The 55,342-nt window shown below is 60.4% G+C and carries 60 protein-coding genes, 1 tRNA gene and 1 pseudogene (1 of these 62 cut by a window edge); 34 read left to right on the forward strand and 28 right to left on the reverse strand.

Annotation, left to right across the window (positions count from 1 at the left end):
* Positions 1-76: 76 nt before the first annotated feature.
* Positions 77-655, reverse strand: coding sequence for a DUF3179 domain-containing (seleno)protein (locus tag EOW68_RS15065; protein WP_431358966.1), 579 nt, complete (start codon positions 653-655; stop codon positions 77-79).
* Between the two features lie 142 nt (positions 656-797).
* Between EOW68_RS15065 and EOW68_RS15070 the strand changes: the two genes are divergently transcribed.
* Together EOW68_RS15070 and EOW68_RS15075 are read left to right on the forward strand one after the other, a co-directional pair.
* The gene (locus EOW68_RS15070; RefSeq protein ID WP_128225993.1) at positions 798-2,243 is read left to right on the forward strand and encodes a ribonuclease H-like domain-containing protein; all 1,446 of its coding nucleotides are present in this window, start codon (positions 798-800) and stop codon (positions 2,241-2,243) included.
* A 24-nt stretch (positions 2,244-2,267) separates the two neighbouring features.
* The gene (locus EOW68_RS15075) at positions 2,268-4,667 is read left to right on the forward strand and encodes a DEAD/DEAH box helicase (RefSeq protein ID WP_128225994.1); all 2,400 of its coding nucleotides are present in this window, start codon (positions 2,268-2,270) and stop codon (positions 4,665-4,667) included.
* Positions 4,668-5,266: 599 nt separating this feature from the next.
* On the opposite strand, the gene icd is transcribed toward EOW68_RS15075, so the two are convergent.
* Positions 5,267-6,532 (reverse strand): isocitrate dehydrogenase (NADP(+)), encoded by a 1,266-nt coding sequence (icd, locus tag EOW68_RS15080; RefSeq protein ID WP_128225995.1) that lies wholly within the window; start codon positions 6,530-6,532, stop codon positions 5,267-5,269.
* Positions 6,533-6,790: 258 nt separating this feature from the next.
* On the opposite strand from icd, the gene EOW68_RS15085 reads away from it, so the two are divergent.
* On the forward strand, positions 6,791-7,645 hold the full coding sequence (locus EOW68_RS15085; RefSeq protein WP_128225996.1) for an isoaspartyl peptidase/L-asparaginase: 855 nt from the start codon (positions 6,791-6,793) through the stop codon (positions 7,643-7,645).
* Positions 7,646-7,689: 44 nt separating this feature from the next.
* On the forward strand, positions 7,690-8,583 hold the full coding sequence (gene map, locus EOW68_RS15090; RefSeq protein WP_128225997.1) for a type II methionyl aminopeptidase: 894 nt from the start codon (positions 7,690-7,692) through the stop codon (positions 8,581-8,583).
* Positions 8,584-8,592: 9 nt separating this feature from the next.
* Here map and EOW68_RS15095 read toward each other — a convergent pair whose 3' ends face one another.
* On the reverse strand, positions 8,593-8,793 hold the full coding sequence (locus tag EOW68_RS15095; RefSeq protein WP_128225998.1) for a DUF7835 family putative zinc beta-ribbon protein: 201 nt from the start codon (positions 8,791-8,793) through the stop codon (positions 8,593-8,595).
* A 509-nt stretch (positions 8,794-9,302) separates the two neighbouring features.
* Here EOW68_RS15095 and EOW68_RS15100 point away from each other — a divergent pair.
* The 6 genes from EOW68_RS15100 to EOW68_RS15125 all read left to right on the forward strand — a co-directional run bounded on the left by EOW68_RS15100 (position 9,303) and on the right by EOW68_RS15125 (position 13,803).
* Entirely contained in the window at positions 9,303-9,848 is a 546-nt protein-coding gene (locus EOW68_RS15100; protein ID WP_128225999.1) for an HIT family protein, read from the forward strand.
* 254 nt (positions 9,849-10,102) lie between these two features.
* The gene (gene twy1, locus EOW68_RS15105; protein ID WP_128226000.1) at positions 10,103-11,077 is read left to right on the forward strand and encodes a 4-demethylwyosine synthase TYW1; all 975 of its coding nucleotides are present in this window, start codon (positions 10,103-10,105) and stop codon (positions 11,075-11,077) included.
* Positions 11,078-11,159: 82 nt separating this feature from the next.
* Positions 11,160-12,440 (forward strand): PH domain-containing protein, encoded by a 1,281-nt coding sequence (locus EOW68_RS15110; protein ID WP_128226001.1) that lies wholly within the window; start codon positions 11,160-11,162, stop codon positions 12,438-12,440.
* A 158-nt stretch (positions 12,441-12,598) separates the two neighbouring features.
* Positions 12,599-13,111, forward strand: coding sequence for a peptidylprolyl isomerase (locus EOW68_RS15115; protein WP_128226002.1), 513 nt, complete (start codon positions 12,599-12,601; stop codon positions 13,109-13,111).
* 1 nt (position 13,112) lies between these two features.
* Positions 13,113-13,448 (forward strand): ferredoxin, encoded by a 336-nt coding sequence (locus tag EOW68_RS15120; protein WP_128226003.1) that lies wholly within the window; start codon positions 13,113-13,115, stop codon positions 13,446-13,448.
* A gap of 109 nt (positions 13,449-13,557) precedes the next feature.
* Entirely contained in the window at positions 13,558-13,803 is a 246-nt protein-coding gene (locus EOW68_RS15125) for a hypothetical protein (RefSeq protein ID WP_128226004.1), read from the forward strand.
* A 16-nt stretch (positions 13,804-13,819) separates the two neighbouring features.
* Here the strand turns inward: EOW68_RS15125 and EOW68_RS15130 are convergent, their stop codons facing one another.
* The 3 genes from EOW68_RS15130 to EOW68_RS15140 all read right to left on the reverse strand — a co-directional run bounded on the left by EOW68_RS15130 (position 13,820) and on the right by EOW68_RS15140 (position 15,520).
* Positions 13,820-14,362: a GNAT family N-acetyltransferase gene (locus EOW68_RS15130; protein ID WP_128226005.1), complete on the reverse strand. Its 543-nt coding sequence runs from the start codon at positions 14,360-14,362 to the stop codon at positions 13,820-13,822.
* A gap of 46 nt (positions 14,363-14,408) precedes the next feature.
* Entirely contained in the window at positions 14,409-15,161 is a 753-nt protein-coding gene (locus EOW68_RS15135) for a sugar phosphate isomerase/epimerase family protein (protein WP_431358967.1), read from the reverse strand.
* A 164-nt stretch (positions 15,162-15,325) separates the two neighbouring features.
* Positions 15,326-15,520, reverse strand: coding sequence for a hypothetical protein (locus EOW68_RS15140; RefSeq protein WP_128226007.1), 195 nt, complete (start codon positions 15,518-15,520; stop codon positions 15,326-15,328).
* A gap of 146 nt (positions 15,521-15,666) precedes the next feature.
* Between EOW68_RS15140 and EOW68_RS15145 the strand changes: the two genes are divergently transcribed.
* Positions 15,667-15,888, forward strand: coding sequence for a GNAT family N-acetyltransferase (locus tag EOW68_RS15145; RefSeq protein WP_431358968.1), 222 nt, complete (start codon positions 15,667-15,669; stop codon positions 15,886-15,888).
* 56 nt (positions 15,889-15,944) lie between these two features.
* Here the strand turns inward: EOW68_RS15145 and EOW68_RS15150 are convergent, their stop codons facing one another.
* Complete coding sequence (locus tag EOW68_RS15150; RefSeq protein WP_128226009.1) at positions 15,945-16,100, reverse strand: rubrerythrin-like domain-containing protein; 156 nt, start codon at positions 16,098-16,100, stop codon at positions 15,945-15,947.
* Positions 16,101-16,272: 172 nt separating this feature from the next.
* Here EOW68_RS15150 and EOW68_RS15155 point away from each other — a divergent pair.
* Positions 16,273-16,357 (forward strand) — tRNA-Leu (locus EOW68_RS15155).
* A 315-nt stretch (positions 16,358-16,672) separates the two neighbouring features.
* Positions 16,673-17,176, forward strand: a complete 504-nt coding sequence (locus EOW68_RS15160) for a DUF5813 family protein (RefSeq protein ID WP_128226010.1) — start codon at positions 16,673-16,675, stop codon at positions 17,174-17,176.
* Here EOW68_RS15160 and EOW68_RS15165 read toward each other — a convergent pair.
* Entirely contained in the window at positions 17,173-17,403 is a 231-nt protein-coding gene (locus EOW68_RS15165; protein ID WP_128226011.1) for an Lrp/AsnC family transcriptional regulator, read from the reverse strand. The two genes, EOW68_RS15160 and EOW68_RS15165, sit on opposite strands and share 4 nt — an antisense overlap.
* A gap of 2 nt (positions 17,404-17,405) precedes the next feature.
* Positions 17,406-18,089 (reverse strand): potassium channel family protein, encoded by a 684-nt coding sequence (locus tag EOW68_RS15170; RefSeq protein ID WP_128226012.1) that lies wholly within the window; start codon positions 18,087-18,089, stop codon positions 17,406-17,408.
* A gap of 88 nt (positions 18,090-18,177) precedes the next feature.
* On the opposite strand from EOW68_RS15170, the gene EOW68_RS15175 reads away from it, so the two are divergent.
* The 8 genes from EOW68_RS15175 to EOW68_RS15210 all read left to right on the forward strand — a co-directional run bounded on the left by EOW68_RS15175 (position 18,178) and on the right by EOW68_RS15210 (position 27,245).
* Positions 18,178-18,408 (forward strand): Lrp/AsnC ligand binding domain-containing protein, encoded by a 231-nt coding sequence (locus EOW68_RS15175; protein WP_128226013.1) that lies wholly within the window; start codon positions 18,178-18,180, stop codon positions 18,406-18,408.
* 273 nt (positions 18,409-18,681) lie between these two features.
* Entirely contained in the window at positions 18,682-20,613 is a 1,932-nt protein-coding gene (locus EOW68_RS15180; protein ID WP_128226014.1) for an ABC transporter substrate-binding protein, read from the forward strand.
* Positions 20,614-20,794: 181 nt separating this feature from the next.
* On the forward strand, positions 20,795-21,859 hold the full coding sequence (locus EOW68_RS15185) for an ABC transporter permease (protein ID WP_128226015.1): 1,065 nt from the start codon (positions 20,795-20,797) through the stop codon (positions 21,857-21,859).
* Entirely contained in the window at positions 21,856-23,598 is a 1,743-nt protein-coding gene (locus EOW68_RS15190; RefSeq protein WP_128226016.1) for an ABC transporter permease, read from the forward strand. The genes EOW68_RS15185 and EOW68_RS15190 overlap by 4 nt, the downstream gene beginning before the upstream one ends.
* Complete coding sequence (locus tag EOW68_RS15195; RefSeq protein ID WP_128226017.1) at positions 23,598-24,929, forward strand: ABC transporter ATP-binding protein; 1,332 nt, start codon at positions 23,598-23,600, stop codon at positions 24,927-24,929. The genes EOW68_RS15190 and EOW68_RS15195 overlap by 1 nt, the downstream gene beginning before the upstream one ends.
* Positions 24,926-26,248, forward strand: coding sequence for an ABC transporter ATP-binding protein (locus EOW68_RS15200; protein WP_128226018.1), 1,323 nt, complete (start codon positions 24,926-24,928; stop codon positions 26,246-26,248). The genes EOW68_RS15195 and EOW68_RS15200 overlap by 4 nt, the downstream gene beginning before the upstream one ends.
* Before the next feature lie 32 nt (positions 26,249-26,280).
* Positions 26,281-26,682, forward strand: coding sequence for a DUF7555 family protein (locus EOW68_RS15205; RefSeq protein ID WP_128226019.1), 402 nt, complete (start codon positions 26,281-26,283; stop codon positions 26,680-26,682).
* Between the two features lie 35 nt (positions 26,683-26,717).
* On the forward strand, positions 26,718-27,245 hold the full coding sequence (locus tag EOW68_RS15210) for a DUF7529 family protein (RefSeq protein ID WP_128226020.1): 528 nt from the start codon (positions 26,718-26,720) through the stop codon (positions 27,243-27,245).
* Here the strand turns inward: EOW68_RS15210 and EOW68_RS15215 are convergent.
* The 7 genes from EOW68_RS15215 to EOW68_RS15245 form a co-directional block, all read right to left on the reverse strand.
* A complete protein-coding gene (locus tag EOW68_RS15215; RefSeq protein WP_128226021.1) occupies positions 27,242-27,775 on the reverse strand; it encodes a DUF5815 family protein in 534 nt (177 codons plus the stop codon). The genes EOW68_RS15210 and EOW68_RS15215 overlap by 4 nt on opposite strands.
* A gap of 3 nt (positions 27,776-27,778) precedes the next feature.
* A complete protein-coding gene (locus EOW68_RS15220; RefSeq protein ID WP_128226022.1) occupies positions 27,779-28,189 on the reverse strand; it encodes a DUF7124 domain-containing protein in 411 nt (136 codons plus the stop codon).
* Between the two features lie 47 nt (positions 28,190-28,236).
* Positions 28,237-29,481, reverse strand: a complete 1,245-nt coding sequence (locus tag EOW68_RS15225) for an NAD(P)/FAD-dependent oxidoreductase (protein ID WP_128226023.1) — start codon at positions 29,479-29,481, stop codon at positions 28,237-28,239.
* Positions 29,482-29,636: 155 nt separating this feature from the next.
* A complete protein-coding gene (locus tag EOW68_RS15230; RefSeq protein ID WP_128226024.1) occupies positions 29,637-30,098 on the reverse strand; it encodes a PUA domain-containing protein in 462 nt (153 codons plus the stop codon).
* 38 nt (positions 30,099-30,136) lie between these two features.
* Positions 30,137-30,328: a hypothetical protein gene (locus EOW68_RS15235; RefSeq protein WP_128226025.1), complete on the reverse strand. Its 192-nt coding sequence runs from the start codon at positions 30,326-30,328 to the stop codon at positions 30,137-30,139.
* Positions 30,329-30,397: 69 nt separating this feature from the next.
* Complete coding sequence (locus EOW68_RS15240; protein WP_128226026.1) at positions 30,398-30,778, reverse strand: VOC family protein; 381 nt, start codon at positions 30,776-30,778, stop codon at positions 30,398-30,400.
* Between the two features lie 39 nt (positions 30,779-30,817).
* Positions 30,818-31,975: a sensor histidine kinase gene (locus EOW68_RS15245; RefSeq protein WP_431358969.1), complete on the reverse strand. Its 1,158-nt coding sequence runs from the start codon at positions 31,973-31,975 to the stop codon at positions 30,818-30,820.
* Between the two features lie 116 nt (positions 31,976-32,091).
* Between EOW68_RS15245 and EOW68_RS15250 the strand changes: the two genes are divergently transcribed.
* Both EOW68_RS15250 and EOW68_RS15255 read left to right on the forward strand, forming a co-directional pair.
* Positions 32,092-32,361 carry a DUF5827 family protein gene (locus tag EOW68_RS15250; RefSeq protein ID WP_128226028.1) on the forward strand — a complete coding sequence of 90 codons (270 nt, stop codon included), beginning with the start codon at positions 32,092-32,094 and terminating at the stop codon, positions 32,359-32,361.
* On the forward strand, positions 32,358-33,167 hold the full coding sequence (locus tag EOW68_RS15255) for an ATPase (protein ID WP_128226029.1): 810 nt from the start codon (positions 32,358-32,360) through the stop codon (positions 33,165-33,167). The genes EOW68_RS15250 and EOW68_RS15255 overlap by 4 nt, the downstream gene beginning before the upstream one ends.
* A 456-nt stretch (positions 33,168-33,623) precedes the next feature.
* On the opposite strand, the gene EOW68_RS15260 is transcribed toward EOW68_RS15255, so the two are convergent.
* The 3 genes from EOW68_RS15260 to EOW68_RS15270 form a co-directional block, all read right to left on the reverse strand.
* Positions 33,624-34,043: a CBS domain-containing protein gene (locus EOW68_RS15260; RefSeq protein WP_128226030.1), complete on the reverse strand. Its 420-nt coding sequence runs from the start codon at positions 34,041-34,043 to the stop codon at positions 33,624-33,626.
* Between the two features lie 462 nt (positions 34,044-34,505).
* On the reverse strand, positions 34,506-34,925 hold the full coding sequence (locus tag EOW68_RS15265; protein WP_128226031.1) for a universal stress protein: 420 nt from the start codon (positions 34,923-34,925) through the stop codon (positions 34,506-34,508).
* Between the two features lie 228 nt (positions 34,926-35,153).
* Positions 35,154-35,732: an MBL fold metallo-hydrolase gene (locus EOW68_RS15270; protein ID WP_128226032.1), complete on the reverse strand. Its 579-nt coding sequence runs from the start codon at positions 35,730-35,732 to the stop codon at positions 35,154-35,156.
* 101 nt (positions 35,733-35,833) lie between these two features.
* Between EOW68_RS15270 and EOW68_RS15275 the strand changes: the two genes are divergently transcribed.
* Both EOW68_RS15275 and EOW68_RS15280 read left to right on the forward strand, forming a co-directional pair.
* Positions 35,834-36,409: a response regulator transcription factor gene (locus EOW68_RS15275; RefSeq protein WP_128226033.1), complete on the forward strand. Its 576-nt coding sequence runs from the start codon at positions 35,834-35,836 to the stop codon at positions 36,407-36,409.
* Position 36,410: 1 nt separating this feature from the next.
* Positions 36,411-36,989 (forward strand): DUF7504 family protein, encoded by a 579-nt coding sequence (locus tag EOW68_RS15280; protein ID WP_128226034.1) that lies wholly within the window; start codon positions 36,411-36,413, stop codon positions 36,987-36,989.
* Position 36,990: 1 nt separating this feature from the next.
* Here EOW68_RS15280 and EOW68_RS15285 read toward each other — a convergent pair whose 3' ends face one another.
* From EOW68_RS15285 to EOW68_RS15305, 5 genes are read right to left on the reverse strand one after another with little or no spacing between them, the layout of a single operon-like run.
* Positions 36,991-37,902: a phosphatase PAP2 family protein gene (locus EOW68_RS15285; RefSeq protein ID WP_128226035.1), complete on the reverse strand. Its 912-nt coding sequence runs from the start codon at positions 37,900-37,902 to the stop codon at positions 36,991-36,993.
* Positions 37,899-39,695 (reverse strand): ABC transporter substrate-binding protein, encoded by a 1,797-nt coding sequence (locus EOW68_RS15290; RefSeq protein ID WP_128226036.1) that lies wholly within the window; start codon positions 39,693-39,695, stop codon positions 37,899-37,901. The genes EOW68_RS15285 and EOW68_RS15290 overlap by 4 nt, the downstream gene beginning before the upstream one ends.
* A 48-nt stretch (positions 39,696-39,743) precedes the next feature.
* On the reverse strand, positions 39,744-40,775 hold the full coding sequence (locus tag EOW68_RS15295; RefSeq protein WP_128226037.1) for an N-acetyltransferase DgcN family protein: 1,032 nt from the start codon (positions 40,773-40,775) through the stop codon (positions 39,744-39,746).
* Between the two features lie 41 nt (positions 40,776-40,816).
* Positions 40,817-41,710: a Vms1/Ankzf1 family peptidyl-tRNA hydrolase gene (locus EOW68_RS15300; RefSeq protein ID WP_128226070.1), complete on the reverse strand. Its 894-nt coding sequence runs from the start codon at positions 41,708-41,710 to the stop codon at positions 40,817-40,819.
* 54 nt (positions 41,711-41,764) lie between these two features.
* Positions 41,765-42,106, reverse strand: a complete 342-nt coding sequence (locus EOW68_RS15305; RefSeq protein WP_128226071.1) for a DUF5802 family protein — start codon at positions 42,104-42,106, stop codon at positions 41,765-41,767.
* A 300-nt stretch (positions 42,107-42,406) separates the two neighbouring features.
* Between EOW68_RS15305 and EOW68_RS15310 the strand changes: the two genes are divergently transcribed.
* Both EOW68_RS15310 and EOW68_RS15315 read left to right on the forward strand, forming a co-directional pair.
* The gene (locus EOW68_RS15310; RefSeq protein WP_128226038.1) at positions 42,407-43,174 is read left to right on the forward strand and encodes a hypothetical protein; all 768 of its coding nucleotides are present in this window, start codon (positions 42,407-42,409) and stop codon (positions 43,172-43,174) included.
* A 148-nt stretch (positions 43,175-43,322) separates the two neighbouring features.
* Positions 43,323-43,997, forward strand: a complete 675-nt coding sequence (locus tag EOW68_RS15315) for an ArsR/SmtB family transcription factor (protein ID WP_128226039.1) — start codon at positions 43,323-43,325, stop codon at positions 43,995-43,997.
* A 2-nt stretch (positions 43,998-43,999) separates the two neighbouring features.
* Here EOW68_RS15315 and EOW68_RS15320 read toward each other — a convergent pair whose 3' ends face one another.
* Complete coding sequence (locus EOW68_RS15320; RefSeq protein WP_128226040.1) at positions 44,000-44,491, reverse strand: DUF8526 domain-containing protein; 492 nt, start codon at positions 44,489-44,491, stop codon at positions 44,000-44,002.
* 122 nt (positions 44,492-44,613) lie between these two features.
* On the opposite strand from EOW68_RS15320, the gene gap reads away from it, so the two are divergent.
* Together gap and EOW68_RS15330 are read left to right on the forward strand one after the other, a co-directional pair.
* Positions 44,614-45,660 carry a type I glyceraldehyde-3-phosphate dehydrogenase gene (gene gap / locus EOW68_RS15325; RefSeq protein ID WP_128226041.1) on the forward strand — a complete coding sequence of 349 codons (1,047 nt, stop codon included), beginning with the start codon at positions 44,614-44,616 and terminating at the stop codon, positions 45,658-45,660.
* 50 nt (positions 45,661-45,710) lie between these two features.
* Positions 45,711-46,937, forward strand: coding sequence for a phosphoglycerate kinase (locus EOW68_RS15330; RefSeq protein ID WP_128226042.1), 1,227 nt, complete (start codon positions 45,711-45,713; stop codon positions 46,935-46,937).
* A 5-nt stretch (positions 46,938-46,942) separates the two neighbouring features.
* Here EOW68_RS15330 and EOW68_RS15335 read toward each other — a convergent pair whose 3' ends face one another.
* Complete coding sequence (locus tag EOW68_RS15335; RefSeq protein ID WP_128226043.1) at positions 46,943-48,010, reverse strand: type II glyceraldehyde-3-phosphate dehydrogenase; 1,068 nt, start codon at positions 48,008-48,010, stop codon at positions 46,943-46,945.
* Between the two features lie 189 nt (positions 48,011-48,199).
* Here EOW68_RS15335 and EOW68_RS15340 point away from each other — a divergent pair, with 189 nt between their 5' ends.
* Positions 48,200-49,558, forward strand: a complete 1,359-nt coding sequence (locus tag EOW68_RS15340) for a HEAT repeat domain-containing protein (RefSeq protein WP_128226044.1) — start codon at positions 48,200-48,202, stop codon at positions 49,556-49,558.
* A 274-nt stretch (positions 49,559-49,832) separates the two neighbouring features.
* Here EOW68_RS15340 and lipA read toward each other — a convergent pair.
* Positions 49,833-50,741: pseudogene (lipA, locus tag EOW68_RS15345) on the reverse strand (lipoyl synthase); the annotation flags it as partial.
* Positions 50,742-51,246: 505 nt separating this feature from the next.
* Between lipA and EOW68_RS15350 the strand changes: the two are divergent.
* The 4 genes from EOW68_RS15350 to EOW68_RS15365 all read left to right on the forward strand — a co-directional run bounded on the left by EOW68_RS15350 (position 51,247) and on the right by EOW68_RS15365 (position 55,131).
* On the forward strand, positions 51,247-52,920 hold the full coding sequence (locus EOW68_RS15350; RefSeq protein ID WP_128226046.1) for a tRNA uridine(34) 5-carboxymethylaminomethyl modification radical SAM/GNAT enzyme Elp3: 1,674 nt from the start codon (positions 51,247-51,249) through the stop codon (positions 52,918-52,920).
* Positions 52,921-53,273: 353 nt separating this feature from the next.
* Entirely contained in the window at positions 53,274-53,831 is a 558-nt protein-coding gene (locus tag EOW68_RS15355; protein ID WP_128226047.1) for a DUF420 domain-containing protein, read from the forward strand.
* 59 nt (positions 53,832-53,890) lie between these two features.
* Positions 53,891-54,307 (forward strand): cytidine deaminase, encoded by a 417-nt coding sequence (gene cdd / locus EOW68_RS15360; protein WP_128226048.1) that lies wholly within the window; start codon positions 53,891-53,893, stop codon positions 54,305-54,307.
* A complete protein-coding gene (locus EOW68_RS15365) occupies positions 54,304-55,131 on the forward strand; it encodes a nucleoside phosphorylase (RefSeq protein ID WP_128226049.1) in 828 nt (275 codons plus the stop codon). The genes cdd and EOW68_RS15365 overlap by 4 nt, the downstream gene beginning before the upstream one ends.
* Before the next feature lie 20 nt (positions 55,132-55,151).
* Here EOW68_RS15365 and EOW68_RS15370 read toward each other — a convergent pair whose 3' ends face one another.
* Positions 55,152-55,342: the end of an NAD(P)/FAD-dependent oxidoreductase gene (locus EOW68_RS15370; protein ID WP_128226050.1), read on the reverse strand. 976 nt of this gene lie beyond the right edge of the window; only the last 191 of its 1,167 coding nucleotides appear in the window; the start codon falls outside the window, past its right edge; it ends in the stop codon at positions 55,152-55,154.

The raw sequence follows: 55,342 nt of genomic DNA on the forward strand, positions 1-55,342 counted from the left end.
CCACCGCTGTTGGATCGGCTAATCGAAGATGCCCAAAAAATCCATCAGCAGCGTCTCGTGCTTCAGGAACGACTGGCTACCGGTATCCAGCCAAGAACCGCAGAGGTGGCTTAGCTAAAGACGGATGGACCAGGTTGTTGTTGATCAGTCGCCCGGAGACACCGAACTCCGTCTCGCCGCGTTCGAACCCCTGGGCAGTCCCCGTCAGCGGGCAGTATGTGACGCTGACCGGCGTGCCGTCGATCTCGTCGTTGACGATCTCGTGGTGGACGAGAATCCGCCGGGGGTAGGCTTTTGGATCGTCACCACCGACGGCCAGCACAGTCGAATCGTCGTCCAGCCCGATCGCCTCCCCGGGTGAGACGAACGTCGGATCGTCGATCGAGGGGATTCCGTCTTTCGGCGGGCCGCCATCCTGTGCGTTCCGTTCCAGGTCGGCGAGTGAGACGGGAATCGGTAGTTTGCGGTCGCCAAACGGCGGTGCGTTCGCCGGTTCGTCGGTCGGTGGATCGTCACCGACGAACATACTCTCCTCGATCTCTCCTTGCGATACCTGCTGTCCTCCGTCGGTAGTCAGCGAACTGCAGCCAGCGAGCACCACGGTACCGGCACCGAGGGCCGCGAGCAGCGAACGGCGGGAAAGACGAACTGTCATTGAACAAAGATAGCGCGTGAGACCAGATCAAAGACGCGTGATTGTGCGTGGTTACCACACGAAAGCAGTAGTTTCGTAATGGAACCACCCGGTTGCGGGTGAAACTCTCAAGCCCCTCCCAGTCCTACCTACCGGCGAGAGGATGTCGTCGCTCGCAACGGCACGATTGGCCGCCGTCACCCCGGCGTTTCTCCAGCGAGCGACGGCGACGACAGTCGAGGACTGGCTGGCGTACGTCGAGCCGGATGGGATCGTTCTGACAGGGGCAGCGCCAGCCCCGCGAGCGATGAACACGCTTCGCCGGCACTGTCCACCCGAGACAGTGTTGTTCGATCCCGCCGGTGGAAACGGGAAACGCGGTCCGGTGGAGATCGGGGGCATCCAGTTCTGCTTTGCACCCGACCTCGACGCTGTCGAAGCGATCGCACGGCAGGAAGCAGACCAGTTCGACACCGACGAACCGACCTACGTCGTGAGCAATCTGCTCGAACTGGACGTGGATACGACCACACTCTCCACGACACTCGTCGGGAAAGACGCCTACAGCGAGGCACTCGGGGCAGAGGGACTCGACGGCGAGTACGTCCACATCTCGACGGCGTTACCCGCAGAGTACCGGCAGCAGTGGGACGGGCTGTCGATCGTCGGTGGGGGAGACGAGTCCGGAGCCAGTGACAGCCCACTCGTCGCGCTGGATTGCCGAAGTGACGGCGAGATCTTGACCCACACAGTCCGACCGGACCGACTCGGTTTGCAGGCGCTCGATCGGGTGGGGCCGAGTCGTGCCCGCACACTTCGCGAAGCAGGCTATACGAGTCGCGAACTGATCGCGAGTGCCGATCGGACACGGCTGGCCGACCTCGCCGGAATCGGCACCACCACTGCCGGCCGGATCCAGCAGAGTGCCGAGGCGATCAGCCGAGGTGAGGTGGTCCGGACGGGCTCCGAGCCACTGCCCGACGGCGATCCGGTCTTCGTCGATATCGAAACAGACGGACTCTCCCCGACGATTACGTGGCTGGTCGGCGTGCTCGATGGGTCGGCCTCGGGGGGAAACTATATCTCCTTCTTGCAGACCGATCCCGACGACCCCGGGCGGGCAATCGAGGATTTCGTGGCCTGGTACACAGCGAACGCGAGCCACCGGCCGCTGGTCGCCTACAACGGCTGGCGGTTCGATTTCGAGGTGCTCCACGAGCAGCTCGTCGAACACTGCTCACACTACGCCGAGGACTGGACCAGCACGTACCGGTTCGATCCCTACCAGTGGGCGGTCACGAACGGAAACGCGATTCTCCCGGGCCGGACGAACAAACTCGAAGACGTCGCGGCGGCGCTCGGGTACGAGCGAGAAGAGGAGGCACTGACAGGCGCAGCAGTGGCCAGACAGTATCGCCAGTGGATGGCCGACCGCTCGCCGGAGACGGAGCCGGACTGGGAGCGGTTCAGCGGCTACTGCGAGGACGACGTGCGAGCACTCGCCGTCGTCTACGACGCACTCGAAGCGAGCGGTCGGATCGAATCGAACAATGACGACGACACTACCACGCAAACCGAGACGACACAGGGAACACTCTCGGAGTGGTGATCCAGAAATGAACCAGAGGAGACGATGAGCAAGGAGTCAGAGCCACCAGAGCACGCCCCGACCACGGCACAGGGACTGGAACGGACAGTACCGAACTACGACGACCAGCTGGTCCACGCCGAGACAGTCCCGGCGGAGGTGGCCCAGTACGTCGATCCCCACGAAGTGCTCGGGGGCCACCTCGCTGCGGAGTTCACAGATGTGGTCGGTGATCTCTACACTCACCAGGCACGGGCGCTCGAACGACTCGAACGGGGCGAGAACGTCTGTGTCGCAACGTCGACCTCATCGGGCAAAACGTACGTCTACGCCCTCCAGATCGCCCGGAACCACCTCGCGAACCCCGACTCGACAGCGCTGCTCGTCTATCCGACGAAGGCACTCTCCCGTGACCAGCAACAGGAACTCAACGGACTCTTCGAACAGTTAGGGCTGGATCTCTCCGTCGAGGTCTACGACGGCGATACGCCGAGTGACCGCCGCAAGCGGATCCGGGAGAACGCGGACGTGATCATCACGAACTTCGCGGGCGCCAACGTCTATCTGGGCTCGCACACGCGCTGGCACTCGTTTTTCGGCGACTGCGAACTGCTCGCCATCGACGAATCCCACAGCTACACGGGCGTCCACGGGATGCACGTCGCCTGGACGATCCGTCGACTGCGCAGGATTCTCGACAACTACGGGAGCGATCCACAGATCGTCTGCACCTCGGCGACGATCGGCAACCCCAGAGAGCACTCCGAGCGGCTGACCGGGCGGGAGTTTACTGTCGTCGAGGCGGATGGCTCCCCACACGGACAGCGGGATATCGCCTTCTGGAAACCGCCGGTCGCCGATGACGAACTCGGAGAGGATGCGACCTTCGAGGAGTTCCGGGCGGCACAGACCAACCCTGTCCGCGAGGCGAGTTCGGTTCTCGCCCATCTCGGGCTGTCGGGCGTCCAGACGCTCATGTTCACCCGGAGCCGGAAGAACGCCGAACTCGGCGCGAAGTACGCCGGGAGTGCCGCGAGCAATCACCCTGACGGTAGCTATCTCTCCGTCGAACCCTACCACGCTGGACTCGGCAAGGAGACACGCCGGGGGACGGAGTACGAGTTCAAAACTGGCCAGCTCGACGGCGTCACCTCGACGAACGCGCTCGAACTCGGGATCGATATCGGCTCGATGGACGCGACGATTCTGACCGGCTATCCGGGTACCAGACAGTCGTTCTGGCAGCAGGTCGGCCGGTCGGGCCGGGGCGAGGCCGATGCACTCTCGGTGTTCGTCGCCCGCGCGGACGCGATCGACCAGTTCATCCTCGACAATCCGGAGTACGTCCTCGGCGACGCGATCGAAGATGCAGTCATCGGATTGGAGAACAACCCCGTCTACGCGAAACACGTCCTCGCTGCAGCGGAGGAATCGCCACTGACGGGCGCTGACCGGGAGTACTTCGACGGACAGCGACTGGACCGCGCCGTCGAAATGTGGTGCGACGCCGGGGAGCTTGCCGGTGATCTCTCCCGGAGCGTGCGCTACACTGGCTCGCCACGACCGCAGGCGGATATCTCGCTGTACGGCAGTTCAGATATCCAGTTCAGGGTCACCTGTCAGAACGGGGAGATCGACATGGAGCCAATCGACAGAGAGCGGGCCTACCGCGATCACCACGAGGGGGCGCTCTTTTTGCACGACGGCGCACAGTACGAGGTCGTCGAGTTCGACGAACAGCTGCCCCATCCCTCGATCACCGTACAGGAGGTCAGGACAGACGAGTACACTGAGACACTGTCGGAGAAGACGATCCGTGATCTCGATGTCGAGGAGAGCCGGGATCTTGGTGACGGCTACCGGCTTGCCTGGGGGACCGGTACCGTCGAGATCCACTACACCCACTACCGGCGCAAGGAGATCAGTTCCGGGAAGACGAGCGCACCGTTGCGGCCGACCGGACTCGATCCGATCGAGTTGCGCACCCAGCTGGTCTGGGTCGAGACGCCGGAACGCCTGCGCGACGAGATTCTCCAGACAGTCACCGGCGAGGATCCCGCGTCGCTGACCGAACGGGACGGCATGGATATCTTCGGCGGCGGGCTCCACGGCGCGGAACACGGGATGATCAAGCTCACACCGCTGGAGTTGCGGATGGACAAGTCGGATCTCGGCGGGCTGAGCACGCCACGACACGAGGAGACGGGCGTGCCGACGTGGTTCATCCACGGCGCGGTCGAGGGGGGACTGGGTTTCTGCAAGCGGATCTACGACCGGTTCGAGCCGATCGCTCGCCGCACGCGCCAGCGCGTCGACGCCTGTGACTGTTCGGGCACCGGTGGCTGTCCGGCCTGTATCATGGACTCACAGTGTGGCAACCAGAACCAGTTCCTGCACACCGAGGCGACCGTCGAGGTGCTCGACAGGCTGCTCGCACAGCTCTGATCGAGAGGCGGGATCAGGAGGTGGCGCTTCCGCTCGCCAGCGAGGAAACCAGAAAAACGAGAATCCCCCGTCAGGCAGTTACGCGGTACGTGGACTTGTACGCGATTTCGGTGTTGTGACAGTTTGGACAGACGTACTCTGTGAGCTTTGTCGTCTCGTCATTGTGGCTCATCCGCGTACCACACTGGTTGCAGGTAGGCATTACAAATGATGATAGATCCTATTCCTATTAAAGCATTATGCTCCTATTATCGATTAAAAGACCTATATTTATAAGGGAAGTTCATGACGTTTCAGCGGAAAATATAAAATCGGATTTATTTCTGAAGGATCCCGAGATATAGGTGGATAAATTAGAAAAAGTAGTTTCCAGTCGGTGGATGGGACTGGCTCGTCGGTATCAAAATAGCAGAGAGAAGTTATATTCTCGAAGAAGCAGCGGTCGCTGGGAGAGATAAGAGCGAAGCAACAGAGAGAGGCAAATCGGAGCGGAGCAGCAAATGAGGGTTGCTGGCGGCGTGGCCGCCAGAGTCAGAAAAACTCGTTATGCGAGTTTCTCGATATTTTTGCGGCTCCGCCGCAAAAGCCCGAGACGTTGCCTATGCCAACGTCTCGATGTTTTCGACGACAGCGTCGGCGAATTCGGAGGTTGCGAGTTTCTCACCGCCCTCGATCTGGCGGTGGAGATCGTAGGTGACCTTCTTCGAGGAGATCGTCTCCTCGACGGCGTCTTTGATGAGTTCGGCAGCGTCGCCCCAGCCCATGTAATCGAACAGGAGGACACCGGAGAGCATCATCGCGGTCGGGTTGACCTTGTCCTGGCCGGCGTATTTCGGGGCCGAGCCGTGGACGGGCTCTGCGAGACAGCGTGCGTCGCCGAAGTTCGCACCAGGTGCGATCCCCAGGCCACCGATCTGGGCACCACAGGCGTCGGAGAGATAGTCACCGTTAAGATTCATCGTGGCGATGACGTCGTACTGGTCGGTGCGGGTCAGGATCTGCTGGAGCATGTTGTCCGCGATACGGTCGTTGACGACGACGGCGTCGTCGGGCTGTTCGCCGTCCTGCTCCTCCCAGAGCGTGTCCTCGGTGATGACCTCGTCGCCGTACTCCTCTGCTGCGACCTCGTACCCCCAGTCGCGGAACTGGCCCTCGGTGAACTTCATGATGTTGCCCTTGTGGACCAGGGTGACCGAGTCACGGTCGTGTTCGAGCGCGTAGTCGATTGCTTTGCGGACGAGTCGTTTGGTCCCGAACTCGGTGATCGGCTTGACACCGATCCCGACTGCACCATCGTGGATCGTGTTATCGAAGCCCATCTCCCCTTCGACGAACTCCTTGACCTGCTCGACTTCCTCGGTCCCTTCCTCCCACTCGATGCCAGCGTAGACATCCTCGGTGTTCTCTCGGAAGGTGACCATATCCATCTGCCCGGGGTTTTTGACGGGCGAGGGCACGCCGTCGAGATGGTAGGTCGGTCGAACGTTCGAGTAGGTGTCGAGTCGCTTTCGGAGGGCGACGTTCAGCGATCGGAACCCGGCACCGACTGGCGTCGTCAGCGGCCCTTTGATCGCGATCCGGAACTTCCGGAGCGCCTCGACGGTATCCTCGGGCAGGTTCTCGCCGTCGTACATCTCGCGTGCGGTCTCACCGGCGTAGACACGCATCCAGCTAATCTCCCGCCCGGTCGCCGCCGCGGCAGCGTCCATGACCTGCTGTGCGGCAGGACCGACATCCGTCCCGATCCCATCGCCGTACAGAATCGGGACGATCGGGTTTTCCGGCACCTCGAGTTCGTCTGCCTCTTCGTCGATGACCTCTACAGCTTGACCCTCATCGGGTACCTCGATCTGGTCGAATTCCATATATAGGACGTTCTGTATGGGGCTGTAAAGTTATGCCGCTTTCGTCGAGATATATTCTAGCCAACAAACACGAACGTTGGTTTATGCGGAGAACCGTTAATTTCGCCGAGAGAAGGTGGACAGTGACACAAAAATATAGTATAAATTCAACTGATTGATATTATGATAGGGGAGACAACACATCGTTCGGCTACCAGCATGCGTCGCGAAACGCGTTCGGTGACATGAGTTATCCTGGGTCAGCAGCAAAGCTTTCGTATGGAACTGGTGGTCCACGGCGGGGCCGGCGGTGTACCGGACGACCCCAAACAGCGACAGCAGGTCCTCGACCGGGCAGCGGCTGTTGGCGCAGAGACAGCGGAGCCGCTGACCGCAGCGGTCACGACCGTACGCGTCCTGGAGGCGGATCCACGCTTCAACGCCGGTGTCGGGAGCGCAGTCCAGAGCGATGGGATAATCCGAACCGACGCAGGAGTGATGACAGGTGCGGGCACGACTGGAGCCGCCTGCTCGATGCCGGGTGTCGAGCACGCTGCTGGTGTTGCCCAGGTCGTCGCCGAAGAGACACCTCACGTCCTCGTCTCTGGACAGCAGGCAGTCGATATCGCCGAGGCGTTCGATATTCCGACTGGCGTCGATCTCTGGAGTCCAGCGACCGGAGAGCGCTGGGCGGAGCTACCTGCACCCGGCGACGAGACGCGGGAGCAGCTCGAATTCGTCCGCGAGCAGTTCGGCGGCATCGATACGGTGGGCGCAGTCGCGACCGACGGCGATGGGATCGCAGCTGTCACCTCCACTGGCGGTCGCTGGTGTGCACTCGCAGGACGAGTCGGTGACGTTCCACAGATCGGTGCAGGGTTCTACGCCACGGAACACGCGGCCGCGAGCACAACTGGCGCAGGCGAGGCGATCGCCCGCTTCGGGCTCGCGCGCCGGGTCGTCGACGCGATGGAAAACGGTGACGACCCGGAAACAGCGACAGACCGGACGATCCGCGGGTTTGGGGCCGAGACAGGGGCTGAAGCGGGCGTGATCGCAGTCGACATCGACGGCCGGACCGGGAGTGCGTTCAACTCTGACGGGATGCAAACGGCAGCGGCAAGCAGATACTGACGCCGAGACGGTACGCCTATGCCGCTGACCGCCAAATGACGAGCATGAGCAGCGACGTGGATCTCGACTCCGAGCAGTACCAGAAACATCGGGAGGCAGGCGAAATCCTCCAGACAGTTCGTGACGAGGCCGTCGACCGGATCGAGGTCGGCGCGAGCCACCTCGAACTCGCGGAGTGGGCCGAAGACCGCATCCGGGAACTCGGCGGAAAACCCGCCTTCCCGCTGAATATCTCGATCGACGAGGAAGCCGCGCACGCGACGCCAGGGATCGACGACGGCGCCACCTTCGGCGAGGAGATGATCAACATCGACATCGGTGTCCACGTCGACGGCTGGCTGGCAGATTCGGCGATCACGGTCGATCTCTCTGGCCACGACGAACTCGTCGAGGCCTCGGCCGAAGCGCTAGACGCGGTTCTAGATATGATCGAACCCGGGATCAACACGGCGCTTCTGGGCGACGTGATCGGTCGAACCATCGACGGCTACGGCTACAACCCGGTCGTCAACCTCACCGGTCACGGGCTGGGCCACTGGGAACAGCACACGACACCGAACATTCCGAACCGGAAGGTTCCGGAGGGAACGACCCTGGCGGTCGGTGATGTCGTGGCGATCGAACCGTTTGCGACCGACGGTGGTGGGAAAGTGAAAGAAGGAAGCTCGGAGGAGATCTTCGCGCTCGAATCCGAGCGGTCGATCCGGGACCGCCAGGCCCGCCAGGCGCTCGATCAGATCACCGAGGAGTTCCGGACACTCCCCTTCGCGACTCGATGGCTCGATACCTCACGGCCGGAACTCGCACTCCGGCGACTCAAACAGCAGGATATCGTCCACGGCTATCCGGTCCTGAAGGAGAAGGAAGGCTGTTACGTCAGCCAGAAAGAACATACAGTCATCGTAACCGAAGACGGCTGTGAAGTCACGACGCGCTGAGCGTAGCGATCAGGCGTTGTTCATGCGTCGCGTTGTCGTCTCCCCACACTCGAGACACTCGCTGACGCGGTACGGCTCGCGGGAGTACTCCGAGTTCTCTTCTTTGGCGCTTTCGGTGAGAATTTCGACCGAAACGGTGTGTGGCGTCTGTCGGTCACAGCTGGAACACTCCTCGGTCATATCTGCAATCGAGTCGTCTATAGCGGCCATTGTACCAGTAGAGAAGGGCTATCGGGATATAAAAAAGGCCGATCGTTGAGTCCGTTTATCGCCACACTGGAGTCGGTTTTGATGGTCTGAGTGTTCTCCCTCCAGTAAACCGTTTATCGAGCGTCGAGAGACAATATTTCAGCTCTCTCAGATTGAACGGCCGAAAAATTTAAATATAACTTTAAAGATAGTGTCTGTGATCTGTTCGACAGGAAATCCGGCCCCAATAATCAGAACTGAAATCCCCAATCGAGATGTAGGGCAGGCCGGTCTATACGCAAGAAGGGATATTTTATCGGGTTCAGATCGCAGTTCGCGATGATTGTCTCGATGCGTCTGTACTGAAAAATCGGGCCAAATTCAGTATACGATTTTTGCACCGGGAATCGAACTGTCGGTTTGGTTCGGCTGTCACCGTTTCCCGTTACTCGTCGGAGAGGTCGTGATGTTCGGTGAGTCGATTCGGGTGAGACCGGTACATCTTCCACGTACGGGCATCTACTGTGGATATGGAGCAGGTATTTGCGCCGTGGCGTATCGAGTGGGTCGAACGCGAGACCGGCTCGGAGTTCGACGACTGTGTCTTCTGTGAACTACCCGACCGTGAGCCACACCGCGAGTACTACCATCTGGCAGACAGCGAGAATGCATACGTACTGCTCAACAACTACCCGTACAATCCGGGCCACGCACTGATCGTCCCCCGAGAACACACCGGCGAGTACCGCGATCTCGACGAGCAGAGCCTGCTCGAAAAAGAGCGACTCGTCCAGCGGACGATCGACGCGATGGACGAAGCGCTCGGACCCGACGGCTACAATGTGGGCTACAACCTCGGAAGTACCGCTGCCGGTGGCTCGATCGGTGACCACCTCCACGCCCACGTCGTCCCCCGCTGGGAGGGTGATACGAACTTCATGCCGACGATCTCCGACACGAAAGTAATCGTCGAGGCGGTCCTCGACACGTACGACCGATTGCACGAAGCGTTTCGCTCCCAGGACGGCACCCACTCCGGGAACACTGAGACGGCAATAGTTGTGGATGAGCCGTGAATTACTTACACGTACCACAAGATTTATTCTTCATGTAGTAAACTTTGTAAGTGGGGTGTATTCCCCACGAATCCCCCACTGCGATTCACTATCCCCCCCACAGCGAATCGCTATCCCCCACATTCCACGGTTGCAGATCCCCCCACACTGCAACTGTCTCTCTTTCCATCCCACGTTTTCGGACGGAACGCAATGTCGAGGCGTGTCACTCAAGAGAAGAACGCTTTACCCGCTGGAACCGTGTCTCTCAGAACATGAGCGACTCCGAGGGTGGCCCGAAACAGGTAGACAACCCCAGCTACCACAGCGAGAACCACACGGCAGTCCAGACGTGTGGCTGGACGAAAAACGCGATGCGTGGCGAGGGAAAGTGTTACAAGAACATCTTCTACGGTATCGAGTCACACCGCTGTATCCAGATGACGCCCGTCGTGAAATGTAACGAGCGGTGTGTCTTCTGCTGGCGCGATCACGCGGGACACGCCTACGAGCTGGGCGACGTCGAGTGGGACGATCCAGCAGCAGTCGCCGACGCCTCCATCGAGTTACAGACGAAACTGCTCTCGGGCTTTGGTGGCAACGAAGAGGTCCCCCGCGAACGGTTCGACGAGGCGATGGAGCCCCGGCACGTCGCGATCTCACTCGACGGCGAACCGTCGCTGTACCCCTACCTGCCCGAACTGATCGAGGAGTTTCACGACCGCGATATTACGACCTTCCTGGTCTCGAACGGAACCAAACCCGACGTGCTCGCGGAGTGTGATCCGACCCAGCTGTACGTCTCCGTCGACGCGCCGGACCGACAGACCTTCGACGAGACGGTGAAAGCTGTCGACGACGACGCCTGGGAACGACTGATCGACACACTCGACGTACTGGCCGAGAAACCGGAGACGCGGACGGTTATCCGGACGACGCTCGTCAAAGACCACAACATGCACCACCCCGAGTGGTACGCGACGATGTGTGAACGCGCCAGGGCGGATTTCGTCGAACTGAAAGCCTACATGCACGTCGGCCACTCGCGGGGCCGACTCGACAGGGATTCGATGCCCGAACACGAGGAAGTCGTCGAATTCGCCGAACGGATGCAGGAGTTTCTGCCACACGACGAACGCAAAGAGGTACCGGCCTCCCGCGTCGCGATGCTAGCACTCGACACCGACACCTGGGTACCAAAGCTGAAGAAATCCAGCGAGTTCTGGGAGCGAGATCCGATCACACAGTAGAGATCAGTATTGATAATTAGATCGGCAGGAATGGTTAAGAGGGAGAACTTACAAACAGAATAATAAGAGCGGGTTGGGGAGTATGTCACTGACAAACGAGAGATTACGCGACAAATTAGTGCCAGGTGGCTCGTCACCGGCAGAGCCATCAGAAGCGGTCGTCTCGGCGGTGAAGGGAGAGCTCACGGAGGGCGAACGGGCGAAATACCGTCTTCCGGGCAAAGCGGGGCTGGTCCACGAACGAAAGAGCGGAACAGAAACCATCGAAAAACCACCAGGCGGGCAGTCGCTCGCGCTGGTGACCGACGAGAAGTTGCTTTTCGTGCTGGCAAACGAGGAGACCAACACAGTGCGGGAGATCAGCTACACGAGCGTGCGATCAGTCGACGCGAAGGACGGACTGATCCGGTCGAAGCTGACCGTGAAAGCCTGGGGAGAAGGCGAGTACCGGTTCAAAATAGCCAATGCAGACGAGCTCGGGGCTGCAGTTCACTACATCGACGCAGCCGCCGAATGTTGGGAACGAGTTGTCTCCGCGGTCGAAGATGCAGAGGAACAGACAGAGACGATGGGAGAACGGCTGGAAGACGGCGATATCGACGGTGCGGAACAGCCACGGAAAGCCGCGAGAAACAAACTCGAACGCGCCAGAACGTACCTGACGGACGCCGATATCGAACCGCCACAGGCGCTCGTCGATACAGTCGACTCGGCAGCAACCGAACACGTCCGGACGGAAATTCGAAACCGATTGACCCGGGCCGAGACGCTAATAACCCAGGCGAAATACCAGGCCGACGCCAGAGAGTATACCGGCGCGTACCGCAGCTACAGGGCGGCAGGCGACCATCTCGAGCGCGCTCGCGAACTCGCCTGGGAGGCCGAACTACCCGAGCCACAGGCGATCGAAACGAAACTCGAGACGGTCGACAACCGGCTCAGGCATCTGGAAGTCAGACCGGTGGCGCTGGCAAAACAGGCCTGTGAACGGGCCGACGGGACGGACAAACTCGACGTCGAGGTCGAAGCGTGGCAGGAAGCGTTCGACCACTACCGCGATGCACTGATAGCAGGGTGGGGGACCGATCTGGAGTTCGAGGGTGAAACGTGGGATATCAAACTGAAAATCGAACTCATCGTCGCGAAGCTGATCGACAAGCGCAAAACACTCGCCAGCCGGTACGAACAACGCGGTGACGAACTGGCCGAGAGCAACCCCGACGCGGCAATCGAGCAGTACGAAGCTGCACTCGAGCAGTTAGAACGGGCCCAGCAGTTTGCCGCCGAGTTCAGAACCGGCGATCCGGCCGAGCTCGACGACCAACTCGACTGGATCACCGCCAAACGACTCGACTGTCGGTGATAGTGATTATTGCGAGTCTTTACCGCCAGGTTCCGATAGAACCAGTCGAGGAGGGGCGAAACAGCCTCGGTTTCGCTGCCGTGCTGAAAATTACCGCAATAATCACTATGAGTCATACAATCGCCACGTCTTTACTGCCAGCCGCCCCATCCACAGCCATGAGTGAGCTAACTGCGACACTGCAGACCTCCGAAGGCGATATCGAGATCGAACTGTACGACGAGAAAGTGCCAAACACCGTCGAGAACTTCGTCGGGCTGGCGACGGGTGAGAAGGAGTGGGAGGATCCGGAGACTGGCGAGACGAAAGAGAAGCCGCTGTACGACGACATCCCGGTCCACCGTGTGATCGACGATTTCATGGTCCAGATGGGCGATCCGACGGGGACTGGAAAGGGCGGTCCGGGCTACACGTTCGACGACGAGTTCCACCCGGATCTGCGCCACGACGAGGCCGGCATCGTCTCGATGGCGAACCGCGGCCCCAACACGAACGGTTCGCAGTTTTTCATCACACTCGGCCCGCAGCCACACCTGGACGACAAACACGCCGTCTTCGGCAAAGTGATCGACGGGATGGACGTCGTCGAGGAGATCGGCGCGGCGAATACGGGTCCACAGGACAAACCAAAATCACCGATTCACCTCGAAGCCGTCGAAGTCCACCGGTAACATGGCAGACGAACCCGTCGATCCGAGTGATATTGGCGGCACGGACGCGCCGCCGATCGAAGAGAAACCGTACAAGATCATCTTCGAGGCCAACAAATGCATCGGCGCGGGCAAGTGTGCGGAGGTCTCGGGGAACTGGGAACTCGATCTGACGACGGGAATCGCGAAGCCGAAGGCCTATTTTATCGAGGAGAGCGACCTCGACGAGAACGTTCGAGCAGCCGAAGTCTGTCCGGCGAAGAAGGACAAAGGTGTGATTCACGTCGTCGATCGTGAAACCGGCGAGGAGATCGCGCCGGACCCGAACGGCGACGGCACACTCTCTGTGGACTGGTAACAGTTCGGTAAAACCTGTTTCTAGCCTTACTCAAGCAAGTTTCAGTAAACTTGCCTACAAAAATATTATTCAGATTACACTTATTGTGGTCACTCCCATCTCTATAGATATGAGACGAAGACCACATCCAGTTCCACACGAGCAATCGCCTGCCAAGCTACTCACGGTGTCAGTCGGCGCCCTCGTCGGATTTTTCGCGCTACTGGTCGCAGCAGCGTTTCCGGCAGTGACGCTGGCTGCACTCTTCGGTGCGGCATCAGTCCCGGTGGTCAGACGACTCCGGCGGCTGGTCGACGGACAAGAAGGGCTGTGTATTCCCTGGACAGACATCTGCCTCCGGATCGGAGTGGCGTAGCGGATAGACATCGACGCTATTCTGCGTCTATACCGTCCCACTCATTTTCGAGCAAGCTGTACCAGAGCGTATCCTGGTACTCGCCGTCGACGAAGACGGCCTCCCGGTGGGCACCCTCACGGACGAAGCCAAGCCCCTCGAGAAGGTTCTGTGAAGCGTCGTTGTACTCGAAGACGCGGGCCTCGATCCGGTGGTAGCCGAGCTGTCTGAACCCGTAGTCGACCATCAACGCCGTCGCTTCGGACGCGTACCCCTGCCGGTGGTGGTCGGGTGCGACCCAGTAGCCAAGCTCTGCTTTCGAGACTACCCCGTCACCGGGCCAGAAGCTGACGATCCCAACAGGCTCATCATCGGTGGTGATCAGCAGGTCGATCGAGTCGTCGCTAGAGACGATCTCGTCGAAAAACGCCTGTTCTTGCTGGCTGTTGACCGGCTCCGGTGCTCCGATCGCACGCCAGATTGTCGGATCGTTGACGCCCGCCTGCAGGAATGGAAGGTCTTCTTCCTCGATGGCCCGCAGCGATACTGTCTCCCCTTCGAGAAACACTGGTCCAGGCATACGAGGGCCTACAGATCATCGTATAAAAAAGGTGACTGTGGTGTGTTCACGAGAGACGAGCCAGTATCTCCTCGGTGTGGGTTTTCCCGAGTGCGATGGTATCGTAATCCTCGGTTCCGATCTCGAGCGTGGCCGTCCCCGACCAGCCGGAGAGCCCAGCAAGAACCGTTTCGAAGTCGAGGCGGCCCATTCCGACGGGCAGATGCTCGTCGTCGCCACCGCGGGTGTCGACTAGGTGGAGGTGGTCGATCCGGTCGGCGTGGTCCGAACAGAACGTGGCCATCTCGGCTTCGTCCATCCCGGTCAGCAGCGCGTGGCTGGTATCGAACGTCATCGCGGCGTCGGGGTATCTGTCCAGTAGCTCCGGGAAGGCAGCGGCATCGTAGTAACTGGAGATGATGTTCTCGAGCGCCGGAGTCAGCCCACGATCACGGGCCGCCGGAACGAGGACGTCGAGCGAGTCGTGGACGAACTCGCGGCGCTCGGCCACCCTGTACCCGAGATCCCAGGCATCGGACGACGGATGGAAGACGACAGTCTCGGCACCGAGATCCGAGGCGAGATCCATCCCCGCTGTCAGTTCCTCGATGACCCCGTTCCGGACGGGAGTAAACGGCGAGCCGGGATCGAGGGTAAACGGGAGATGGACGACGATACCGATCCCACGATCTTCGAGTCGCTCTCGCAGTTCTCCGGAGTGGTCAGCTATTCGCTCCCGTGCGTAGGGCCCATCGAGCAGGAGTTCGACGAACTCGAATCCCTCTCCGGCGGCCCAGTCGACCGCCTCGGAAAACTTCATTTCGAGACCGACCGTAAAGCCGAGATCGATGTTCACTGTTACAGTTTTGTCCAGTGAGTAGGCAGGAGGCTTATTGTTTTTGTTCGTCGACAGGACCGGCGTGTTCGAGACAGGACGACCGGAGCAAGTTATACAATCAGCGACGCTGACGGCTATAGATATGACTATCCAACCCATTGGAACTGCCGGTGCTCCTCGACGACCTGTGGTTTCCCTTCGCCGAAGAGATGGACGAACTCGACCCCTACGACGAGATAGCAGAGACCGTCCGAAACGATGCCGTCGAGCACAGAGAGCGTCAGTTCGAGGACGACGATGTCGCAATCGTCCTCTCGGAGAGCGACGACACACCCGGGCACGGAGAGAGCACGATCACAGGGTACGCAGTCGTCACTGCGAGCGAGTCGCCACCGATCTTCGCTCGCGGCCGGGAGGCGTCAGTTGATACTGGTGGCTATAAGAAACTGAAGAATTTCGCACACCCGGGATGCGACTCTCTTTACGAATGTATAGCCACCAGTATGAAGAGCTGTACGTTCGTCCCGGATATCGCAATCAGGGATTCGGAACACGGCTCATACAGCGGGCCGAGAGCTGGGCTGACGACGGGGACTGCGAGTATATCGAACGCGGTGTCAACGCAGACAACGACCCAGCGCGAGCACTGTACGAGTCACAGGGGTACGCGGTCAGACGACGGAAGATGGACAGACGACTGAACGCATAGGGGCCAGAAATCACCGGCACAAGGTGCCGTGGATCGACCCACGAACCTTTGTGTGGTTACTGCAGTCGCGGTTTCGAGAGGTTCTCCATCTCCCCGCCACAGTCGGGACACGACATGACCCGGTCGTTGCTACAGAGGCGGGTCAGACAGTCCCGGCATTCGTACAGGTCTTCACCTTCAGCACACGGCGCTGGATCTGATTGGGTTGGCATTTGTTCACAATACACAAGCAGGTGTAATAAATGATGGGTAACCAACAGGACACAGGGATACAGCCGGTAGCAAGCTGCTGGTCAGGATGACAGACGAGCACGAATCACGGGGAAAACTAACTGACGGGTAATCCGAAACCACTTTTCGGCTCCCCACGTGAACCTCATACGCGCGAGGGTGGCTGAGCTTGGCCAAAGGCGGCGGGCTTAAGACCCGCTCCCGTAGGGGTCCCTGGGTTCGAATCCCAGCCCTCGCATAGGAAGGCGCGACCAAACGGGAGCGCCTTCGACAACGAGCGGGGAGCGCCAGCGACCCGCGAGTATACCGCCTCGAACGAACGTGAGAGGCGTGTATACGAAACGGAGGGATTCGAAGTAGAGAAGACACAGCCCGGGAAGCGAACGAAGTGAGCGACCCGGAATGTCTTCGCGTGGTTCGAATCCCAGCCCTCGCATAGGATGGCGCGACCAAACGGGAGCGCCTTCGACAACGAGCGGGGAGCGCCAGCGCCCCGCGAGTATACCGTCTCGAACGCGCTGGGCTTTTGGTTCTGCCAGAAATATACTGGGTAATGACAAAGGAGATTCCAGAGACAGCCAAAAACGCGTTCGAGAAACACGATGCGATCGAGGTAGCCGACGAGGGGTACGAGATCACGACAACCGTCTTCGACGGGTTCGTGACCGCGAGCGAGGGACCGGAGTGGAAACACACCTACACAGTCACGGTGTACGTCCCGACCCTGGACGCCGCGACAGCAGAGGCAGTCGGCCCCGCAGTGCTCGACGGCTGGCGGGAGACGTTCGAACGCAGACTCGAAGACGCACCGAAATCGACGCGTTCGAACGTCGAGTTGCACGATTTCGACGTCGAGGAGATCGGTGACGAGCTACAGGTCACCTACACCTTCGAGTGGGGGAGTGAAGACCGGGCGACAGCGATCGCGAAAACGTTCGTCGAATACGTCGAGGGAACGTACGTCGAGGGAGTCGTCCCCGGCTACGAGTACGAGGAGCCAGTGTCGGATCTGCTCTCGGCCGCATCTGATGCCGGCAACCAGGGGACACCACTCTAGTCCATCGCGAGATAGGTCTGGGTACCGGAGACGCCGTCGATCGACTGGATCCCGCCTGTCGCGATATCCTTCACTTCGGCGGGTGAATCCACCGAGACGACGGCAATCAGATCCACGTCGCCCGCGACGATGTGGACCCGCTCGACGCCATCGATTCCCGAAATCGTGTCTTTTAGCCTGTCCGCCTCGCTCGTGTGTGCTTTGACCATGATGTAGGCTCTGACCATACTTATGCACCTCCTGGCGTTGCACGGCTGGACTGTCCGACGATGATCTGCCGGATCTCGTCGAGTTTCCCCGAGTCAGCCAGTACCACGACGCGGTCGCCCGCTTCCAGTGTATCGTCGGACGTCGGGAGCCGAAGCGACTCCTCGCTTTCTCCGTAGGCGAGCAGGCGACTCTCTCCCGGAAGTTCGAGTTCACTCAACGTGTATCCTCGCATGGGGGCCGCCTGGGTGATCGTAAACTCCACGATCTGGAGGTTCTGTTCGATGTCGGCGATCGCCCGGATGTTCCCGCCAGTCAGCGCGTTTTTCGCGACGATCGCGCCGAGCCGTTCGGGGAAGATGATCTGGTCGACCTCCTCGACGTACTTGCGGTAGATATCCTCCCGGTAGTCCTCGTCGATGCGCATGACGGTCCGGCAGCCGTACTGGTTCGCGATCGTACAGGCCGCATAGTTCGCGTTGAGATTGCCAGTGAGTGCACCGACAGCGTCGGCGTCCTCGATACCGGCTTCGAGCAGAACACTCTCGTCGGCACCGTCGCCCTGGATTACCTCGAACCCCTCCTCTGTGGCGCGGTCGATTGCCACTTCGTCGGTGTCGACGATGACCACCTCGTGATCGCTCCTTTTGATGGCGCGTGCAGTCCGCAGTCCCACGCGCCCCGCACCGAGAATGATGAATCGCATGTGCTATCGTACGGCAAGGAGATGAATAAAGCTATCCCGGCCCACCGGGGGAACACTTTTGATATGTCACGACATACCACTTTACACGATGGTACGGGCGTTTATTATGGTCAAAACGACCGCGGGGGAGTCGGCAGCGCTCCGTGAACAGATCGAAGAGAAAGAGGCAGTCCTGGAGGCTCACGTCGTCGCCGGTCAGTACGATATCATCGTCGAGGCAGAGGGCGAGGAAGTATACGAGGTTATCCACGCAGTCGCGACAGATCTGACAGAACTAGAAGGAGTTGTCGACACGCGGACGTACATCTGCCTGGAATGAGGTAACGACCAGTTTTCGTACGGTTCCCGCGGTGTGTGGCAGTGACGGTTCCCCAAAAGGAGAGGAAAGCACGGCTGTAGCATGTTAATTGGTACCAATCTACATCCCACACACAGCGTCATATATTACATGTATTAACTATTAACAAAACATATGTACATTCACATATATATTTCTTAGATATACCACAAATATAAGCATCAGCTTTAACAAGATACAATTATTTCATCACTAACAGGAAGCTTTTAGTTTGTTGGCTCTGGGTATCTTAATATGTCGAATTCGAATGATCTGACAGAAGGCGACAACACGAACCGACGCGGTTTCCTGGGCCTCCTCGGTGGAGGTGTAGCAGTGAGTCTCGCCGGCTGTTCGGGCGGTGGTGACGACAACGGAGACGATGGTAGCGGTGACGACGACGGAAACATGAGTGGTGACGACGGAAACACGAGTGACAACGATGGAGATGACGATTCAGACGGAGAGGTAGCCGAGGGCGGCCAGCTGAACCTCATCAACGCGCCTGTATCGACGTTCGATCCGATCGCGTCGACGGACACGGCATCCGCGACTGTCCTCGGGCAAGCCTACGAGAACCTCGTTCACTACCCGAACGGCGAGAGTGAACTCGAAAACCAGCTCGTCGAGAACATCGATATCTCCGAAGACAATCTCACGTATACGTTCACGCTCAAGGAGGGAGTTCCGTACCACGACAACGAGGTCAAAGACGAACTGACAGCCCACGACTTCGAGTACGCGTGGCGCCGACTCGCGGAGGCCGAGGCCAGCGAGCGTGCAAACTTCATGTTCGGTACCGGGTTCATGATCGAGTACGAAACTGACGAAGAAAACGGGATCGGCGCCGCCAACGTCGCCCCCGACTCACTCGGTATCGAGGTTGTCGACGACTACACCTTCGAGATGACCCTCCAGGAGGTCGAACCGGCGACGATGGACGTGCTCGCGTACGACTCCTTCGCTGCGATGCCCGAGGGACTCGTCGACGACATCCAGGGGTACGAAGACGCCCCGTACAGCCAGAACGAGATCGCACGTGAGGTGACGGTCGGTACTGGACCGTTCACCCTGGACAACTTCGAGAGCGGCTCCGAAGCGATCGTCACGGCATTCGACGACTACCACGGCGAAGGACCGTATCTCGACTCGGTCCACTGGGAGATTCTCTCGGACGACGAGGCGATTTTCACCTACGGGATGGAGCGAAACGCGGATGCCATCGCGATTCCGACCGGACAGTACGATCAGGGCCTGGTCAACGTCGAAGAACAGGACGACCGTGGACGGGACGTCGGTACCTACGGTCCAGTGGAGAACGGCGATACGCTCAACTACATCGCCGTACCCACGTTGAGTACGTTCTACGTCGCGTTCAACGCATCGCGAGTCCCCCGCCCGGTTCGACAGGCTGTCGCGTACGTGACGAACCACGAGGAGCTGATAAACGAGGTCTTCAAGGGTCGAGGCGCAGAGGCGTGGTCTTTCACTCCACCCGCGATGTGGCCCGGCGGTGCGGACGCCTACAACGACTTTGTCGACCAGTATCCGTACGGTCGCAACGAAACCAACCTCGACCAGGCACAGCAGGTGCTCGAAGATGCCGGATACACGCAAGACGATCCGTTCGAGATGACGCTGACGACCTACGATAGCTCGGCCTTCCAGCAGTTCGCGCGGCTCACGCGGGACAAGCTCTCGGGGACTGGAGTCGAGTTCGATATCGACGAGGCTCCGTTCAATACGTTGATCCAGCGCGGGGAGAACGGCGAGCTCGATATGTACTCGCTGGGCTGGATCTGGAGCTGGATCGATCCGGCCTACGGGCTGTTCGGGTTCGAACCGGAGAACACGAACACGGACGAAATTCCGGAAAATGCCAACGGTTACTACCTCGACTGGCAGAGCCAGCTCGGGGAGTCCGAGTGGGCAGATCAGGCACAGGAAGCCTGGGAGCGGGCACAGGATAACCCCGGCCCCGACTCACAGGATATCCGCGACGAGGCCTGGCTCGAGATCGAGGAGGCCCGGCAGGAAGATATGGTTCTACTGCCACTCTACCACGAACTCGGAGAATCCTTCCGGTACGACTGGGCCAACATTCCGAAAATCGGCGGGCTCGGTGGACACCGGTTGCAGCACAACAGAAGCTGGCTCGACGAAGACGCACCGAACCGAGAGCCGTAACTGCCCCCCACGTACCGCCCTGAATTTGCTGCTACACCGACAGGAAGCGGCACATATATTCCGGCGGTGTCGGTCGAATGTAGAGGATTTAAGGCCAACGAAGAATTTCCATCATGTGATGGACACGCACGGTAATCAACTAATACCATGTCAGTGAACGCCACGACATCAGGAGTACACCATGAGTAGATGGCGATACTTCGGTCTCCGCCTGTTGTTGACGATCCCGATCCTGTTTCTAGCGATGACGCTAGTGTTTATGATCACCAGAATGGGGCCGCTAGATCCCGTAACGGCCATTCTGGGACCAGAAGCATCAGGAGGCGCTTCCGAAGACATCCGACAGCGACTGGGGCTCGACCTCCCACTCTGGCGACAGTACATCGATTTCATGGTCGGGTTACTCACGTTCGACCTGGGCCAGGCCTGGGTGGCCGCCCAGCGCGGGACGCCGGTAACCGCTCTGATCGCCGAGCGCGCGCCACGGACGATCTGGCTCGGACTGTGGGCGATCATGCTCCCGATCTTTATCGGTGTCCCGCTCGGCTTCTACGCCGGGCTGCGGTCGAACACGTTCGGCGACTGGATCGCCTCCTTCCTGGGAATCGTCTGGCAGGCGATGCCGAACTTCTGGCTGGGGATCATGCTCCTTGCAGTTCTCCGCCAGACCCGGCCCGGAAACCAGTTCGACTTCCTGCCGGACTGGTACGAACTCGGGCCGACGACGGAGAGTTTGCTGGGGACGCCCGATCTTAGCTTTATCGCGATCGACTGGTTTCTCCTCGTCCCGATCCCGACGATGTTCGATTTCTTCGGCTTTCTCACCGCCCTCAAACAGATCACGCCGGCGGCGCTCGTACTCGGCTCGGCACTGATGGTCTCGGAGATGCGGATCGGTCGGACAGCAGTGCTCGAACAGGTCAACGCGAACTACGTCGAGACGGCGAAAGCGAAGGGGCTGAAAGGCCGGACGATCGTCTGGAAGCACATTTTCCGAAACGCGTCGATCCCACTGGTGCCGGTGTTGATGAGCGAGATCAGCATCCTGATCGGCGGCTCTGTCATCATCGAGGTCGTCTTCGGGATCAACGGGATCGGACAGCTGTTCTATCAGGCAGTGTTACAGGGTGATCTCCCGGTCGCGGGCTCGCTGGCCTTTGTCTTCGCGGTGATTACGCTGTTTTTCAACGTCCTACAGGATCTCCTGTACACGCTAATCGATCCACGAGTAGGGTTCGAACAATGAGTATACAGAACACACAGACTGGAACGGAAGAAACCACGACGATCCAGCAGAAGGTACTCGAAAACAAACGCCCGGCAGCGATCTGGGCCGTCGGCATGCTCGTTCTCGTCGGTCTCGAGTTCGGTCGAATCACAGGCTGGGTAGTCACTGCAGGCGGTGTGGCTGCGCTCATCTTCGACCTGTTCGTCTCGCTCCCGGCGATCATCGGTAGCAACGTTGGCGGCGTATTCGGCTTCGCCGGCGATTTCGTCGCAACGGGAGTCAGGCTCGTTACGACCGTCGCTGTGGCGCTTCTGTTGCTCGCGATCCCCGCCGGAACGGTCCGGAGACTGCTCCCGGTCTCACCTGCAAAAGAACTGCGACCCGAGATGCCAGTCAATATCCGCCTGCTCGTCGACCGGGCGATCGTCACCCTGGGGCTGTTCGTCGCGGCTCTGTTGATCGTCCTGACACCGGTCGGTGGGGCGGTCGACTCGATCATCGCAGCTATCCAGTCGCTTTTCGACTCGGCCGCCTCGGTACAGACGCTGACGAGCAGGGAGACGATTCCGAACCAGGGATACGAGTCCCCCAGTGGGAGCGGCTGGGAAGGGACGTTTATGGGACTCTCGCCGGCCTTGGCCTGGGCACTCCGGGTGACGGTTATCTATCTCTACGCCACGCTGCTGGTGTTCTGGATCTGGAAGGGGTACACGACCTACCGACAGCACTACCGCGAGGCGGACTGGACACCACTCGACGACAGTATCGATCGGTTTCGCGGACACAAGTGGGGCCTGTTCGGGCTCGCAGTTGTCTTCGCCTTCCTCGTCCTGGCGATCTGGGCACCGGTTATGGGCCCGACCACCATCGAAGCGAACCACTACGAGCCCTATAGCAACGAGTTCCAGTATCTCGGCGACAGTGGAGACGTCCAGTCGACGTTCCACGGCACGGCAAACATCCAGAGTCGGTCGAACGGCGATAGCAACGTCGGACCGATGAGCTACGACGACTACGGCCGGTGGGCACCCTTCGGGACGAATGCAGACGGCAAGGATCTGTTCACGTTCCTCGCCTTTGGGGCACGGACGTCGCTCGTGATCGGTCTCGTGACGATCGGACTGAGTGGTATGTTCGCGTTGATACTCGCACTCGTCTCCTCGTATTACAAGGGCATCATCGATCTCGTGGCCGTGATGGGCAGTGATACGGTGCAGTCGATCCCTGCCTTACTGCTGATACTGATGTTGATGGTGACATTACGTGAGTTCGAGCATCCGATCGTCGGGATCTACGACGGGGGTATCTTGCTCGCATTCATCCTGGCGTTTACCTACTGGCCGGGGCTGTGGCGATCGATCCGTGGTCCGACACTCCAGGTATCCGAATCCGAGTGGATCGACGCAGCCAAAAGCTACGGACAGAAACCAAGCGTTATCATGCGAAAACACATGGCACCGTACGTGCTCGCGTACATGCTGATCTACGCCTCGTTGATCCTCGGGACGATCATCATCACGACGGCAGCGCTCTCCTTCCTCGGGATCGGTATCGGCGCGCCGACACCCGAGTGGGGCCGGATGATCGAGAGTGGGCGGGGATACATTTCGACCCAATCCTGGCACATCTCGACGATCCCCGGAATCATGATCGTCTTCGTCGTGATCGGCTTCAACGCACTCGGTGACGCGATCCGTGACGCGATCGATATCGAGGCGGACATCAGTGGCGAGAGTGCCACTGGGGGGGCAGCCTGATGGCGGTCGAACAGGAAGTGGAGCCGACGGCCAGCCAGTCGGAGGCGATCCTCGAAGTCCGGAACCTCCAGACTGCATTCTATACCGACAGGGAGACGATCCGGGCCGTCGACGGCGTGAGCTTCGACGTAGTCCCAGGGAGGACGGTCGGCATCGTCGGCGAGTCAGGCTCGGGCAAAAGTGTCACAGCCCGCTCGCTGATGCGACTGATCGATAGTCCCGGACAGATCCTGCAGGGCAGTAGTATCAGGTTCACAGAGCGCGGGACTGTGAGAGCCTTCGCCGAGAAATTCCCGAAACGGACGGTCGACGTCGGGAAACTCGCCGACAAACACGACCCGGCAGTGCTTCTCGAACGGCCAGACGTGGATGCCAATCCAAGAACGTTCGGCAAGCGTGATGCCGCCGAGGTCGGGCTGGCGGAGATTCTGGCCGCCGGCTACGCCGACGATCTCGGTATCATCGACGACACCGACTGTGTGTTCGTTACCGAGGGGTCGACCGACGATCCGACGGCTGGGTTCGTTGAGGTGACACGCACCAGCGGAGAGGCCAAACGGCTGATGCGCGGTGGCCGGATCGGTATGATCTTCCAGGACCCACTGACGAGTCTCAACCCCGTCTACACGGTCGGCAACCAGATCAAGGAGTCGCTGCGGCTCCACCAGGGGCTCCGGGGGAAGAAAGCGACCGAGGAAGCAGCCACACTGCTCAGAGCGGTCGGCATCCCCGACGCCCGCCGCCGGCTCAAGGAGTATCCACACCAGTTCTCGGGCGGGATGCGCCAGCGGGCAGTCATCGCGATGGCACTCGCCTGCGAGCCGGAGGTGTTGATCTGTGACGAGCCGACCACGGCGCTGGATGTCACGATCCAGGCACAGATCCTCGATCTCCTCGAAGAGGTCCAGGAAGAGCGCGATCTCGGGATCATCTTCATCACCCACGACATGGGTGTGATCGCGGACATCACCCACCGTGTCAACGTCATGTACGCCGGCGAGATCGTCGAGACCGCGGGTGTCGAACAGCTGTTCGCGAACCCGAAACATCCGTACACACAGGGGCTGCTCAGATCGATCCCCGGACAGCAAGCGGGTGAGAAACTCGAAACGATCGATGGCCAGGTTCCGACGCCCAACGAGAAAGCGACCGACTGCCGGTTCGCGCCACGGTGTCCGAAAGCCTTCGAGGACTGCGAGAAGGTGCATCCGGAATCCGTCTCGGTCGACGAGGCGGATGTCGATCACACCGCAGCCTGTCTCCTCTATCCCGAGGAGCTATCGAGAGCCGACGCTGTGGAGTATCACAGACAGCGAGGTGCGGACGAATGAGCCAGGAAATCGCCCACTCGGAACGGCAGAGAGACGAAGACGTACTGATCCAAGTCCGTGACCTGAAGACCTACTACGGCTCCGAACAGCTGATCGGCGGACGGCCAGTCAAGGCAGTCGACGGCGTCAACTTCGAGATCAGCCGCGGTGAGACACTCGGGCTGGTCGGCGAATCCGGCTGTGGGAAGACGACACTCGGCCGGACACTCCTCCAGCTGGAGACACCGACCGCCGGTGAGATCAGGTTCGACGGCACCGACATCACGACACTCCGGGGGTACGAGCTCAAGGAGTGGCGACGGAACGCCCAGATGGTGTTCCAGGACCCGGATTCGAGCCTGAACCAGCGGATGACAGTCGGCGAGATCGTCCGCGAACCACTCGACGTCTACGAGTGGAAGACCCCACAACAGCGACGGCAACGGGTCCGAGAACTGCTCGATACGGTCGGCCTGAAACGCGAACACTACTACCGGTATCCCCACCAGTTCTCTGGCGGCCAGCGCCAGCGGGTCGGGATCGCACGGACGCTCACCCTCGAACCGGAGTTTATCGTCCTCGACGAGCCGGTCTCGGCGCTGGACGTGAGCGTCCAGGCGGAGGTCATCAATCTGCTCGAACGCCTGCAAGACGAGTTCGGACTTACCTACCTCTTTATCGCCCACGATCTCTCCGTCGTCAGACACATTAGCGACCGGGTTGCCGTGATGTATCTGGGCAACATCATGGAGATCGGGCCGACCGAGGAACTGTTCACCGATCCAGCGAACCCGTACACGCGATCCCTGCTGTCGGCGATTCCGGCGCCGGACCCGACATCGCAGAAAGAACGCGTGCACCTCCGCGGGACGCCGCCGAATCCGCGGTATCCGCCGAGTGGCTGTCCGTTCCGGACCCGGTGTCCGGTCCGGATCCGTCCCGAGGAGTACGAACAGCTCGACGAGGAGATCTGGGACAGCCTGAATCGGTTAGAGGAGATCCTCGAAGAGCGCAGACGGTCCCGCGGGGCCGTCGACAGATTCCGCGAGAAGGTCGGCCTCGATACACGGTACGCGACGGCAGCGGAGATCCGCGAGGAACTGTTCGAGCCCCTGGCCGTGCCGGATCAGGTCGAGTCGGTTCTCGACGACGTCTCGGCGGAGATCGAGGCTGGTGACGAAATGGCAGCGATCGAGGTGTTACAGGCCGAGTTCCGGACCGTCTGTGGCAGCGAGAAGCCGAGCCACCATACGGTCAGCGACTCCGGACGGACGAGTTACTGTCACCGCCACAGAGACGAGCACCGGGATCCGAAGACCGCCTTCGAGGAACGAACCTGAACGGTATGCTCCCTCGCAACCGGTTTCGTCCAGTGGCAGTTGCGGCAACGTACGTGTTCGTCTACGCACTCGCAGTCGCTTTGCTGGCGATCGTCGGCGCGGGGATCGCTGCCGCCGCGACGGGTGGCGGGCTGGTCCGGATGAAAGTCATCCTGTTCGTGATCGGCTGGCTGCTCATGGCGTACGCGACGGTCCGTCTCTGGCCGTCGAGTCCAGACGCCCTCGAATCCGACTCGACGCCGACCACGGAGACGATTCCGGAGTTCGGCTCGCGGTCGCGGTTCGAGGCCGTCGTCTACGAGTTGCCACCGGCGAAGTGGCTCCCGGTGCCAGAACCCGAACTCCGGACGGGTAGCGAGACGAAGCTGTTTCTCGGCAGCCTGCTCGTCTTTCTGTCGTCGTTCCTGCTGGAGACCATCTTCGGTGCAACGTGAACAAGATATAAACAGCTCCCAGCGGACAACAGAGTATGACCGGGATAGGAGACAACCAGACGGGCGACGAACAGAAGCTCCGACACACTGCAAAGCCCCGGCGAGAGGCCTGGGAGGGAACCCTGGAAGAACTGGACGCCCTCGCCGAGGAACGACGCGCGGACGGCTGGGACGTGGTCGACGTCGCCGCGATCCACACCGATCCAGTCACACCCGACATGGGTGACGACGAGGAACGGTTCGGTATCGTCTACACGATCGCCGACAACCACTCCGACGCGGTCCGCGGATCTTTCGAAGACGGGTCGTTCACCGAGTATCAGGTCTACGGGCGGATCGTCAGTGGCTACATCTTCCAGGTCGTCGAACTCCTCGACCCGGAGCGAACGCGTGCGCTGCTGATTGCATCGTCTTACGAACGCACCCGCGCCCGTGGACTCAGTGAGGCTGCGCGAACGCACGAGGTGCTGTACACACACGCCAAAACGATCGACGGAACACCGCTGGGTGTCGTCAAACACGAAGCGTACGAACCGCTGCTGCCGGAAGGAAAGAACGACTAGATCGCCGTATCGTACTCGTCTTCGAACTCGCGTTCGCCGCGGTAGACGTCGACGAACTCTTCGACGTCGAACTCCGCAAGCTGGCGTTCGAACTCCGAGACTGTCTCGCCGTCGTCGGCATGGCTGACCGCGTGTTCCATCATTTCGACGACGAGTTCGACGACGATCCGGTGGAGCTCGCGGGCGTCGAAATCGGCCACCCAGACCAGTCCGAAACCAACCTCGCCGTCACCGGAACAGTCTGCCACCGCGATTTCCTCGGGGTGCTCTTCGCGCACCATCGCGAGCAGGTGGGCAGTGGTGAACTCGTCGAACTCGTCTTCTGTCGTGATCGTCGCACGGAGCGTGTCGGCGAGAAACTCCGGGACGAATCTGCCCAGGGGGTGGACGTCCATCACGACCGCGTGGCTCGCACCGCAGTCACAGTCACGTTCGCGAACGCCGAGATCCAGCTCGTGTGGGTGCAGCTGCTCGCCGCAGTACAACTCGAGTTCGTCGTCGCCCTCGCCGGGAACACGCGGTGTCGCCATGAGTCAGGGCCAGTCGTCGCGGGTATCCTCTTCCATCTCGACTGTCTGTTCGTCTTCGGCGATCTCCCAGCCGGCCGACTCGGCGGCCACGTCGAGATCGACGTACTCCCAGCCGGTTTCCTCGGCCAGCTGTTCGTCCTCGTCTGTGGTGCCGACGAAGACGTACCGATCGCTTTTGAACTGGTCCTGGATGTTTTCGAGACTCTCCCTGCGGGTGCGTGGCCCCGAGAAGAAGTCCTGTCTGATCCGGTGTTTGCGGGTGAAATTCGTCACGACGTATGTCGGTTTATCCGAGATCACACCGATGTAGTTCGTCCACTGGCGCGCGTCAGTAAAGACCGAATCCGGCGCCTGGAGATCCTTGAGTGCCTCTAGTTCGAACGCGAGTGTCATATCGCCACTGCCGCCATCCATACTGAACGCTCGGGTGGCAGTGGAAAAAAGACCGTCGGTCGCGGCTGTTAATCAGCTTCTGGGGGTGATTCGAGTTTCTCCAGATCGACGTTCTCTTCGAGCAACAGTTCCTTCTGGTCGGCGACCTGCCGTTCCTCGCGGATAATCTGTTTGAACGCCGACTGCTGGGAGAGATCGCCGATCAACACACCACCGACGAGCTGGCCGTTTTTGAACGCCACCTGTCGCCACTCGGTATCGGAGTATTTGCGCTCGGCGGTCTCGTCGCCGATCGTCGGATGTCCGAATGAAAGGAACGGGAAATCGAAGTGCGTGATCGAGTACGAGGAGACCCAGCGGAAGGCATCGGTTTCATCGTCTGCCACCATATTCGTCCCCGCGATCGATCCCTGTTCTTTCGCCGACCCCCACGAGCCGTTCTGCGCCTGTTCGTCGAAGATGGTGTCGTAGTACTGTGTAATGTCACCTGCAGCGTAGACGTTGTCGACGTTCGTCTGCATGTACTCGTCGACGACGACGCCGTTGTCACGCTCGATACCGGTGCCCTGGAGCCACTCCGTGTTGAAATCCAGCCCGATCGCGACACCGGCCCACTCGGCCTCGAACCGTTCCCCGTTCGGATCGACAGCCGCCTCGACGTGGCCCTCGTCGTCGACCTCGAAATGGTCGACGCCGGAGTTGAACACCGGTTTGACACCCTTCTCTTCGAGTGCGTCGTGGATGATCTCGGCCCCCTCCTCCGAGAGTGCGTACCGCCACCAGCAGTTCCCCCGCATCAGGTAGTGGGCGTCCAGTCCCTGTGCGGCGGAGATCGCAGCGAGGTCGATGCCGAGCAATCCTGCGCCGACGACGACACCCGTCTCCGACTGTTCGGCGTGCTCTCTGATCTGGCGCGCGTCCTCGAAGGTCCAGAAGTGATGGATGCCATCGGCGTCGGAGTTGTCGACTGGCAACTGTGTCGGCGTCCCACCGGTCGCGATCAGCAGTTTGTCGTACTCGTAACTGTCCCCCGTGTGCGTGTGGACGACCTGCTCGTCTGTGTCGACTGTCTCGACGTGTGTGTTCAACTCCAGCGCGATATCGCGTTCCTCGTACCACTCCGGCTCGTGGATGGAGATAGGCGCTTCGGGCAGCTTGCCTTTGGCAAACTCCTTGATCAGGATGCGGTTGTACAGGGCCTCACCCTCGTCGGTGAGTATCGTGACGTCCGCCTCGGGATCTTCCTCCCGTATGGTTTCAGCCGCTGAACTCCCCGCGATCCCGTCGCCTATGATTAGATGCGACGTGCTCATACAACGGGTGTTGAACGCCAGGCCTAATGTGGGTTGCTATTCATCTAGTCTTTGCGATGATATCGGCTGGAGCTGTACGAAACTGGACAGGAGTGAGTAAGTATAATAATAACTATTCACATTGAAATAATCCAGCCAGTTCTTGGAATATACCATCAGTCAGTGCCATCACGAACCTTTACCGCCATCCCGGTTTCGAACGCAGCCATCCCCTGTCCCGAAAGCTCTGCGCGTCCGACGGCGAGCAGCGATCCATCGGTGTGTTCGACGAGTACCTCGTCGCGTGGTCGGATCGCCTCGTCCGCGTTCGAGACGAACTTCGCGAAGACGTTGCGTCCCTCCCGGATGTACGGTTCGCTCTCGTCACCCACGACGACACGATACGCGGGCGAGTCGAGTATCTCCTGCAGGCGTCGGCCGCCGGCGAGTCCGAGCCGGAAGCGGCCGTCAGACTCGTAGGTTCCGATCCGACCATCCGGGCAGTGGATCTGGCGGGGTCGACCCGAACTCGTCCGGGTCACCGACAGCTCGTCGGGGTCGGCAAACAGCCCGTTACCCGCGCCCGCACCGAACTGGTAGTCAGCGACGTGTCCCAACCCTTCGATATCGTCGGCCATTACCCGTCGTTTTGCGTCGACGGCAAAAACCCCTCTGTTCAGTGTGTCCCATCGATCGCCAGCCCAAGCATGTACGGCGTCAGCACTGCATCGACGGCTGCAACGCCGAGGACGACCAACCGGATCAGTCCGTCGAGAAACAGGAGTGCAACCAGCGCAATTGTGCCGGCACTAAGCAGTCCGACGAGCGACCGGACTCGTTTGTCTGCAAGCGGATTCGCTGCTGACATACACGCCAGTCCGGGTGAGACCAACAAAAATAGGGTCGGCCCGTTTCTCAACCTGAAACAGGGCGACGGTCAGTCGGCCGTTTCGAGCGGTTCGATCAGTTCGATGACGTGGCCGTCGGGGTCCTCGATGAAGGCGGTTCGCGCCGAGGCTGCCGGCTGGTCGGCGGGTTCCTGGACGACGCCGTGGTGGTCGATAGTCTCGAAGGCGCCGTCGACGTTCTCGACTTTGACTGCGAAGTGATCCCAGGCTGTCCCGGCTTCGAACTCGTCTTCGCCATCTGTGTCGGAAAGCTGTAGCTCGAACCCGTTACCGTCAGCGACGTAGACGTTACGGGTGGAGCCATCGTCGCTCGTGAACTCCCAGGAGTGGTCGAAGCCGAGCTCTTCGGTATACCACTCGGCGAGACGGTCAGCGTCCGAGACGTTCAAACAGACGTGTAGTGCGTCCATACGTGTCGTGCAACCGCAACCAAAATAAGAACATCGCAATCAATCCAGCTCTGTCGAGGCGGATTCGTCGGCGACGAGGTCGACACCGGCAAACTCGAACTGGGCCCCGCCCGATTCGGATTCGGTCACGGCCAGCTCCCAGCCGTGTGCCGCCGCCAGACTGGAGACGATCGCGAGCCCCAGCCCGGTCCCGTCACCGTCCCTGGAGACACCGGCTTCGAGGACTGCACTGCGGTCGCCCGGCGGGATCCCCGCGCCGTCGTCTGCGATATAAAAACCCTGGCCCGACGCCAGCGTTTCGACACGGACAGTCACGTCCGGGCCGGCGTGCTGGACGGCGTTTCGGAAGAGGTTCTCGAAGATCCTCGTCAGTTGTTCACGATCCGCACGGATGACTAGCTGTGTGTTTATAACCAGTGTACTGTCCCCAGTATCGACGAGCGACCAGGCGTCCGTGGCGGCAGTCTCCAGAGCGACAGTAGTGGGCTCGTCGATGTTGTGACCGCCCCGGACGAGTGCGAGCACGTCGCGGATGATCTGCTGGATTCGCTGGTGGGCCTCCTGGGCACGGGCGAGATGTCGTTCGTTCTCCGGATCGTCGATGGACTCTTTGACGGCGTTCGTCCGACCGATCGCGACGTCGAGTGGGTTCCGGAGATCGTGTGAGAGCAGGCCCGCAAACCGATCGAGCTGTTGGTTTTCCGCCTCCAGCTGGCTCCGGTGTTCGTGGTCGTCGGTCACGTCGTGGAAGAAGACAACCCACTTCCGTGGCGGTCGGGGCTGTTTGCCGGCCGGATAGGTGTGAATATCGTAGTGGTGTGTCTCGCCGTCAGTTTCGATCGGGAGGACGGCCTGCTCGCGCTCGACGACAGTCTCTTTGACTGCCGGAACCCCGTCGAGAACTGTCTCGATCGACTCGCCTTCGATGTCGGTCTCGAACAGCGATCTGAACGGCACGTTCGCGACCAGCACGTCGTTCTCGTGGTCGAGGACGACGATCGGATCCTCGAAAGCATTGAGCAGCATCTCGTGATCGATCGGGGGCTGGCTGTCAGTCTCCGTCCGAGCCATCCAGAACCCGATACCAGCTGCGACGACGAGCATCGCAAGAATAAAGACCGTTCCATACCAGACAACCGGTGCATCCCCCGGTGCAAACTGCAAGAGGAGCGCTAGCACCCAGCCGATATCACTCATCGTCTCTGTTAGGCGGCACAGACTCATATATCTGTAGCAACGGAGTCGGAAGGTTCTGTCAATTGATCGAGAGACCGAACCGGAGTATTTACCCCGCAGTTGTTGCTAGGAGGGGTATGCCGATACCGAGATCCTCCGCAGACGACCTCCGGCCACTCGAATTCCGCGAACCCGAGGAGGTCCTCGATGCGGACAAGCTGTACACCGTCTACGAAATTGCCCGTCTCCTGCAGGGGCTAGAGGTCGACGCAGAGCTGGATGTCGAGACAGAGAACGTCCTGATGGACTGGGCGATTCCGTGGTTGCTGAAACACGCCGAACGGTTCGTCTTCGCCGAACCGACCGGCGACACCGAGCCGGGCTACTACGGTCTCGCCGAGCAATGACGCTTTTGGTGGTCGGTGCCGACCGCGTCGACGCGGGCAAGACGACCTTCTCGACGGGGCTGGTTGCCGCAACAGGTGCTGTCGGGTTCAAGCCCCGGGCTGGAAACGACTACTGGTTTCACCACGACGACTACCGGACCGCGATCTCCGAGGGAAGCATCTACGGCAAGGACGCCCGGCGCCTCGCCGCAGCGAGCCCCGGGAGCCTGGAGCCGACGGATATCAACCCGGTCCACCGGCTCTGGCGGCCCGCCCCCGGCAACGGAACCGGCCTGCTCGGACAGGACGAGCGGGAGTTTCTCCTCGACAGAGTTGGCGAGCAGTACGTCCGCAACGGGAACGCAACGCTTCCGGAGGATGCACGCAGTGAACTCCCACTCTCGGATGCACTCGTCGTCAGCAGCGTCGAGGAGTTCAACCAGGTGATGCAGCGCCACCACGTCCAGCAACTCGATGCGCTTTCGGCGACGATCGACCGAACGGAGCGGGCAGTCGTCGAATCCTACAGCGACGTTGCCCGCCCGCTCCAGGGGATCGACCCCGACGGCGTGGCCGTCGTCGAACCGGGCCGGACACGGATCTTCGACGGCCCCCGATTCGTCAAGGGGTGTCAGGTCGCCAGTGGTGCGGAGGGTGCCTTCCACGGCCAGCTCGAAGAACGCGTCGCGTCGGTGACCGAACTCGTCGATCCGGTCGATACTATCACCCTGCCCGCACTCGGACGCGACGAGCGAAACGAACCCGGAACAGTTGCTGACGCCTATGGGGCAGCCTATCGGTCACTGCTCGACGTTGCTGGCTGGTGAAAGAGAGTGAAAACGAACTCGGCTGGCGATAGGTTTCAGCGGCCTCGCGGGATACAGAGTGCAATCAAAAACCCGTTCACGGGGACGAGCAAGATGCCAGCACTCATACTGTCGACTGTGCAACCCGACTTTTCGGTGACAGGCAGTGATACACTCTCGGGTAGCTGGCGACCGTTCGTCGACAGCCCGTCCTACACGGTTTCGACCAACCCGTCCCGACCTCCGGCAAGGATGACAGCCGGTGGTGGGTCGGGACAGAACTCACGGAATGGACGGTGTCGGTCACACCGTCGATAAATGGAAGGCGGTGACAGCATAGTCGTCGAGACACGATCAGCTGTCATAGTGATTGTTGCGGTTATTTTCGTGACCGAGTCACGGATATCGACGTGTCACGGCGTGTAACACAGAATTTGCGTCGCTAGAGCGGTACAGACTCGCAACAATCACTATCAGTCAGTACGCTGGTCGCTGGGCCCGTACGATTTCTGCGAACTGCTGTTGTTCGTCGGCAAGCAGTTCGTTCAGGTCGTCGACAGAGATGATTCCTACGAGTGTGTCACCCTCACAGACGGGGAGTCGTCGGACACCATTGTCTGCCATCACTTCCGCTGCCTCGTAGAAGCCGGTGCCACGCTCGACTGTAGAAAGATCAGTGGACATTACGTCTTCAGCAGTCTGCTCCGTCGGATCTGCCCCCTCACCGAGGATACGAACGGTCAGATCTCGATCGGTGACGATACCGACGGGTGTGTCATCCTCCGTGATCACGATACTCCCCACGTGCTCTTCGTCCATGGTTACCGCGAGGTCGGTTACTGGCGTTTCGGGTTCGGCTGTCACGACGTCACTTCGGGAGAGGTCTTCGATTGGCATTGGATGTTACCCCGCTAGAGAGTTCTTTCTGGATTACATTAGTAACCATCATGATTCTTAATACCCGAGAATACACACCGATGATTTGTCTCCCGGTGATCGATATAAAGGGGTGATGAATTCACAGAAATCGGCCTGAAAACTCCGGAACACCCTCGTTCGACTCGGGATCGAACCACGGTGAAGGCGTGTCGAGAGCACTACTGCAGAAATAGAAGGCGCGTCTATAGCACTGGACGAGCAGCGACAGAGGCTGAATTGATACTGATTATTGCGGTAATTTTCAGCACGGCAGCGAAACCGAGGCTGTTTCGGCCCTCCTAGACCAGTTCTATCTGAACTTCGCGGTACAGACTCGCAATAATCACTATGAGTGGGGACAGAGAGTGGTAGTACTGATCGGTATCTCGTTAGCTGGCGGAGCCCGTGGGACGTCTGTCTACCGGCTTCACTCGCCGCCACTCACCGAGCGACGATCACCGGAACGGGCGACTGGCGGAACACCCTCTGGGCAACGTTCCCGACGACCAGTCGATCGGCCACCGAGCCGCCGTGGCTCCCGATTACGACTGCATCGAACCCGTCGACGCTGTTCAGAATCGCCCGAGCTGGATGCCCAAGTTGAACCTCGGTGGTGATTTCGACGTCGTACTCGGCAGCGAGTTCTCGGGCGTTCTCGAACACCGCCCTCGCGCGCTCCTCGGCAGCCCCTTCCAGATCCTCCTCGAGAGCGAGTGACGTGGCCTCTCCCCCCCACGGTGACGGGTTACCCACGACATGCAAGACGGTAATCTCTGCGTCTGGGTGGTTCTCGAGGGCGTATACAAGCGCTCGCTGGGCCATCTCTGACTCGTCCATCGGAACGAGAATTTGTGAGATCACGGATGGACTAGCTTAGGGAGCTTGATAAAATAGTAGTTCGCCTGTCTCGTTGTATGCAGCGTCTTATACTGGTGGCTGTAAATTCGTGAAAATATTCGACCCCACGTCGGGTCGAAATTCGTTCATTTCTTACAGCCACCAGTATTACCACCGACTGCAGAACGCATCCTCGTATTCAACACGCGGTTCGTGCACGAACTGCGATCGTCAACAGAGCAACAAACCGTATTATCGCATTCCGGCAGCCTGCAGTGCAAGTTCGATATCGTGGTTCGGATTCGTCGTCACACTCGGACCGTGGCCAGTGTGCATCTCTGTGAGATTGTCGTCGACGACATTCAACAGACGCTCGATACTTTCGATCAGTAGCTCCCGGTCACCCTCTTCGAGATCGGTCCGGCCGAAGCCACCGTTGGCGAAGATAAGATCACCGGCGAACAACACGCCGTTTGCCGGAGCGTACAGACAGATGTGGTCGTTTTTGTGGCCGGGCGTGTGGATCGCCTCGTAGGAGTGGTCACCGATCTGGACGTGCTCGCCGTCCTCGATTTCGTGGTCGACGACTGGCTGAGCAGGATCGTACCCCCAGACGTCGACGCCGAAAGCGTCGGTGACCTGATCGACGTTGCCGATATGATCGGGGTGTGTATGCGTCAGCACGACCGCGTCGAGGTCGTCGGTGTACTGCGTTGCCGCTTCGACGACGTCGAACCCTGCACCGACGTCGACGAGCACCGTTCGCGCACCGTCGACCAGAAACACGTTGCTCGTCAGCCCGGAGTGGCCAGTGGCCAGATTCTGAATCATACTCGGTGATAGGCCGGGCCGCGGTTTGGGTATACCGATCTGTCAGCGAAGCTTTCAGAGCCCCATAATTCTATGTGCATCGAACGAAAACAAAGTTTTAGATGGCAGATCCGGACCCAGTCGTGTTGCTCGTCGAGGACGAATCGGACGTTGCAGAGACGTACCGCCTGTGGCTCGAAGACGAGTACGAGGTACGGATCGCGTACAACGGCGACGAGGGGATCGAACAGCTCGACGACGCCGTCGACGTCGTGTTGCTCGATCGGATGATGCCCGGGCTGTCGGGCGACGACGTACTGGAGTACATCCGGACGGAGGAACTGGGCTGTCGGGTCGCGATGGTCACCGCCGTCGAGCCGGATTTCGATATCCTGGAGATGGGGTTCGACACCTACCTCTCGAAACCGGTCAAAGGCCACCAGCTACAAGAGACCGTCGCGAACCTCCTCGAACGCTCGGAGTACGACAGCCTGTTACAGGAGTACTACGCCCTCGTCGAGAAGCAAGCGACACTCCAGGCCAGCAAGAACCGGGCGGAACTCGAAGGCCAGGCAGAGTTCGAGGAGCTGACCGAACGGATCGGCGACCTCCGCGAGGAACTGTCGGAGACGCTCGGCGGCATCGAAGATGACGACGACTTCATCGCGACACTACACCGGATCGAAGACGAAAGCTAGCATGTACGACCTCTCGGGCACGCTCGACGGATACGAGTCGGTCCCACCCGGAACGAGTTTGCTCATCACTGGAGGAGACGACCGGGAGAACCGCGAACGCGTGATGGATACGCTCGCGGACGGTCTCGCCGGTGGGGACGGTGCTGTGGTCGTAACGATCGACGACTCCGTCGAAACGATACGGGAACAGCTCTCGGCGCGTGCAGCCTTCGAGGGACATCAACTCGCCGTGATCGATTGCCACAGCAGTGACGACCGAACACAGAAAACACTCGAAAACGGTACCTTCGTCTACACAGTACCGTCACTGGCAGATCTCACCGCACTCGGAATCGGGATCGTCGAATGCTTCCAGCGACTCTCCGACGCCGGTGTCGGGGACTGCCGTGTGGGGGGCCTCTCCCTGTCGACACTGCTCGAACACAGCGACGACGCAGAGGTGTTCAAGTTCAGTCACGTGGTCTCCTCGCGACTCGATTCGGCAGGGTTTCTTGGACTGTTCAGCCTCGACAGAACGGCAGTCGATACGCACGCCTACATGGTAATCTGCGAGGCATTCGACGAGGTACTCGAAGAATAGCTCAGGAATCGAGACGGCTGTCAGAGCGGTTCGTCTGGCGATACTCCCGTACCAGATCGACGAACCAGTCCACCATACGGTCGATCGGTGCACGGAGTCGCTCCCCGATTGCTCTGAGTCGTCTCCGCTCGGGACTGACCAGCCAGCTAGCCCCGCCCACGCTGAACACTGCGAGACCGATCCCCGCGACGACGTCGGTCCCCCAGTGGATGCCAAGATACATCGTCGAGATCATGACAGAGACCGCGAGGATCGACGATACCGGGACCCACAACGGGTACGACTTGCGGGTCCGGTACGCGAGGAGGGCGACAGTCATCGACAGTGACGTGTGCAACGAGGGGAAGACGTTGACGTTCGCGTTGAAGTCAGTTGTCAACAGATTCGACTCCGGCCAGTTGAGATAGAGGATCTGATCGACGAGATCCGGCATCACGTTCCGTGGCCCGTAGGCGATAAAAACCAGATAACAGAGCACACCAACGACGTAGTTGATTGTGTACGCGAGCGTAATTTCGCGAATCGGCCGCTCATCAGAGAGGACAAAGTACGCGAGCACCGGAAATGCGACGAGAAAGATGTAGCCATAGATGTAGATATAGGAGAAGTACAGATCTGCGATTGGGTTGGAGTAGCTCTGGATGATCCCGACGAAGTTACCCTCGATCGCGAAGATGTCGTCCGTGATCTGCCAGCCGAACACCCAGGACAGCGACGGGCCGACCCGACGGAGATAGGAGTTGACTGCGAGGACGCCACCGAGCAAGAGGAGATACGGGAACACACCCTTGAACCGATCGATAGCATCGACACGGAACCGCCAGAGGCGGTCGAGTCCCACGATCAGTATCAGCCCGAGCACTGTCAGCAGGGAGACGACGAGAACGATTTCGGGGAGTAGTGGGAAACTCATCGTAACAGTAGTGTTCCGTCTTCGTCGAACTCAAACCCTCGCTTTCGGAACTCTGCTCTGGCCTGCTCTGTGTCGACCTCGCCGTCTGCTCCGAGAAACGGAACCACTGGATCGGCCGAATCGAAGCCGAGATCGTTCGGACTCCATCGTGTCCCGTCGAAGGGGTTCGAGACTGCCGCGCCGTACCCCCGGAAGATGGTATCGACGACGTGTTGTTTGTCGACGAGACGGGCGACGAGTCGACAGAAGTAAGGGTTGCTGAACGGCCGCGTCGACGTGTTGTAGCCGATATGGTACGCCGACGGGGAGCGTTCGACGACCATCGATACCTCCGAGGCACCTGCGATACGTTCGATGATAGCCTCGCGCGGATCGACATCCATCGCAGTCCCGTCGAGGTCGCCCTGGGCGACCAGTTCGACGGCCGTCTCGTTCGATGGCGTGACCCGAAACCGGAGTTCGTCGAACGGAAATCCACCCGCGAACCGCTCCGGAATCTCGGCCAGGTTCCCCTCACCGCGGGTGAGAAAGTGCTCCTCGAAGGGCTGGAAGACGACCTCTTCGTCGACGACGACGTTGCCGACTTCGACCGGGCCACTCCCGATCGCATTTTCGTTAGCAAAGACCAGCGCTTCCGTGATATCCTTCGAGCGTTCGAATCCGGAGATATCCGCTACCGAACTGTATTCTCGCCAGATGTGTGCCGGGAAAATCGGTGTCAGCAGGACCTGTTTCGCGACCGCCTCACTCGGTGTCTCGACAGTGAGACGGATCGTCTCGTCGTCGACGGCCCGAGCCTCCGAGACGATCGATGTCCAGGACCGGTAAAGGGGGGCTGGCACGCGCTGTTCGAGTTCGTCGAGCGACGTATCCGAGAGAAAGCGGAAGGTGAAGGCCACATCCTGGGCCGTGATCGAGGTGCCGTCGTGCCAGACGAGCCCCGGCCGCAACGACGCAGTGATCGTGCTCTGGTCGCCGTCCCGCTCGAACGCCCACTCCGAGGCCATCCACGGAACGAACTCCTCACCGAACCGGCGGACGAGTGGATCGTACAGCAGATCCGTGAACGGTTCCGGCTGTCTGTACTCGACCGACAGGGGGTTGAGATTCTGTGAGAGCCTCGAATCGGTGATCGACAGTTCGAGCGAGAGTTCCTCCTCGGGTGGGATCTCGCTCGCGCGTTCCAGTGCGAGATAGGAGATCGGAGTGGCGATCCCCTCCTCCCAGCCGGTGAACTGATCGGTCCGGACAGCCCTGATCTCGTCGGGAAAGCCGACGGTGGTAAACGGCTGTGTTCTGGTGAGATGTCTGGTGAGTTTCCGTGCGTTTGTGCGCCGACTTTCACCGTCTGTTCGTTGCTGGGCGTCGAGATGGTCGTCGAGGAGCATATCCGTAACCCCGTACGGGTTCTGCCAGCCCTGCTCGCCGGCAAACGACGAATGGAGTAATGCGGTGTACTCCTGTGGGTCGACGACCGGTGGGAGTCGCGCCACGAACAGATCGAAGTTCTGGTTCAGGAGGACTTCACGGAGCAGTTCGGACTGGGGAAGGATGTTGAGTGTGGCTTCGATGCCGGCAGCCTCGAGATTCGAGACCAGATGGCGTGCGATAAGCGTCGCCAGCCGATCGGAGTCGGCCGGTGGTGCGGTGACACTGAGGGAGACAGTCTCTGCGGACTGGCGGTTGACGATGCTCCGGAATCGCTGGACACAGCCACTCGTCCCAGCCAGCGATGTGGCCGCCGCTGCGCCGAGCAACTGGCGTCTCGTCACCTTTGCAGTCGCTGCCTCCATACTACTATGTACCGTATTAACTCCCCGAATTGTACATAAGAGCACGGATTAGTTTCTCGCCCGGAAATTCGCCGGAAGGACCGCGTCGAGAACCGGGCCAACATCGTCACGAACCGGGTCGGTCACCGGGACGCCGAGTTTCGATCCGTACGCGTCGAGTGCTGTGGTCGCCTCGGAGCGATCGAGTGCGTGTGTATTCAACAGCCCGGCATCGACTGTCGCGCCGGAGACCGGTTCGGCCATCGATTCGTACAGCGATGCGTACCAGCCGTGGTCGGGGACCTCGAAGGCCTCGTAGCCACCGACCCGGTCGTGACCAGCCACGTGGCAAAAGACGAGTGAATCCGGCTGTGCACCGTGCAAGATCGCAGCCGTGACGCCGGAGTAGGCTGGATGGGCGATCGCACCCTGTCCCTCGACGAAGAGAACGTCGTGATCGGCTGCTTGCTCGACCAGTCGTTCGGTCGCACCCGCGGCGAAATCCGAGATGACCCGGTCGATCGCGATCCCCCAGCCTGCGATCATGATTCCTGTCTGTCCGGTCGGCACCACAGCGGCGTCGAGTCCCCGTTCGCGGGCCGCGTCCCGGAGTTCGAACGCCCCGGTCATCTTCCCCGACGAACAGTCCGTCCCGACAGTCAACACCACATGGGCATCGACCTCGCCAGCCGTCCCGTCGGCGACGGTCAGATCGTCCGGTGGTTCGCGAACGTCGTGCAGTGCCACGTCGTGTTCCGCAGCGAGTTCGACGAACGCCTCGTCGTCGGTGAGCAGTTCGTGGAGACCGGCGATAACGTCACAGCCCCGCTGGATAGCGGCCCGGACGTCCGGTCGCCACGAGGCCTCGAAGCCGCCGCCGATGGGTGCGATCCCGATCAGGAGCGCGTCACAGGCCGGTGCGTCGGCCATCCCCGCGACGATTGGTGCGTCCTGAACGGCTGGCAGATAATCGGTCACGCGCTCGCCTGCGTGCGAGCGGTCGAGGACAGCGACGACATCGTGGTCGCTGTACCGGAGGATACCCACAGCAGTCTTGGCGTCGCCGGGGAAGTTCTCGTGTGCGAGGATAGCGACTCGCATACCAGTATACCGGAGGCAGTGGGTGAAGAGCGTGTCGCTCCCTAGAAGATCCGGAGCTGGACAGCCCAGAACTCCTCGTAGGCGGATCGAAGCGCCGACTCGGGGTCGCCGGTGGCGTCGACTGCGCTCGTCTCTGCAGCCAGCTCGGTGAACTCGGAGAGGACGGAGCGTTCACCGACGATATACAGTGGATCGGTCTCACGTTGCTCGATCGCCTCCGTACAGCGGTCGAGATGTTCGTCGATCTGTTCGTCACGGAGCCGTTCGAAGCGAGACTGTGAGAAGCCACCCTTCGAGTGCTGGCTCTTGAGATCGCTGTCGAAGCCGTGGAAGGCGACGCGGTCGGCCCCCTCGTAGGTGCCCATCGCGAACAGATCTGAGCGCACGAGCGCGAGCGTGTACCGACCCTGTGGCTGCAGCCACGAACGGTCGAGTCGGAATTCGTCGGCCCACTCGACGAACGGTTCGGGGCTGATCGGGGGTCGGAGGCAGGCAGTGATCAACCCCGCGTCGTCGCTGACCACGAGACAGGGCCCAGCCCGCGAGACGAGTGGGGCACGCTCGCCGACGGCATCGTGGATCGCTGCGGGGAGATCGTGGCCGTCCGCGACGAATGCCGTCAGCGCACCCTCGGGCCCGGTCTCGAAGGAGTCCAGCCGGTCGAGAATCTCCTCGAGCCGTCTGCTATCCAGCGTCGTCTCGCGCCGGAAGGAAAGGTCGGTGTCCTGGGATTGCAGCCGGTGGACGCGGTCTTCGAGTTCTTCGACCCGGTCTTCCAGCTGGTTGACCTGCCGTTCGGCCTCCTGTCGTTCGGTAACCGCGTCCTTGCGGCGGCCCTGCTCGGCTTCGAGGCGCCGTTCGAGGTGTTCGAGTTCCTCGTTCAACTCCTCGATTTCCTCCTTGAGTTCGGTCCGGCCCAACAGATCGTCCAGCATCACCTCGTGGGGTGGTCTGGATACTATTAAAATCCCCTGTCAGCGAACGGAGCCTTACCTGCCAGCGCCACCCATCGCGAGCAGCTGATCGGCCCTGTCGGCTTTCGCGAGTAACACCTCCTGAAACGTCGGTGGGTTGCGGACGTCTGTCCCCTCGAGAACGGATTCGGGTACCGAGAGTGTATCGGCGGGCACACCGTCGCCGGCGTGGACAGCGAGATGCTGAGAACCGAGTTTCATGACCAGGGGTCGGTCGACGCGGTTGATGCCCTCGTCGGCATACAGCTGCTCGTTGACCCGCTCGTGTTGGTCCCGACACATCTGGACCCGCTCCCTGGTAGTTGGTTCGACGTACAGACGACCCAGGTAGTATCCGTTCGAGAACTGTTCAAACATGCGACTCACACACACGGTTGTCGACCGAGACGTATAAGAAATTCCCAAAATACTTATACTGGAGTACAATCACGCAAGAACAAAACGGTGTGAGACCAGTAGTTTTGACATACCCGATCGTTTCGCTGGCTGATCGCTGTCGGCGAGCAGTCCGAGAGGGAGAGATACGACCGTCGAATCTGCACCCTCAAAACAGAGTATAAACACTCTCCGCGGTTAAAAACTAGTGACACTGTGAAATAAACGGAGAGAACAGAGGTCTGGATTTATATGAGACACTCCGGAACTACGGAACAAGAGATGAGAGGCCGTCAGTTCGCAGTCGTCGTCGCTCTCCTCGCACTCGGTGTTGCGGGCGTGGCAGTTCCAGCAGTCGGTCTGGATCTGGCTGCGCAAGCCCAAGAGACCGAGGCTGAAGGGCTCGGAACGCAGATGACATCGTTCGCCCAGTCCACGGCCGTCGACGCGAGTAGTTCGGTCGATACCGGGATGTGGGAGGTACGGATCAACCAGTCGGACAGTCCGAACCGTTCGTCAGTGGCGATTCAAGAGCGGACCACAACTCTCGAACAGCGGCTGGCAACACTCGAAAACAGAACCGAACAGCTCTCGGCGGCGAACAGAACCTCGATCGCCTACACGGGCCGTGCAACTGCAGTCCGTGCCGAACTGGCGAACGTCCGGGCGCAGATAAACGAGACGGCGGACGTCGCACAGCGACGCGGTGTCAACACCAGTAAACTCGGTCAGTTGCAGGCCAGGGCTGGGAAGGTGCGCGGGCCGGAGATCAGCGAGAGCGCGCGACGGATGACGGAGCCACCGCGGGGACCACCGGACGAGCGGCCCGGCAACGGACCACCCGATGGTAATCAGGGACCACCCGGGGATGGCCAGGGCCCACCAGACGATGACACCGGCCCACCCGAAGAGCGACCCGGCAATCAAAACGACGACCCCGGCCAATCGAACAACCAGCCGGGAGACGACAACCGATCCGGTAACGGGCCAGATACCAACAACGGCGGTGGCAATAGTGGTGGCGGTCAACCCGGAAATAGCGGCTCCTGATCGGGAATCGTACTCTCGGCGCCAGGAGTGAAACAGGGCGTTTTTTCAGATCGTTTCTATCCAGCTGAAAAGATACCGGTGGTTACCCCCGAACTGGCCACCACCGCAGGAGACAATCTTATATGTAGTCACTCATTACGTAACGTAAATGGAGTCAGCCGAGTTTCTCGACTTGCTGGGGAATGCGAACCGGCGTCGGATTCTCCGCCTCCTCGCAGAACGTCCCTGTTACGTGACAGAGATCAGTGAGTTTCTCGGCGTCAGTCCGAAGGCAGTGATCGATCACCTCCGAAAGCTCGAAGAGGCTGGCCTGATCGAGAGTCGAACCGACGAGAAACGCCGCAAGTACTTTTCGATCGCTCGACATATACGGCTCGAAGTGACGGTCTCGCCCTACGAGTTCGGGACGAAAAGCGCCTATCCGGCGAGTTCACGGCTAGATATCACGAGCTGTCGACAGCTCCGGATCGATCTGGACAAAGATATCGACGAGACAGATCAGGACAGAGATCCGGACGATATCGTCTCACTGGCAGAGGCGCTCCACAGTGTGGAGACACTCGAAAACGAACTCTCACTGGCCCAGCGGTGGGCACAGGGACGAATCACGGAACTACGCAGGTTACTCGAAAACGCGGTCGGCGGGGAAAACAGCCGCCTTCTCACCAATATCCTCCTCGAACTGGCGGAAGGGCCGACGGAGGTCGAAGTGTTGAGCCGCAAGCTGGAAGTTCCGCCACGGGTGATCGACGACATTCTCGACGATCTGGTCGAGGATGGTGTCGTGACCCGCGACGGCCACGAGTACAGACTCGAAACGTAGCGCTACGGCCCCTCGCCGAGATCCTGGGTCAGCCCGTGGCGGAGATCGCGGCCGAAGTAGTGGCCGACGATACCGGCGACCGCACCACCGACTGCGCCGAATGCGACGATCGTGAGCCCACTCCCGAGCAGTGCGATCAGGAAGTTGCCCAGCAGTACCGAGCCGCCACCGGCGAGCGCGCCGGCGAGCGCGAGTTCGAAGTACCGTCGAGCGTCGGTGCCCAGTCCGTAGACGAACCCAGCCACCACAATCCCCAGCAGTTCGCCGAACATACCGAGCAGGGGGATCGCACCGAAGACAAACGTACTGACGAGCATCAAAACGAGTGCGATTCCCACCGACCGAGCGGAAACGAGACTGCCCGCACGCTCGCGCAGCCGAGACCGGACACCGGGACTCGACTGCTCGGATTCACGGTTGCCGACGGACTCGTCCAGCCCGGACTCGACGTCGACACTCACATCACGGCTGATCTGGGTATCGCGCTCTCCCATACCCTGTTTTGTCGGTCCAGCATCATTGGTCTTCGGTTCTCATATTAGAACGACACAGTGTTTCACCGGCAGTTCGGAACGAACTAGGGATCTTTAAGTTCCCCTGGAGTATTGCTTCGAATATGAGTAAATCCTACCTAGATGCAGGTGAGGACGTAACTGACGACGAGGTGACCCGGGTCGGTATCAACGGGTTCGGGCGGATCGGCCGAAGCCTTTTCCGTGCCGTCCTGGAGAATCCGACGATCGAACTCGCCGGCATCAACGACGTGATGGATCCCGACGACATGCGGTATCTGGCGAAACACGACACGATCCAGGGCCGTCTGGACGGGCTCGAACTCTCCGACGGTGCGCTCTCGATCGGCGGCACATCGACAGACCTCTACGACGTCAAGAGCCCATCAGAGCTGCCGTGGGGCGAACGCGACGTCGACGTGGCGCTCGAATGTACCGGGATCTTCCGGACGAAAGACGAGGCCAGCGCACACCTCGACGCCGGTGCCGACAAATCACTCATCTCGGCCCCACCGAAAGGTGAGAAACCGGTCAAACAGATCGTCTACGGCGTCAACCACGACGACTACGAGGGCGAGGATGTCGTCTCGAACGCCTCCTGTACGACCAACAGCGTCTCGCCGATCGCACACGTGCTCGACGAATCCTTCGGCATCAACACGGGACTGCTCACGACCGTCCACGCCTACACGGGTTCGCAGGCACTCATCGACGGCCCGATGGGCAAACGGCGTCGTGGACGCGCGGCCGCAGAGAACATCGTCCCGACGACGACCGGTGCGGCACAGGCCACGACAGAGGTCCTGCCACAGCTCGAAGGCAAACTCGACGGGATGGCGATCCGTGTTCCGGTACCGAACGGCTCGGTGACCGAACTGGTCGTCGACCTCGACGGGAATCCGAACGAAGAGGAGATCAACGACGCCTTCCGCTCGGCTGCCGATAGCGGCCCACTCGCCGGTGTCCTCGGCTACACCGACGAGGAGGTCGTCTCCTCGGATATCGTCGGCCTGCCCTTCTCTTCGATGGTCGACCTCGAATCGACGAACACCGTCGACGACGGCAACATGGCGAAGATCCTCACCTGGTACGACAACGAGTACGGCTTCTCGAACCGGATGCTCGATATGGCCGAGTTCATCAGCGAGTAAGCCAGCTACCGAAGCAAAGACATTTCTCCTAGCCCTCCGCAGCAACAATCATGTCAGCGTTCAACACACTCGACGACCTCACACCGGGACAGCGCGTTCTGGTGCGTATCGACCTCAACTCACCCGTCGAAGACGGTGAGGTGCAGGACAACAACCGGTTCGACCGCTACTCGGAGACGGTCCGCGAACTCGCCGACGACGACCACAGAGTCGTCGTGATGGCTCACCAGGGTCGGCCCGGCCGGGACACGTTCGTCTCGCTGGAACAGCACGCGGAGATTCTCTCCGAACACGTCGGCAAGCCGGTCGAATTCGTCGCCGATACGTTCGGCGATGACGCCCAGGAGGCCATCGAGAGCCTCGAAGCGGGTGAGATCCTCATGCTGGAGAACACCCGGATGACCGACGACGAACTGCCCGAGAAATCACCGGAGGAACACGCCGAAAGCGAGTTCGTCCAGACGCTCGCGCCGCTTTTCGACGCCTACGTCAACGACGCCTACTCGGTGGCCCACCGCGCGCACGCCTCGACGGTCGGCTTCCCACTGGCGTTGCCAGCCTACGCCGGCCGGGTCATGCAGACCGAGTACGACTACAACACCGGTGTCGCAGAGAAGGCCCAGGAGGCAGATGGGCAGGTGACGATGGTCGTCGGCGGCAACAAATCGAAGGACGTGATCGGCGTCATCGACAACCTCGGCCACGTGGTTGACAACTTCCTGCTCGGCGGGCTCCCCGGACAGCTGTTCCGGCGGGCCCAGGGCCACCCGATCGGCTACGACGTCGGCGATATGGACCTCCTCGACGACCAGTACGAGGAGACAGAGGAGACGATAAAAGACATCCTCGACGAGAAAAGCGATCAGCTGGAGCTGCCAGTCGACTTCGCGTATAAGGGCGAGGACGGCGAGCGTGCCGAGATTGCGCTCGACGATATCGAATCGAAAGAGATGGAGTATTTCGACATCGGGCACGACACCATCGACAAATACACGCCGATCATCCGTGAGTCCGAGGCTATCTTCGTGAAAGGCGCAGTTGGGGTCTTCGAGGACGATCGCTTCGGCGACGGGACGAAAGAACTGCTCCGTGCGATCGGCGAGACAGACTGTCTCTCCGTCGTCGGCGGCGGTGACACCGCTCGATCGATCACGAAGTACGGACTCGACGAGGACGACTACGACCACATCTCCATCGCTGGCGGTGCGTATCTCAACGCCCTGACCGGTCAGGAACTCGTCGCGGCACAGGTGCTGATCGACCAGGCAGATAGATAGGACTATCAGTCGTCAGCCGAGGACGGTGCGACCGGCTGACGGTTGCTGTGGAACATACTTTCCAGCCCCACACCGAGATGGTTGTCCGTGAGCCGCATGCTCTGTTTTCTGGTGTGCTGGCCGGCGAGGGCCCGGATCGCGTCGATGTTCTCCGGAACGACGTCGGCTTCCTGGTGGATCGACTGGAACAGGTAGAGTTCGGACTCCTCCATCGTGATCGACTCCTCCCAGACGCAGTTCTCCCAGATGTCACCGCGCTGGCGTCCGGTGTCGCTGGCGAACTCCTTGAGCGGCCCCATCCCGTCGATGCCCGCTTCCTCCGGCACGAAGAAGAGCCGTGATTCGTCACGGAGTGTCTCCTTGAGTTCCCTGGTCGTCGGATCAGACTGGAGGGTCGCGTTGACACTGTGGAGGTGCATCAGCGTCGCCGGTACCTTCACACCGGCCGTGTCGATATCCAGTTCAGGGAAGATCGTATTCACGTCGGGGCCGTGGTGTGACGGGATCTCGGCCGGATCCGGAACGATATCGTTGATCGGCCCGCGGTCGACCTGTCCGGGGTCGCCACCGCGTCTGATCAGGGTAACACGGACTTTCTCGAGGCCGTACTCGTCGTCAAGGGGTTTGAGCAGGCGTGTCAGTCCTGTCGTGTTACAGGAGACGACCCGGACGATATCGGCGTCGCCGACCTCGTCGTAGTTCGCGCGTGCGTTGAAACTCGTCTCGGCAGCGCCGGCATCTTCGCCCCCCTGAAGGATCGCCTTCGTGTCGTACTCCTCGTAGAGCTTGCAGTTCTGTTCGCCCACGCCCGACGGCGTCGCGTCGACGATCACGTCACTTCGGTCGACGAGTTCGTCGACCGGCCCCGCGATATCGATCCCCGCCTCGGCGAACTGTGCTACATGCTCGGGCTGGGCTGCGTACAGCGAGTAGCCGTTTCTTACCGCAGTCTCGGCTTCGTAGTTCGGGCTAGTCTTGGCAACGCCCACCAGTTTCATGTCGGGTTGGGAACGCACAGCATCTGCGACGCGTTTGCCGATTGTCCCGTAGCCATTGACGCCGACGCGTATCATATCCTAGGTCACTGCACCACAGGATATAATTATTTCGCATATAATTGAAAGAAATTAACTCAACCCCGAGTAATCCATCATGATTTTCAATATGTACTCGAAGTCGAGTTGTCGATCGGTTCATCGAGGATCGCCGTGACCGAGATCAGAAGGGAAATCCATTTGACGCAAACACCCGGAGTGTGAACCATGAGCGACGGGGACGAGCCAGCAAACGACGACGCCGGGGATGGGACGAAGGAAGCCGACGGCACAGAACCAGCCAAAGTCGACGAGGAGCCTGCCGACGAGGCGGCAGACGAAGCCGAGGAATCCGACGACCAGCCGGCGGTGACAGATCCGGCCACTTTCGAGAACCGGCTCGACGAGGCCGAGACGGTAGTCGAAGATGCCGAGACCGAGGGCGACCTCGACGACGCCGACGAACTGCTCGACGAGATCGACGCAGATCTCGAAGAGGCAGTACTGCCGGAACCCGAGCCACCCGAAGACGAAGACGAGGAGCCGGAGGATCCGAAAGCCGAGTTCGAAGACCGGATTTCGGATCTGCGGAGCCAGATCGAAGACCAGCGAGGCCCCTACCTGGACGATATCACAGACGAAATCGAGAGTGCGGAGTCGACGATCACCACGAGCGAGTGGGCAAAGGAAGGCAAACCGGAGGTCGCGGAGGCAGTCTCATCCTTTTTTTCGACGGCAAACGATGCACTCGGGGAGTCGTTCGAACGCACGGAAACGGAGCCCGAAGCGGTCGCAGAGGAACTCGCCGCGGCCAGGGAAACAATCGCCGAAACGGGACTCGACCCCGACGACGACGCCGAGACGATTGCCACCCTGCTGGCGGCGGCGGAGACACTGACGAGTGATCTGGAGGACGCGACGCTGTGGAGCGATCTCGAAATCCGCGAACAGCTCCGCCGGCAGGGGTTTTACGACGTGCTCGAACCCGAAGTCACGAAAGATTTCCCGCCGGAGATGAGTGCGATCAAAGTCTACGAGACCGAGGGCGAAGCCGAACCGCTACTGAGCGCACTCGAGAAGTTCGACTCGGATTTCATGGAGGAGAACCTGCTCAGCGCGCTGGAACATTTCGCCCCGGAAGAGGCCTACGAACCGGTCCACGCCCTGGCCCAGCGACGGAACAAACAGCCGATCCGGATCCTCGGCCGGATCGGTGACGAGCGTGCGTGTGATACGATCGAGGATTTCCTCGGCGGCGGCGACGTCGAACTGGAGAAGATCTCGCTGCGGGCGCTCGGCATGATCGGCAGCGAGGGGTCGACCGACGCCGTTGCCCAGCGACTCCTCGCAGACAACAAAGAGATCCAGTCCTCGGCGGCACGAACGCTCGGAATGATCGGTGACACGCGCGCGATCGAACCGCTCGGTGACGTCCTCGACGAGGAGGCGGCCGACGAAGTCCGTGCGAGCGCGGCGTGGGCGCTCAACCAGATCGGGACCGAGGACGCACTGGAAACGGCTGCGGCGTACGCCGACGATCGCTCCTACCTCGTCCAGAAAGAGGCCGAAAAAGCGACTGGCGTGTAGTGCTGGTTGCGAGTCTACTCGGTCGAGACGGCGAAAAACTGTGTTTGGAGGGCGAGACCTGATCCGGACTACTCTGTTTCGGCTTCGTCTGCAGAGTCAGATCCACGGTTTCGGAACTTACGCAACGTGATAATTGCAACGACGAGACCGACAGTGGCCAGGAGGCCTTTTTTGAGTTTACCCATGTTGACATATTTCTAATTCATCATAAATAAACGTATCTATTTATCGAAAGAATGCCGCAGATCTTCCCGGTCGGGGAGTGATGCTATCCTCACGCAGAGGGGGTAATGCTATCCTCACGCAGGATCGATTCGACGAACAGTTCGCCGGCGCGATAGGAGGATCGGACCATCGGCCCGCTGGCGCAGTACAGAAAGTCCAGCTCCTCCTCGGCAACACGCTCCCAGGTGTCGAAAACGTCGGGGTGAACATAGTCGAATACCTCCAGATGGGTCCGCGAGGGCTGGAGATACTGGCCGAAGGTGACGATATCCACGCCGACGGAGCGCAGATCCCGCATCGTCTGGTAGACCTCGTGGTGGTACTCGCCGACCCCGAGCATCAGCGAGGTTTTTGTAAAGGCATCACCCGCTTCGGCGGCCTGGCGGAGCACAGAGAGAGACTGCTCGTAGCCTGCCCGGCGGTCCCGGACCGGCCACTGCAACCGATCCACAGTTTCGACGTTGTGGGCGATGACATCCGGCTCCGCGTCGATAATCTTTCGAACGAGGTGCTCTTCGCCCTGGAAATCTGGGATGAGTACCTCGACGAGTATATCTGAATCGCGTTTTTTGATCTCGCGGATCGTCTCTGCGAAGTGCCCTGCGCCCTGGTCGGCCAGGTCGTCGCGGTCGACGGAGGTAAGCACGACATACTCCAAGCCGATTTCGGTGACAGCGCGGGCGACGTTTTCGGGTTCGTTCGGATCGAGTGACTCCATCCCGCCAGTCTCGACGTCACAGAAGTTACAGCCCCGCGAGCAGCGGTCGCCCATCAGCATGAACGTGGCCGTGCCGGGGCCATTTCTCCCACCCCAGCAGTCGCCCATGTTCGGACAGGAGGCTTCTTCACAGACGGTATGCAGGTCGTGGTCCCGCAGCGTCTGTTTGATCTCGGTGAACCGTTCACCCGAAGGTGGGCGCATCTTCAGCCACTCGGGTTTCCGGGTGTGACTCATTGCCTGTTCCTTGGTGTGCGAAGACTAAAGTCTGGGGCTAGGCGGGTGTCGAGATTGAGGGTTACGTAAGATCAGAGCTATTTGGGAGTAGTGAATTAAATAGCAAGAAAGTCCTAGGAGGAAAGAATAAGACCAATAACAGCACTGCGAACAGCAAGAAAGCCCCCGGGCGTTCACGGCCCCTTTCAGTCCCGCCCGATGTGGCTTTCCGGGCAGGGCGGGACTGAAAGGAGCGAGGCTCGGTGGCGGCTCCGCCGCCACGAATGCGGAGGACGGCGCAGCCATCCTCCAGTCGACGAACCCCGGCGTCCGCGGCTCTGCCGCGGGCTCGGGAGAGCAACGCTCTCCCGGCGACGCAAGGACCGACTGGACCGTAGCGAGTCGCGGGAGGCGACAGCCTCGGGGCTTTCTCGCTGTTTTGAATGCATCCGGTATCCCTCGCGATATCCGATCTCCTCAAGTCTCACAAACGATACGCTTATTCGCGCGAAAGCGCCAATTAGAATCAATGAGTACGGACACCGCCGAACAGAGCGAGGCCTTCGAACAGGCCTGTGAGGAGCTCGTCGAGCGGATCCTCGACGGCGAGATCGAACGCGACGACCTCGAAGCCGCGAAAAAGGAGGTCTGTGGCAAGTACTCCTCGCCGAAGGTCCCGCGCCACTCCGACCTGCTGGATTTCGCCCCCCAGCAGTACCGCGACGAGCTGGAGTCTGTCCTCCAGCGCAAACCGGTCCGGACGGCCTCCGGTGTCTCGCCGATCGCGATCATGACCTCACCGAAACGGTGTCCACACGGCAAATGTCTCTACTGTCCGGGCGGCCCGGACTCGGAGTTTTCGAGCGCCCAGAGCTACACCGGCCACGAGCCGGCAGCCGCGCGTGGCAAGCAAAACGACTACGATCCCTACGGCCAGGTACGGCTCCGGCTGGAACAGCTCCGGGAGATCGGCCACCCGATCGACAAGGCCGAGCTAATCCTGATGGGTGGGACGATGACCGCCCGGAGTCACGACTACCAGGAGTGGTTCGTCAAACGAGCCCTTGAGGCGATGAACGACTTCGATGCGGACAAACAGCCCGAGCCAGCCCAGGAGAAAAGCTTCGCGCAGGATCCCGAGGAGTACGAGTTCGAATATCTGGAGGACGTGATCGCCGAGAACGAATTTGGCGATATCCGCAACGTCGCGACCACGTTCGAGACGAAACCGGACTGGTGTGACCCCGAGCAGATCGACCGAATGCTGGATCTCGGCGGGACGAAAGTCGAAGTGGGTGTACAGACCACGTTCTCTCGGATCAACCGCGAGATGCACCGCGGGCACGGCACCCAGGACTCCATCGACGCGAACCGCCGACTCCGCGATTCTGGATTCAAGGTCGGCTTCCACATGATGCCCGGCCAGCCCGGCATGTCCAAAGAGATGTGTCTGGAGGATTTCCGACGGATCTTCAGCCGCTCGGAGTGGCAGCCGGATTATCTGAAAATCTATCCGACGCTCGTCGTCGAGGGCACCGCACTCTACGACTCGTGGCACAGAGGGGAGTTCGAGCCGCTGGAAAACGAGGAAGCAGCCGAACTGATCGCGGAGATCAAGTCGATGATCCCGCGGTACACCCGACTCCAGCGCGTCCAGCGCGACATTCCGGCGGACTTCATCGAGGGCGGCGTCTGGAAGTCGAATCTCCGCCAGCTCGCCTGGCAGAAGATGGACGAACACGGCTGGACCTGCGACTGTATCCGCTGTCGAGAGGTCGGGCACAACGACAACGAACCGGAGACGGTCGACCTCGATATCGAGACCTACGAGGCCGGCGGCGGGACGGAACAGTTCATCAGCTTCGAGGATTTCGACCAGGACATCCTGGTCGGCTTCTGTCGACTCCGGTTCCCGAACGACCCCGTACGGAAAGAACTCAAGGATGCCGCCGTCGTCCGAGAACTGCACGTCTACGGCAGCCAGGTCGGCGTCGGTGCGGGGGCAGACGACAAAGAGGGACTGGTCGAAAAACACCAGCACAGGGGTTACGGCCAGCGCCTGATCGCGAAAGCAGAGGAGCTAGCAGCCGATGCCGGCTACGACAAACTCGCCGTGCTGAGTGGGATCGGCGTCCGCCAGTACTACCGCGACAAACTCGACTACAAGCAGGACGGCCCGTACGTGAGCAAACGGCTGGACTGAAGATACTTTGTGGGATTCTCTACAGAGCTACTCGGTTGAGTAGAGTCGCTGAGAGTGATTTTCAGAACAGTAAGAAAGTCCCGCCCACTGTGGTTTTCCAGGCCGGGCGGGACCGAGCGGGTGCGCAGCATCCGCGAGGGTCGGAAACCGGAGGTTTCCGGGACTGAAAGGGGCCGGTCGTTCGATGAGCGAGACGACGTAAGCACGCGACCATAGGGAGCGCGCAACGAGTCGCAGCCAGCGAACGACCGGGGGCTTTCTTGCTGTAATAAATCCAGATCTGCACAAATTCAAAGTCGGCTTTCGCTACTCAAAATCGCAACCCTAAGGCGAGTCCTCTCGAACGTACAGGCATGCAACAACAGGTCCGAGATCGGGTTCCGGAGTTGACGGGTATCCTGACGGTCGTCTCGCTCGCGCTCGTTTTCGGGGCCGTGCTGGGTGCTGTCCCCGAGGAGTTGCTCCCGCGCAACGACGGACTGATCGCGGTGATCCCACACCTCAACGCGGCGATCAGCCTGACTGCCATCCTGACGATTCTCGCTGGCGTCCGCGCGATCCGCCAGGGTGCGGTCGGCCGCCACCGAGCGGCGATGCTCGCGAGTACGCTCCTGTTTGCCAGCTTTCTCGGCCTCTATCTCTACCGGCTCTCACTGGAGGGGACGACGATCTTTGCCGGACCCGAACTGATCCGGCAGTTCGTCTATCTCCCAATCCTCGCGATCCACATCCTGCTGGCGATCGTCTGTATTCCTTTCGTCTATTACGCGCTGTTGCTCGGGAGCGCGTACCCAGTCTCGGAGTTGCCGGAGACTCCCCACCCACGCGTCGGCAAGATCGCTGCCTCGCTCTGGCTCGTTTCCTTCGCACTCGGCATCGTGGTCTACCTCATGCTGTACATCCTGTTCTGACGCCAATCGGCTGTTCGATCGCCGGTGGCTATTTGAGAACAGTCGCCGACAACCCATCCATGGACGAGTTACTACAGCGGGCCCACGACGCACTCGACGACGCGTACATCCCCTACTCCGAGTATCCCGTCGGTGCGGCGCTCCGGGTCGCCGACGGCACCGTCTACACGGGCTGTAACATCGAAAACGCGAACTACTCGAACAGCCTCCACGCCGAGGAGGTCGCCATCGGCAAAGCGGTCAGCGACGGCCACCAGGAGTTCGAGAAGCTCGCCGTCGCCTCCGAGGCTCAGGACGGGCTCACACCCTGTGGGATGTGCCGCCAGACACTCGCGGAGTTCTGTGAGGATACCTTCGAGATCCTGACCGACGCCGGCGAGAGCACCCCGATCTACACACTCGGTGAGTTGCTTCCGGACACGATTTCGGCCGATCAACTCGAAGACGCGGCACGAAAACGTGGGGAACAGCAATGACCGAAAAGAGTGGGAGCGAGGACCCAAGCGCGGACGAACAGTACCACCTCGAACTCCAGGAGGGCGACGTCGCCGAAACAGTCCTGCTGCCGGGCAATCCCGAGCGCATCGAGAAAATTACTGCAGGCTGGGACGACCACACTGTCCTCGCAGACCACCGGGAGTATCGGACAGCGACCGGAACCCACGACGGGACGCCGATCTCCGCCACGTCGACGGGGATCGGCTCGCCGAGTGCGGCCATCGCCGTCGAGGAGTTGGCCCGCGTCGGTGCCGAGACACTGATCCGCGTCGGCTCCTGTGGTGCGATCCAGCCGGAGACGTCCGTGGGAGATCTGATCATCACGACCGGCGCAGTCAGACAGGAAGGCACCAGCAGCGAGTACATCCGCGAGGACTACCCCGCCGTCGCCGACCACGACGTCGTCGCAGCACTCGCCGCAGCGGCCGACGAACTGGGCTACGACTACCACGTCGGCCTGACCGCGAGCACTGACAGTTTCTACGCCGGCCAGAGCAGGGAGGGATTCGAGGGATTCCGGGCCCGCGGCAGCCAGGGCGATATCGAGGAGCTCAAAAATGCGAACGTACTCAACTTCGAGATGGAGGCGAGTGCTATCCTGACACTCGCGAATATATACGGGCTCCGCGGGGGTGCGGTCTGTACAGTGTACGCAGACCGGACGACCGGCGAGTTCCAAGTGACCGGAGAGCAACGGGCCGCGAAAACGGCAAGCAAGGCCGCGTCGCTACTCGCCGAGATGGACGACCGGAGAGAAACGAGCGGGGCGTCAGCCTGGCACGCAAAATTAGGACTGGAGTGAAAACGCGGTACCGCCGACCGTCACATATCGGGCCAGGCGTCGAGCGCGCGCTTGTAGCCCGTGATGTCGCTGATCCAGCGGGCCGCGATCGCCTTTTTCAGCGTCCGCGCCGGGAGCCCACCGAACGTGTCGACGAACGGAACGACAGAGACGTTGTGTGCAACAGCGTCCTCGCCGACAGAGATGACCGTCCCTTTGTTGTCGTATTTCC

It is taken from the genome of Halovenus amylolytica, from assembly GCA_004015825.1.
Lineage (GTDB): Archaea > Halobacteriota > Halobacteria > Halobacteriales > Haloarculaceae > Halovenus > Halovenus amylolytica.

Coding starts and splice junctions, on each gene's coding strand:
- EOW68_RS15290 (WP_128226036.1), bottom strand. CDS start 39,695: ATGGAGGCAGCGACTGCAAAGGTGACGAGACGCCAGTTGCTCGGCGCA.
- EOW68_RS15070 (WP_128225993.1), top strand. CDS start 798: ATGTCGTCGCTCGCAACGGCACGATTGGCCGCCGTCACCCCGGCGTTT.
- EOW68_RS15195 (WP_128226017.1), top strand. CDS start 23,598: ATGGCGGTCGAACAGGAAGTGGAGCCGACGGCCAGCCAGTCGGAGGCG.
- EOW68_RS15250 (WP_128226028.1), top strand. CDS start 32,092: ATGCCGATACCGAGATCCTCCGCAGACGACCTCCGGCCACTCGAATTC.
- EOW68_RS15085 (WP_128225996.1), top strand. CDS start 6,791: ATGGAACTGGTGGTCCACGGCGGGGCCGGCGGTGTACCGGACGACCCC.
- EOW68_RS15225 (WP_128226023.1), bottom strand. CDS start 29,481: ATGAGCACGTCGCATCTAATCATAGGCGACGGGATCGCGGGGAGTTCA.
- EOW68_RS15065 (WP_431358966.1), bottom strand. CDS start 655: ATGACAGTTCGTCTTTCCCGCCGTTCGCTGCTCGCGGCCCTCGGTGCC.
- EOW68_RS15150 (WP_128226009.1), bottom strand. CDS start 16,100: ATGCCAACCCAATCAGATCCAGCGCCGTGTGCTGAAGGTGAAGACCTG.
- EOW68_RS15125 (WP_128226004.1), top strand. CDS start 13,558: ATGAGACGAAGACCACATCCAGTTCCACACGAGCAATCGCCTGCCAAG.
- EOW68_RS15310 (WP_128226038.1), top strand. CDS start 42,407: ATGAGAGGCCGTCAGTTCGCAGTCGTCGTCGCTCTCCTCGCACTCGGT.
- EOW68_RS15095 (WP_128225998.1), bottom strand. CDS start 8,793: ATGGCCGCTATAGACGACTCGATTGCAGATATGACCGAGGAGTGTTCC.
- EOW68_RS15355 (WP_128226047.1), top strand. CDS start 53,274: ATGCAACAACAGGTCCGAGATCGGGTTCCGGAGTTGACGGGTATCCTG.
- EOW68_RS15270 (WP_128226032.1), bottom strand. CDS start 35,732: ATGATTCAGAATCTGGCCACTGGCCACTCCGGGCTGACGAGCAACGTG.
- EOW68_RS15200 (WP_128226018.1), top strand. CDS start 24,926: ATGAGCCAGGAAATCGCCCACTCGGAACGGCAGAGAGACGAAGACGTA.
- EOW68_RS15260 (WP_128226030.1), bottom strand. CDS start 34,043: ATGCCAATCGAAGACCTCTCCCGAAGTGACGTCGTGACAGCCGAACCC.
- cdd (WP_128226048.1), top strand. CDS start 53,891: ATGGACGAGTTACTACAGCGGGCCCACGACGCACTCGACGACGCGTAC.
- EOW68_RS15365 (WP_128226049.1), top strand. CDS start 54,304: ATGACCGAAAAGAGTGGGAGCGAGGACCCAAGCGCGGACGAACAGTAC.
- EOW68_RS15180 (WP_128226014.1), top strand. CDS start 18,682: ATGTCGAATTCGAATGATCTGACAGAAGGCGACAACACGAACCGACGC.
- EOW68_RS15235 (WP_128226025.1), bottom strand. CDS start 30,328: ATGTCAGCAGCGAATCCGCTTGCAGACAAACGAGTCCGGTCGCTCGTC.
- EOW68_RS15330 (WP_128226042.1), top strand. CDS start 45,711: ATGTCAGCGTTCAACACACTCGACGACCTCACACCGGGACAGCGCGTT.
- EOW68_RS15185 (WP_128226015.1), top strand. CDS start 20,795: ATGAGTAGATGGCGATACTTCGGTCTCCGCCTGTTGTTGACGATCCCG.
- EOW68_RS15240 (WP_128226026.1), bottom strand. CDS start 30,778: ATGGACGCACTACACGTCTGTTTGAACGTCTCGGACGCTGACCGTCTC.
- icd (WP_128225995.1), bottom strand. CDS start 6,532: ATGGAATTCGACCAGATCGAGGTACCCGATGAGGGTCAAGCTGTAGAG.
- EOW68_RS15300 (WP_128226070.1), bottom strand. CDS start 41,710: ATGCTGGACGATCTGTTGGGCCGGACCGAACTCAAGGAGGAAATCGAG.
- EOW68_RS15165 (WP_128226011.1), bottom strand. CDS start 17,403: ATGGTCAGAGCCTACATCATGGTCAAAGCACACACGAGCGAGGCGGAC.
- EOW68_RS15305 (WP_128226071.1), bottom strand. CDS start 42,106: ATGTTTGAACAGTTCTCGAACGGATACTACCTGGGTCGTCTGTACGTC.
- EOW68_RS15145 (WP_431358968.1), top strand. CDS start 15,667: ATGTATAGCCACCAGTATGAAGAGCTGTACGTTCGTCCCGGATATCGC.
- EOW68_RS15255 (WP_128226029.1), top strand. CDS start 32,358: ATGACGCTTTTGGTGGTCGGTGCCGACCGCGTCGACGCGGGCAAGACG.
- EOW68_RS15340 (WP_128226044.1), top strand. CDS start 48,200: ATGAGCGACGGGGACGAGCCAGCAAACGACGACGCCGGGGATGGGACG.
- EOW68_RS15320 (WP_128226040.1), bottom strand. CDS start 44,491: ATGGGAGAGCGCGATACCCAGATCAGCCGTGATGTGAGTGTCGACGTC.
- EOW68_RS15175 (WP_128226013.1), top strand. CDS start 18,178: ATGGTACGGGCGTTTATTATGGTCAAAACGACCGCGGGGGAGTCGGCA.
- EOW68_RS15295 (WP_128226037.1), bottom strand. CDS start 40,775: ATGCGAGTCGCTATCCTCGCACACGAGAACTTCCCCGGCGACGCCAAG.
- EOW68_RS15075 (WP_128225994.1), top strand. CDS start 2,268: ATGAGCAAGGAGTCAGAGCCACCAGAGCACGCCCCGACCACGGCACAG.
- EOW68_RS15285 (WP_128226035.1), bottom strand. CDS start 37,902: ATGAGTTTCCCACTACTCCCCGAAATCGTTCTCGTCGTCTCCCTGCTG.
- EOW68_RS15315 (WP_128226039.1), top strand. CDS start 43,323: ATGGAGTCAGCCGAGTTTCTCGACTTGCTGGGGAATGCGAACCGGCGT.
- EOW68_RS15170 (WP_128226012.1), bottom strand. CDS start 18,089: ATGCGATTCATCATTCTCGGTGCGGGGCGCGTGGGACTGCGGACTGCA.
- EOW68_RS15110 (WP_128226001.1), top strand. CDS start 11,160: ATGTCACTGACAAACGAGAGATTACGCGACAAATTAGTGCCAGGTGGC.
- twy1 (WP_128226000.1), top strand. CDS start 10,103: ATGAGCGACTCCGAGGGTGGCCCGAAACAGGTAGACAACCCCAGCTAC.
- EOW68_RS15130 (WP_128226005.1), bottom strand. CDS start 14,362: ATGCCTGGACCAGTGTTTCTCGAAGGGGAGACAGTATCGCTGCGGGCC.
- EOW68_RS15335 (WP_128226043.1), bottom strand. CDS start 48,010: ATGATACGCGTCGGCGTCAATGGCTACGGGACAATCGGCAAACGCGTC.
- gap (WP_128226041.1), top strand. CDS start 44,614: ATGAGTAAATCCTACCTAGATGCAGGTGAGGACGTAACTGACGACGAG.
- EOW68_RS15190 (WP_128226016.1), top strand. CDS start 21,856: ATGAGTATACAGAACACACAGACTGGAACGGAAGAAACCACGACGATC.
- EOW68_RS15275 (WP_128226033.1), top strand. CDS start 35,834: ATGGCAGATCCGGACCCAGTCGTGTTGCTCGTCGAGGACGAATCGGAC.
- EOW68_RS15135 (WP_431358967.1), bottom strand. CDS start 15,161: ATGAAGTTTTCCGAGGCGGTCGACTGGGCCGCCGGAGAGGGATTCGAG.
- EOW68_RS15215 (WP_128226021.1), bottom strand. CDS start 27,775: ATGGCGACACCGCGTGTTCCCGGCGAGGGCGACGACGAACTCGAGTTG.
- EOW68_RS15160 (WP_128226010.1), top strand. CDS start 16,673: ATGACAAAGGAGATTCCAGAGACAGCCAAAAACGCGTTCGAGAAACAC.
- EOW68_RS15115 (WP_128226002.1), top strand. CDS start 12,599: ATGAGTGAGCTAACTGCGACACTGCAGACCTCCGAAGGCGATATCGAG.
- EOW68_RS15220 (WP_128226022.1), bottom strand. CDS start 28,189: ATGGATGGCGGCAGTGGCGATATGACACTCGCGTTCGAACTAGAGGCA.
- EOW68_RS15245 (WP_431358969.1), bottom strand. CDS start 31,975: ATGAGTGATATCGGCTGGGTGCTAGCGCTCCTCTTGCAGTTTGCACCG.
- EOW68_RS15100 (WP_128225999.1), top strand. CDS start 9,303: ATGGAGCAGGTATTTGCGCCGTGGCGTATCGAGTGGGTCGAACGCGAG.
- EOW68_RS15230 (WP_128226024.1), bottom strand. CDS start 30,098: ATGGCCGACGATATCGAAGGGTTGGGACACGTCGCTGACTACCAGTTC.
- EOW68_RS15280 (WP_128226034.1), top strand. CDS start 36,411: ATGTACGACCTCTCGGGCACGCTCGACGGATACGAGTCGGTCCCACCC.
- EOW68_RS15120 (WP_128226003.1), top strand. CDS start 13,113: ATGGCAGACGAACCCGTCGATCCGAGTGATATTGGCGGCACGGACGCG.
- map (WP_128225997.1), top strand. CDS start 7,690: ATGAGCAGCGACGTGGATCTCGACTCCGAGCAGTACCAGAAACATCGG.
- EOW68_RS15210 (WP_128226020.1), top strand. CDS start 26,718: ATGACCGGGATAGGAGACAACCAGACGGGCGACGAACAGAAGCTCCGA.
- EOW68_RS15350 (WP_128226046.1), top strand. CDS start 51,247: ATGAGTACGGACACCGCCGAACAGAGCGAGGCCTTCGAACAGGCCTGT.